The sequence below is a fragment of the Peribacillus sp. NPDC101481 genome, assembly GCF_044767165.1.
Classification (GTDB): Bacteria; Bacillota; Bacilli; order Bacillales; family DSM-1321; genus Peribacillus.
On the sequence record NZ_JBIWNJ010000004.1, the window covers coordinates 111,588 to 169,258 of the forward strand.

54 protein-coding genes (2 of these 54 cut by a window edge) are annotated in these 57,671 nt (G+C 40.2%); 17 read left to right on the forward strand and 37 right to left on the reverse strand.

The features are described from left to right. On the reverse strand, positions 1–529 hold the 5' end (the start) of the coding sequence (locus ACIROD_RS22210) for an ROK family transcriptional regulator (RefSeq protein WP_230177824.1). Its footprint begins 698 nt before the window's first position; only the first 529 of its 1,227 coding nucleotides appear in the window; it begins with the start codon at positions 527–529; its stop codon lies off the left edge, out of view. A gap of 256 nt (positions 530–785) precedes the next feature. On the opposite strand from ACIROD_RS22210, the gene ACIROD_RS22215 reads away from it, so the two are divergent. Continuing rightward, positions 786–3,293: an NEW3 domain-containing protein gene (locus ACIROD_RS22215; protein WP_402944373.1), complete on the forward strand. Its 2,508-nt coding sequence runs from the start codon at positions 786–788 to the stop codon at positions 3,291–3,293. Positions 3,294–3,524: 231 nt separating this feature from the next. Here the strand turns inward: ACIROD_RS22215 and ACIROD_RS22220 are convergent, their stop codons facing one another. The 9 genes from ACIROD_RS22220 to ACIROD_RS22260 all read right to left on the reverse strand — a co-directional run bounded on the left by ACIROD_RS22220 (position 3,525) and on the right by ACIROD_RS22260 (position 12,908). Further along, positions 3,525–4,259 (reverse strand): amino acid ABC transporter ATP-binding protein, encoded by a 735-nt coding sequence (locus ACIROD_RS22220; RefSeq protein WP_101224851.1) that lies wholly within the window; start codon positions 4,257–4,259, stop codon positions 3,525–3,527. Next, positions 4,256–4,900 (reverse strand): amino acid ABC transporter permease, encoded by a 645-nt coding sequence (locus tag ACIROD_RS22225; RefSeq protein WP_076370951.1) that lies wholly within the window; start codon positions 4,898–4,900, stop codon positions 4,256–4,258. Before ACIROD_RS22225 ends, ACIROD_RS22220 begins: the two co-directional genes overlap by 4 nt. A 64-nt stretch (positions 4,901–4,964) precedes the next feature. Next, on the reverse strand, positions 4,965–5,741 hold the full coding sequence (locus ACIROD_RS22230) for a transporter substrate-binding domain-containing protein (protein WP_260356549.1): 777 nt from the start codon (positions 5,739–5,741) through the stop codon (positions 4,965–4,967). Between the two features lie 384 nt (positions 5,742–6,125). Continuing rightward, positions 6,126–6,941, reverse strand: coding sequence for a nickel import ATP-binding protein NikE (nikE, locus tag ACIROD_RS22235; protein ID WP_402944377.1), 816 nt, complete (start codon positions 6,939–6,941; stop codon positions 6,126–6,128). A 33-nt stretch (positions 6,942–6,974) separates the two neighbouring features. Then, positions 6,975–7,802: a nickel import ATP-binding protein NikD gene (nikD, locus tag ACIROD_RS22240; protein ID WP_402944380.1), complete on the reverse strand. Its 828-nt coding sequence runs from the start codon at positions 7,800–7,802 to the stop codon at positions 6,975–6,977. A gap of 18 nt (positions 7,803–7,820) precedes the next feature. Next, entirely contained in the window at positions 7,821–8,651 is an 831-nt protein-coding gene (gene nikC, locus ACIROD_RS22245) for a nickel ABC transporter permease subunit NikC (protein WP_101224855.1), read from the reverse strand. After that, positions 8,648–9,592, reverse strand: coding sequence for a nickel ABC transporter permease subunit NikB (nikB, locus tag ACIROD_RS22250; protein WP_101224856.1), 945 nt, complete (start codon positions 9,590–9,592; stop codon positions 8,648–8,650). Before nikB ends, nikC begins: the two co-directional genes overlap by 4 nt. A 17-nt stretch (positions 9,593–9,609) precedes the next feature. Next, a complete protein-coding gene (gene nikA / locus ACIROD_RS22255) occupies positions 9,610–11,235 on the reverse strand; it encodes a nickel ABC transporter substrate-binding protein (RefSeq protein ID WP_402944384.1) in 1,626 nt (541 codons plus the stop codon). A gap of 335 nt (positions 11,236–11,570) precedes the next feature. Next, entirely contained in the window at positions 11,571–12,908 is a 1,338-nt protein-coding gene (locus ACIROD_RS22260; RefSeq protein ID WP_230177831.1) for a YjiH family protein, read from the reverse strand. Between the two features lie 885 nt (positions 12,909–13,793). Here ACIROD_RS22260 and ACIROD_RS22265 point away from each other — a divergent pair. Beyond that, entirely contained in the window at positions 13,794–14,846 is a 1,053-nt protein-coding gene (locus tag ACIROD_RS22265; RefSeq protein WP_260356545.1) for a potassium channel family protein, read from the forward strand. Between the two features lie 366 nt (positions 14,847–15,212). Here ACIROD_RS22265 and ACIROD_RS22270 read toward each other — a convergent pair whose 3' ends face one another. The 6 genes from ACIROD_RS22270 to ACIROD_RS22295 form a co-directional block, all read right to left on the reverse strand. Continuing rightward, positions 15,213–16,718, reverse strand: coding sequence for a malate:quinone oxidoreductase (locus tag ACIROD_RS22270; RefSeq protein ID WP_101224860.1), 1,506 nt, complete (start codon positions 16,716–16,718; stop codon positions 15,213–15,215). Between the two features lie 617 nt (positions 16,719–17,335). Further along, entirely contained in the window at positions 17,336–18,256 is a 921-nt protein-coding gene (coaA, locus tag ACIROD_RS22275) for a type I pantothenate kinase (RefSeq protein ID WP_402944388.1), read from the reverse strand. A gap of 96 nt (positions 18,257–18,352) precedes the next feature. Continuing rightward, positions 18,353–18,646: an RNA polymerase alpha subunit C-terminal domain-containing protein gene (locus tag ACIROD_RS22280; protein WP_101224862.1), complete on the reverse strand. Its 294-nt coding sequence runs from the start codon at positions 18,644–18,646 to the stop codon at positions 18,353–18,355. Positions 18,647–18,824: 178 nt separating this feature from the next. After that, on the reverse strand, positions 18,825–20,219 hold the full coding sequence (locus tag ACIROD_RS22285) for an amino acid permease (protein ID WP_101224863.1): 1,395 nt from the start codon (positions 20,217–20,219) through the stop codon (positions 18,825–18,827). A 328-nt stretch (positions 20,220–20,547) separates the two neighbouring features. Further along, complete coding sequence (locus ACIROD_RS22290; protein ID WP_101224864.1) at positions 20,548–21,507, reverse strand: L-threonine 3-dehydrogenase; 960 nt, start codon at positions 21,505–21,507, stop codon at positions 20,548–20,550. A gap of 44 nt (positions 21,508–21,551) precedes the next feature. Next, on the reverse strand, positions 21,552–22,742 hold the full coding sequence (locus ACIROD_RS22295; RefSeq protein WP_402944394.1) for a glycine C-acetyltransferase: 1,191 nt from the start codon (positions 22,740–22,742) through the stop codon (positions 21,552–21,554). Between the two features lie 375 nt (positions 22,743–23,117). Here ACIROD_RS22295 and ACIROD_RS22300 point away from each other — a divergent pair, with 375 nt between their 5' ends. Continuing rightward, complete coding sequence (locus ACIROD_RS22300; protein ID WP_202190642.1) at positions 23,118–23,258, forward strand: hypothetical protein; 141 nt, start codon at positions 23,118–23,120, stop codon at positions 23,256–23,258. A 475-nt stretch (positions 23,259–23,733) separates the two neighbouring features. Here ACIROD_RS22300 and ACIROD_RS22305 read toward each other — a convergent pair whose 3' ends face one another. Then, positions 23,734–25,002 (reverse strand): S-adenosylmethionine decarboxylase related protein, encoded by a 1,269-nt coding sequence (locus ACIROD_RS22305; protein WP_402944397.1) that lies wholly within the window; start codon positions 25,000–25,002, stop codon positions 23,734–23,736. A 286-nt stretch (positions 25,003–25,288) separates the two neighbouring features. Between ACIROD_RS22305 and ACIROD_RS22310 the strand changes: the two genes are divergently transcribed. Beyond that, positions 25,289–26,188: a 3-hydroxyacyl-CoA dehydrogenase gene (locus ACIROD_RS22310; RefSeq protein ID WP_402944400.1), complete on the forward strand. Its 900-nt coding sequence runs from the start codon at positions 25,289–25,291 to the stop codon at positions 26,186–26,188. Positions 26,189–26,337: 149 nt separating this feature from the next. Here the strand turns inward: ACIROD_RS22310 and ACIROD_RS22315 are convergent, their stop codons facing one another. The 6 genes from ACIROD_RS22315 to ACIROD_RS22340 all read right to left on the reverse strand — a co-directional run bounded on the left by ACIROD_RS22315 (position 26,338) and on the right by ACIROD_RS22340 (position 32,091). After that, positions 26,338–26,865, reverse strand: a complete 528-nt coding sequence (locus ACIROD_RS22315; RefSeq protein ID WP_230177834.1) for a YehS family protein — start codon at positions 26,863–26,865, stop codon at positions 26,338–26,340. Positions 26,866–26,992: 127 nt separating this feature from the next. Continuing rightward, positions 26,993–27,955, reverse strand: coding sequence for a tRNA dihydrouridine synthase (locus tag ACIROD_RS22320; RefSeq protein WP_402944781.1), 963 nt, complete (start codon positions 27,953–27,955; stop codon positions 26,993–26,995). A 395-nt stretch (positions 27,956–28,350) separates the two neighbouring features. Then, positions 28,351–29,739 carry a 23S rRNA (uracil(1939)-C(5))-methyltransferase RlmD gene (rlmD, locus tag ACIROD_RS22325; protein ID WP_402944404.1) on the reverse strand — a complete coding sequence of 463 codons (1,389 nt, stop codon included), beginning with the start codon at positions 29,737–29,739 and terminating at the stop codon, positions 28,351–28,353. Then, positions 29,736–30,620 (reverse strand): DNA-3-methyladenine glycosylase family protein, encoded by an 885-nt coding sequence (locus ACIROD_RS22330; protein ID WP_402944407.1) that lies wholly within the window; start codon positions 30,618–30,620, stop codon positions 29,736–29,738. The genes rlmD and ACIROD_RS22330 overlap by 4 nt, the downstream gene beginning before the upstream one ends. A gap of 122 nt (positions 30,621–30,742) precedes the next feature. Continuing rightward, positions 30,743–31,528: a delta-lactam-biosynthetic de-N-acetylase gene (pdaA, locus tag ACIROD_RS22335; RefSeq protein WP_402944409.1), complete on the reverse strand. Its 786-nt coding sequence runs from the start codon at positions 31,526–31,528 to the stop codon at positions 30,743–30,745. Between the two features lie 377 nt (positions 31,529–31,905). After that, positions 31,906–32,091 carry a hypothetical protein gene (locus ACIROD_RS22340; RefSeq protein ID WP_101224872.1) on the reverse strand — a complete coding sequence of 62 codons (186 nt, stop codon included), beginning with the start codon at positions 32,089–32,091 and terminating at the stop codon, positions 31,906–31,908. A gap of 109 nt (positions 32,092–32,200) precedes the next feature. Here ACIROD_RS22340 and ACIROD_RS22345 point away from each other — a divergent pair, with 109 nt between their 5' ends. Then, on the forward strand, positions 32,201–32,338 hold the full coding sequence (locus ACIROD_RS22345) for a hypothetical protein (RefSeq protein WP_230177838.1): 138 nt from the start codon (positions 32,201–32,203) through the stop codon (positions 32,336–32,338). 47 nt (positions 32,339–32,385) lie between these two features. Here the strand turns inward: ACIROD_RS22345 and ACIROD_RS22350 are convergent, their stop codons facing one another. Both ACIROD_RS22350 and ACIROD_RS22355 read right to left on the reverse strand, forming a co-directional pair. Then, positions 32,386–33,954 carry a fumarate hydratase gene (locus ACIROD_RS22350; RefSeq protein WP_402944413.1) on the reverse strand — a complete coding sequence of 523 codons (1,569 nt, stop codon included), beginning with the start codon at positions 33,952–33,954 and terminating at the stop codon, positions 32,386–32,388. 294 nt (positions 33,955–34,248) lie between these two features. After that, complete coding sequence (locus ACIROD_RS22355) at positions 34,249–34,434, reverse strand: SE1561 family protein (RefSeq protein ID WP_101224874.1); 186 nt, start codon at positions 34,432–34,434, stop codon at positions 34,249–34,251. A gap of 155 nt (positions 34,435–34,589) precedes the next feature. Between ACIROD_RS22355 and yfkAB the strand changes: the two genes are divergently transcribed. Then, positions 34,590–35,711 (forward strand): radical SAM/CxCxxxxC motif protein YfkAB, encoded by a 1,122-nt coding sequence (yfkAB, locus tag ACIROD_RS22360; RefSeq protein ID WP_402944784.1) that lies wholly within the window; start codon positions 34,590–34,592, stop codon positions 35,709–35,711. Positions 35,712–35,747: 36 nt separating this feature from the next. Here yfkAB and ACIROD_RS22365 read toward each other — a convergent pair whose 3' ends face one another. Then, complete coding sequence (locus ACIROD_RS22365) at positions 35,748–36,560, reverse strand: YfkD famly protein (protein WP_402944416.1); 813 nt, start codon at positions 36,558–36,560, stop codon at positions 35,748–35,750. Between the two features lie 469 nt (positions 36,561–37,029). Next, positions 37,030–38,088, reverse strand: a complete 1,059-nt coding sequence (cax, locus tag ACIROD_RS22370) for a calcium/proton exchanger (RefSeq protein ID WP_101225035.1) — start codon at positions 38,086–38,088, stop codon at positions 37,030–37,032. A gap of 188 nt (positions 38,089–38,276) precedes the next feature. On the opposite strand from cax, the gene ACIROD_RS22375 reads away from it, so the two are divergent. Together ACIROD_RS22375 and ACIROD_RS22380 are read left to right on the forward strand one after the other, a co-directional pair. Then, positions 38,277–39,443, forward strand: coding sequence for an MFS transporter (locus tag ACIROD_RS22375; RefSeq protein WP_101224877.1), 1,167 nt, complete (start codon positions 38,277–38,279; stop codon positions 39,441–39,443). Positions 39,444–39,776: 333 nt separating this feature from the next. After that, on the forward strand, positions 39,777–41,696 hold the full coding sequence (locus tag ACIROD_RS22380) for a heavy metal translocating P-type ATPase (protein ID WP_402944420.1): 1,920 nt from the start codon (positions 39,777–39,779) through the stop codon (positions 41,694–41,696). A gap of 235 nt (positions 41,697–41,931) precedes the next feature. Here the strand turns inward: ACIROD_RS22380 and ACIROD_RS22385 are convergent, their stop codons facing one another. Continuing rightward, positions 41,932–42,771, reverse strand: a complete 840-nt coding sequence (locus ACIROD_RS22385; RefSeq protein ID WP_402944423.1) for a YihY/virulence factor BrkB family protein — start codon at positions 42,769–42,771, stop codon at positions 41,932–41,934. Between the two features lie 16 nt (positions 42,772–42,787). After that, positions 42,788–43,180 (reverse strand): YtxH domain-containing protein, encoded by a 393-nt coding sequence (locus ACIROD_RS22390; RefSeq protein WP_101224880.1) that lies wholly within the window; start codon positions 43,178–43,180, stop codon positions 42,788–42,790. A gap of 220 nt (positions 43,181–43,400) precedes the next feature. Between ACIROD_RS22390 and ACIROD_RS22395 the strand changes: the two genes are divergently transcribed. The 4 genes from ACIROD_RS22395 (at position 43,401) to ACIROD_RS22410 (ending at position 45,745) form a co-directional block, all read left to right on the forward strand. After that, on the forward strand, positions 43,401–43,625 hold the full coding sequence (locus ACIROD_RS22395) for a DUF1128 domain-containing protein (protein WP_034305672.1): 225 nt from the start codon (positions 43,401–43,403) through the stop codon (positions 43,623–43,625). Positions 43,626–43,722: 97 nt separating this feature from the next. Next, entirely contained in the window at positions 43,723–44,988 is a 1,266-nt protein-coding gene (locus ACIROD_RS22400; protein WP_402944426.1) for a molybdopterin molybdotransferase MoeA, read from the forward strand. Then, positions 44,976–45,491 carry a molybdopterin-guanine dinucleotide biosynthesis protein B gene (mobB, locus tag ACIROD_RS22405; protein ID WP_157831123.1) on the forward strand — a complete coding sequence of 172 codons (516 nt, stop codon included), beginning with the start codon at positions 44,976–44,978 and terminating at the stop codon, positions 45,489–45,491. The genes ACIROD_RS22400 and mobB overlap by 13 nt, the downstream gene beginning before the upstream one ends. 11 nt (positions 45,492–45,502) lie before the next feature. After that, positions 45,503–45,745, forward strand: a complete 243-nt coding sequence (locus tag ACIROD_RS22410) for a DUF2164 domain-containing protein (protein WP_063234700.1) — start codon at positions 45,503–45,505, stop codon at positions 45,743–45,745. Positions 45,746–45,785: 40 nt separating this feature from the next. Here ACIROD_RS22410 and map read toward each other — a convergent pair whose 3' ends face one another. The 6 genes from map to ACIROD_RS22440 all read right to left on the reverse strand — a co-directional run bounded on the left by map (position 45,786) and on the right by ACIROD_RS22440 (position 50,673). Further along, positions 45,786–46,532, reverse strand: a complete 747-nt coding sequence (map, locus tag ACIROD_RS22415; RefSeq protein WP_101224883.1) for a type I methionyl aminopeptidase — start codon at positions 46,530–46,532, stop codon at positions 45,786–45,788. A gap of 106 nt (positions 46,533–46,638) precedes the next feature. Next, on the reverse strand, positions 46,639–47,154 hold the full coding sequence (locus tag ACIROD_RS22420; RefSeq protein ID WP_076370894.1) for a type 1 glutamine amidotransferase domain-containing protein: 516 nt from the start codon (positions 47,152–47,154) through the stop codon (positions 46,639–46,641). Positions 47,155–47,284: 130 nt separating this feature from the next. Beyond that, positions 47,285–47,560 (reverse strand): late competence development ComFB family protein, encoded by a 276-nt coding sequence (locus ACIROD_RS22425; RefSeq protein WP_402944432.1) that lies wholly within the window; start codon positions 47,558–47,560, stop codon positions 47,285–47,287. A 45-nt stretch (positions 47,561–47,605) separates the two neighbouring features. Further along, positions 47,606–48,361, reverse strand: a complete 756-nt coding sequence (gene motB / locus ACIROD_RS22430) for a flagellar motor protein MotB (RefSeq protein ID WP_402944435.1) — start codon at positions 48,359–48,361, stop codon at positions 47,606–47,608. Continuing rightward, positions 48,354–49,145 (reverse strand): flagellar motor stator protein MotA, encoded by a 792-nt coding sequence (gene motA, locus ACIROD_RS22435; RefSeq protein ID WP_101224885.1) that lies wholly within the window; start codon positions 49,143–49,145, stop codon positions 48,354–48,356. Before motA ends, motB begins: the two co-directional genes overlap by 8 nt. 430 nt (positions 49,146–49,575) lie before the next feature. Beyond that, a complete protein-coding gene (locus ACIROD_RS22440; RefSeq protein ID WP_402944438.1) occupies positions 49,576–50,673 on the reverse strand; it encodes an AbrB family transcriptional regulator in 1,098 nt (365 codons plus the stop codon). 294 nt (positions 50,674–50,967) lie between these two features. On the opposite strand from ACIROD_RS22440, the gene mreBH reads away from it, so the two are divergent. The 5 genes from mreBH to ACIROD_RS22465 all read left to right on the forward strand — a co-directional run bounded on the left by mreBH (position 50,968) and on the right by ACIROD_RS22465 (position 55,871). Next, on the forward strand, positions 50,968–51,975 hold the full coding sequence (mreBH, locus tag ACIROD_RS22445) for a rod-share determining protein MreBH (RefSeq protein ID WP_101224887.1): 1,008 nt from the start codon (positions 50,968–50,970) through the stop codon (positions 51,973–51,975). Between the two features lie 239 nt (positions 51,976–52,214). After that, complete coding sequence (locus ACIROD_RS22450; protein WP_101224891.1) at positions 52,215–52,778, forward strand: tyrosine-type recombinase/integrase; 564 nt, start codon at positions 52,215–52,217, stop codon at positions 52,776–52,778. A 52-nt stretch (positions 52,779–52,830) separates the two neighbouring features. Beyond that, complete coding sequence (locus tag ACIROD_RS22455) at positions 52,831–53,328, forward strand: cation:proton antiporter regulatory subunit (RefSeq protein WP_101224892.1); 498 nt, start codon at positions 52,831–52,833, stop codon at positions 53,326–53,328. Between the two features lie 6 nt (positions 53,329–53,334). Further along, positions 53,335–54,561, forward strand: coding sequence for a cation:proton antiporter (locus ACIROD_RS22460; RefSeq protein WP_230177854.1), 1,227 nt, complete (start codon positions 53,335–53,337; stop codon positions 54,559–54,561). 443 nt (positions 54,562–55,004) lie between these two features. Next, positions 55,005–55,871, forward strand: coding sequence for a YihY/virulence factor BrkB family protein (locus tag ACIROD_RS22465; RefSeq protein WP_402944445.1), 867 nt, complete (start codon positions 55,005–55,007; stop codon positions 55,869–55,871). A gap of 62 nt (positions 55,872–55,933) precedes the next feature. On the opposite strand, the gene ACIROD_RS22470 is transcribed toward ACIROD_RS22465, so the two are convergent. Together ACIROD_RS22470 and ribH are read right to left on the reverse strand one after the other, a co-directional pair. Next, positions 55,934–57,100, reverse strand: coding sequence for a DHH family phosphoesterase (locus ACIROD_RS22470; RefSeq protein ID WP_402944448.1), 1,167 nt, complete (start codon positions 57,098–57,100; stop codon positions 55,934–55,936). A gap of 394 nt (positions 57,101–57,494) precedes the next feature. Beyond that, a protein-coding gene (ribH, locus tag ACIROD_RS22475) for a 6,7-dimethyl-8-ribityllumazine synthase (RefSeq protein WP_048685088.1) crosses the window boundary here: on the reverse strand, positions 57,495–57,671 show its final stretch. Its footprint extends 294 nt past the window's final position; 177 of the gene's 471 nt are visible here — the last part of the coding sequence; its start codon lies beyond the right edge, outside the window — the gene reads right to left on this strand; its stop codon occupies positions 57,495–57,497.

The window sequence follows — 57,671 nt, forward strand, 5'->3', positions numbered from 1 at the left end:
CTATGAACGGATATTGTACCCAGCCTAAACTCGGTGCCTCTATTACTAATCCGCTTGCCGTTTGCGTTATACCAGGGATCCCGACTCCCATCCCCAATATCCTGCCCTTCGCAATCTGATTCTTGGCAATTAACCGTTCCGTTTCAATCGCCATTTGTTTAAGAAGCCCTGATTTTAAATAGGTGTTGGTTGAAAAGCTAGTGTCGGCAAGGATGTTGCCGCTTAAATCACTTAAAACGATTTTCACTTTCGTCCCGCCTATATCGACCCCAATGATATAGGCTGCCTTTTCATTAAAAAAGAGCTGGATGGGCCTTCTCCCGCCTTGAGAGGAGGATTCTCCTATTCCTTTCTCAAATACCCATTTCTCCTGTATAAGTTCATCCACAGCCAGAGAAACAGTTGGTTTACTTAGCTGAAGCTTAACGGCGATTTCAGCTCTTGAAATGGGCGAGCATTCCTGGATGCATTGAATGATTCTTTTTTTATTGACATATTTTTGATGACTGGGTGGTCTTTTAAAACTCATCACATCACGGCCTTACATCATTTAGTTAGTAAATCTTCCTAATTAAGTAAAAATATAACTTAAATAAATTCAGTGCACAAGTTATTTTTCTGAACATTTAAAATGTTAAACTTTTAATAGTTACTTCGAATCATTTACATTTATAACCATTAATGCTATTTATTAGATAAGTTTTTTTCGTCTGGTTAGTTAGAAAATATTACTAACCTACATTTTTTTTAGGTGTCTTAAAAAGTTGAAGGGGGTTAAAAGATTAATGAAAAAAGCTCTGTTATCGCTGCTTTCCCTTTTGTTGGTTCTTGCATTATTGCCGCCTGGAGGCAGCGCTGCAAATCCTGAGGAAGCCAACGTTGAGTTATGGAATGCGGTCAAGCCGCTCGAGACGACCGTGACATTCTTGAACAGCGGTGCCCATCCAGATGATGAACGCAGTGACTTTCTCGCTTATCTATCGAGAGGGTTAGGGGTAAAGACATCCAGCCTGATTGCAAACCGTGGTGAAGGAGGACAAAATGAAATTGGGGATGAACTGGACAATGCTCTTGGAATCATCCGTTCGAGGGAAATGATTGAAGCTGCGAAAATAACCGGGGTTAAGGCCTATCATCTAAGTGAAACTACCTCAGATCCCATTTATGATTTCGGCTTCTCTAAAACACCAGAGGAAACATTAGAAAAGTGGGGCGAAGAACTCACCTATGAACGGCTTATCCGCTTTATTCGGACCTATCAGCCGGATATATTGATGCCCTCCTTTCAAAATGATGATACCCAGCATGGACATCATCGAACAATGACAATCTTAAGTGAACGTGCCTTTAAGGATGCGTCCGACCCAACTGTGTTTCCGCAACAATTGAAACAAGGGCTATCCGTATGGCAAGTGAAAAAGTTATATTTGCCCGTTTCATCGGCAGATCAAGCAACCACTTCGATTGAAATCGGTAAATATGACCCAATATACAATATGACTTATCCACAGCTGGGAGAACAATCCCGCTATCTGCATAAAAGCCAAGGCATGGGTTCTGATATCCCGGCAGCACCCCGCCAGATCCATCTGGATTTGAAGCAAAGCGCCGTCGATACAAAAAACCAGTCGGACCTTTTTGCAGGTGTACCTTACAATTTTACTGAATGGGCAGAAAAACTCCCCCGCTCAGCTTCAAAATTAAAAGGTGAATTTAAATACCTGCAACGGAATTTGGACGCTGTTATTACGGCTTATCCCAATGAAAAACGTGTTTTTTCAATATCCCAAAATGCTCTTTCAAATGTTCGGTCAATTACTGCGCAAGTCAAAAAGGCAAAGCTAAGCCCTGCCATTAAGAACGACTTGCTTCATAAGCTCTCATTAAAAGAAGAGCAATTGCAAAACGTCAGTTATGTCTCCTCAGGACTCGAAGTTCAAGCTAAAGCAGCTTCAAAGATCCTGACGAAAGGCCAAAAAACGTACGTAACCGTAACCGTGAAGAATAACGGGAAACAAACCTTGAAAAAAGTCGCTGCTGCATTGAACTTACCTAAAGGATGGAAGATCAAAACTAAAGCTAAAGATGTCAATCTAGCACCAAATAAATCAGCGACAATGACCTATCTGGTTGAAGTCCCTGAAGATGCAGCCTATTACCATGCCTATGATGAATCAACCATTACGACCAGCATTTCTTATAAATACGGCAGCACAAAAACTTCCATCAAGGAGGAAGTGGATGGAACGATCGCTGTCCTTCCCGACGTTGGCCTTACCCTATCTCCTGAAGATATCGTCGTAAATACAGCAGATGTAAAAGAGGAAGTCCCAGTGACGGTAACCTTGAAAAACTATACAGAAGGAAAAGCATCGGCAAAGGTCGCTTTAAAAGCCCCTGAAAATTGGGGAGTTCATCCCAAAAATGTCACTGTATCATTTAAAGAAAAATCAGAAGAAAGACAAGTGAAGTTCACCCTCAGACCGGCGATGGCAATACAAAACGGCGAATATCAGGTGAAGGCAGCTGCTACTGTCAATGGGAAAAGCTTTGATTCGACCATTCAGGAAATTTCCTATGACCATATCGGAACATTCTATTACAAATACCCAGCAGCTATCAATACCGTTGCATTTGAGCTTTTGAAGCCAGCTTCATTAAAAGTGGGGTACATTGAAAGCGGATTCGATAAAGTGGCAGATTACTTAAGCAATGCAGGTCTGAACATTACGAAGTTAACTGCAGCTGATTTAGCTGAAGGTGATTTAAGTCAATATGACACGATCGTTACAGGCATCCGTGCCTATCTATCGAGGGAAGATTTAAAGGCAAATAACGCGCGCTTACTTGAATATGTGGAAAATGGCGGCCATCTCGTCGTGCAATACCATAAACCGGGTGATGGATGGGATGCAATGAAGACTGCTCCATATCCTCTTACCCTCGGGAATCCTTCCATTCGCTGGCGGGTAACCGATGAAAAAGCCACGATAAACGTGTCGAAGCCAGAATCAGCGCTTTTTAACTATCCGAATAAAATAACAAGTGATGACTGGAGCAATTGGGTCCAAGAAAGAGGATTGTATTTCCCAATGGAATGGGATGAACGATATGAAACATTCATTTCCATGGCTGATCCAAATGAAGAACCATTTGATGGCGGAATTCTCATGGCTAAATACGGTAATGGCACCTACCTCTACACCAACCTTGTGCTATATAGGCAAATTCAAGGCCAAGTTCCAGGCGGATATCGAATCATGACGAACTTGATTAGTTACGGTGCCAAGTAAAAAAAGAAGAAACCTATGCATGTGTCGAATGCATAGGTTTTTCTTTTTTTGATGTTTACCAATTGAAGCCATCGCCTCACTGATTCCTGCTCTAAAAACAAAAAAAGTTATGCACAAAGATGAAGGAAAGGCTCCATGCGTTTGGGTTTCCCCTCATTTCCCGCATTCCTTTGTCCACACTTCATGCACAACTTCATTCATGATTTACATCATCTCTTATAGTGCTTTCCGTTAAAGCACTTTGCTCAAGAATGCTTTCGTTCTTTCGTGCTGAGGGTTACCGAATAATTCATTCGGCTCATTTTCTTCCACGATATACCCTCCATCCATGAATATCACCCTGTCCCCGACTTCCCGGGCAAAGCCCATTTCATGCGTAACAACGACCATTGTCATGCCTTCTTTTGCAAGTTGTTTCATTACCTCCAAAACATCGCCGACCATTTCAGGGTCAAGGGCCGAAGTCGGTTCATCAAATAGCATGATCTTCGGATTCATCGCCAATGCCCTTGCGATCGCGACCCGCTGTTTTTGTCCGCCGGAAAGTTCCCCTGGATAGCTATTTGCTTTTTCCTTTAGACCAACCTTATCCAATAACTCAAGCGCTAACCTTCTCGCTTCCGCTTTATCGGTGGCACGAATTTTAATAGGACCCAAGGTTATGTTCTCCAAAACGGTTTTATGGGGAAATAGATTGAAATGTTGAAAAACCATTCCAACCTCTTGCCGGACTTTGTTTATATTGATTTTCCTTTTAGGATCGGTTATATCATGTCCGTTAATGACCACCTCACCGCCCGTAACTTCCTCAAGGAGATTCAGGCAACGCAGGAAGGTACTCTTTCCAGATCCAGAAGGGCCTATTACGCAAATTACTTCCTTTTCCTGCACTTCTGCGTTGATATCTTTTAAAACCTCGACAGTTCCAAATGATTTTCTCAGGTTTTTTACAGTAATGATGCTCATCGAACTTGTACCCTCCTTTCTATGAAATTAGCAATTAGGGTTAACAAATAGATGATGATAAAGTAAATCACACCAACGGCCAGCCAAATCTTGAACGCTTCAAAGGTTGCCGAAGCTTGAATCTGACCTTGCTGGGTTAAATCGGCTATACCAATGACGGATAATAGAGAAGTGTCTTTCAAGCTGATGATCGATTGGTTCGTAATGGTAGGGAGCATCCTTCTGAAGGCTTGCGGAAGCACGACATATCTCATTGTTTGGGTTCCAGTGAACCCGATGGATCTTGCCGCTTCCGTTTGTCCTTTATCGATGGATTGTATCCCAGCCCTTATTATTTCAGCAAAATATGCCCCTGCATTGATTGCAACGGTAATTATACCAGCTGTTGTACTGTCCAAAGAAATCAAATTCAGTGAATTCACACCAAAATAGATAAAAAATAACTGAACGATGAACGGTGTCCCTCGTATCGCATCCACATAAACCTTTGCAATCCAGTTCAAGATTTTGATGGGGGCAAGTCGCAGCAACGCGACAAGTAAACCAATCAAAAAACCTAGGATAATGGCAATCACAAAGATATAAAGTGTCACCTGAAGTCCTTTTAATAAAATAGGCAATGCCGCAACAATTATATCCATTTCTTTCACCCCTTTGAAAAAGAAAGCGCGCCATAAGCGCGCTTATTGAGCTTTAATCTATTGTTTATTCACCAAGATACGTTTTTATTATTTCATCATACGTGCCGTCTTTTTTAAGATTGGCAAGTCCATCATTTATTTTCTTCAATAGATCTTCGTTTTGCCCTTTCAATACAGCAATTCCATATTGGTCACCATTCAAACGGTCACCTACGATTTTCAACCCAAGATCTTTTTGGGCGATCGCATAGGAGATAACCGGGTAATCTTCTATAAGGGCATCTGCGTTTCCGTTGGCCACTTCCTGGAACATCGCTGGACTATCATTGAATTGAACAACTTTAATTCCTAGTTTCGTAGCATTATCCTGTGCATATTTAGCACCTGTTGTTCCTTTTTTCACTGCAATGGTTTTTCCTTTAAGATCTTTAACAGTTTTAGTGCTTGTATTCTCTTTTTTAACAACAATCGTTAATCCTGCATCAAAATACGGAGTCGAGAAATCCACTACCTTTTTTCTTTCCTCTGTAATGCTCATTCCCGCAATGGCCACATCAAGCTGATTGGCTTGCATAGCCGGGATGATTCCACCGAAATCCATTGGAGACAATTTGATTTTAAAATCCTGGTCTTTTGCGATTGCATTGATCAATTCAATATCAATACCTTTATAGTCGTTCCCCTCTTTAAATTCAAAAGGAGGATAAGTCGTATCCACACCAACTTTATATACCTTTTCAGGTTTCTTTTCCTCACCTGCATTTTTTTCTTCATTGGTTCCACAAGCCGAGATAAAGATAGTTAGAATCAAAAACATACTAAGTAAACCAAGTTTCTTCATTCAAATCACTCCAATTCTTAAATTATACGTGATAATAAATAATTCTCCCTATAATATAGCATAAGAATAAAGTATTATAATATGAATTTTTAGAATAAATATTATTTTCTCCAAATAATTTTTATGGATGTTTTTCCTAATATTGTTTCAGTGATGGAAAATAGAAAAAGGATATGGTTTACCAGGTCAGTTTTTGAAATCCCTAATAGGAGACACCCATTTAAGATCATTGGAAGATTGATTATCGATGCAACAAATAAAAGGAACCATTATGGTTCCTTTTATGCCCTCCAATATGTGCTTCAGAAGCAATATAAACAAGAGCCCCGATTATCAAACTGAAATCGAGGCCTTCTAATCAATAAATATCCTTCTAGACTAAGTCTAGTTAGTCCTCGTCGGAAGAGAACGAAAACGCGGATGCTCAGCGAGTATAGAACTTCTCATCTGTTTAACGACAGGATGTTCTGACGAAAAAAACTGATCTTTAGAATTGTAATGCTCGATTAATTCTCCTTTTTCCAGTACACCCAAAGTATCAGAGATTGAATAAGCCGCTTTAATATCATGTGTAATAAATAGATAAGATAAGCCGAAGTCTTTTTTCAACTCACTTAATAATTCTAAAATCAGTGTTTGATTAACCATATCCAGACTGCTTACGGATTCGTCCAAGACGATTAGCAGTGGCTTAAGAGAGATTGCTCTAGCAATATTAATCCTTTGCAATTGTCCACCGCTAAATTGGTGTGGGTATTTTTTCAAATCCTTCTCACTTAGGCCCACTCTTTCCAATAACTCAATAACCGTTCTTTTTTGTTCGGCTACGGTTAGTTTTTCATAGTTTTCTAATGGCTCGCCTATAATACTTTCGGCTGTCATTCGTGGATTGACAGCTGAATATGAATCCTGAAAGACGACTTGTAGATCTCGGCGTATCTTTTGTCGGGTGAGCTTATCAGCAGTATAGATATCATGCCCTTGAAACAGAACCTGTCCCTGCTGTGGACGTTCTAAACCAAGAATCACTTTTCCTAATGTACTTTTTCCAGCTCCACTCGTGCCAAGTAGCCCTAAACATGTTCCTTCATCAATAGAGAGGGAAATGTCAGTGAGTACTTTTTTAGAAGGCTCTTTCCATTTTAAAAACGTATGAGAATTATAGCTATGAGTTACTGCTTTTACTTGTAATAAACTCATTTATTCACCCCTCAAAAGAATGCAGTCCATATATCACAACATATGGGTGATAGGTTCTTCATGTTTAATGCTAAGGCGGGCATTTAGCAGTTTCTTGGTATACTCATGCTGCGGATTATCAAATAATTCAAATACATTTGCAGTTTCTACAATTCTGCCATGTTGCATAACGACTACATCATCTGCCATTTCAGAAATTACTCCTAAATCATGAGAAATGAGTAAAATGGATGTTCCATATTCAGAACGAATTTTATCCAAGTGGCGAAGTACTTGTAATTGGTTATGAACGTCGAGTGCAGTTGTCGGCTCATCAGCAATAATAACGGTAGGATTTAAACATGCGGCCATCGCAATCATCACGCGTTGAAGCATACCTCCACTCAATTGAAAAGGATAGCTTTTTAATAGTGTCGCGGGATCTGGCAGGTTTACATTTTGCATCGCATCGATGGCAAGCTCTTTTGCTTGTTTTTTATTCAATGAGGTATGAGACCTAATCGTTTCGATAAATTGATTGCCAATTGTAAAAACAGGCGTAAATGCATTCATCGGATTTTGCATAATAAAGGCAATATCCTTGCCACGGATTTCACGTATTTCTTTATCGTCCAAACCATTCAATTCTCGTCCTTGGAGGGTAATGCTCCCTTTAATTGTCGTTGTTTTCCGCTCAAGAAGCTGTAGAATGGACATACTCGTAACTGTTTTACCACTCCCACTTTCCCCAACAAGACCCAATACCTTCCCTTTTTCCAGTTCAAAATTAATATCCTGAACGAGGGTGGAAGCACCTTCCTTTGTTTGTACTTGTACATGTAGATCGCTCACTGTTAATACATTCGACCGTTCTGTTCTCAATCTTCTCATTCCTTTTTATTAACGACGTTTGACTCCAAAACGTTCTGATAGCGCTTCGCCTAATAAATTAAAGGTGACGACAACAAGCATAATCATCAAACCTGGATATAGCATTAATTCTGGATTCGTCCGAATATAGGATTTCCCTTCATGAATCATTGCTCCCCATTCTGGTGTAGGGGGTTGCACGCCCAAACCTAGAAACGACATGGCCGATATATCCATGATGGCCCAACCCATTTCTAATGTACCCATAACAGCGAGCGGAGGAAGAACATTTGGAACAATATGTTTCTTTATTATCTTCCATTGAGAAGAACCGCTTATTTTAGCTGCCGCTATATAGTTTTGTTCTTTTAGACTAAGCACCATTCCTCGGAAAATTCTCGCATAATACACCCATTGCACAAGCATCAATGCTATGATGACCTGTTTAAGGCCAGGTCCCAATATACCAACAAGGCCAAGAATGAGCAAAAGATTCGGAAATGCCATAACACCATCACACAGTCTCATTAGCACCTGGTCCACCCATCCACCTTTATAACCAGCAATGGTTCCGACAATCAAACCGATGCCTAAAGATGAAATAAAGATTAATGTAGCAAATCCTAACGAAATGCGAGCTCCATATAAGATGCGTGATAACGTACATCGTCCTAAATGATCCGTTCCCAATGGATACTCAAAGGAAGATGGCTGTAGTTTATTAGCTAAATTGACAGCAATAGGATCATTAGGTGCAATCCATGGAGCCAAGATAGTGATGATAAATAGGAAGCATAATATTATTGAACAAAGGACAATCACTTTCTGACTTCTCATCATAATACGAAGACTTGTTATCATTGACGTTGCCCTCCTTTTCTGGAGATGCGTGGGTCGATACACATTTGGATTAGGTCAACAATCAAGTTGCTAAAAATGAATAGTCCCGCAGCTAAAAGCACATAGCATTGAATGACAGGAACATCCCGATTAAAAATAGCTTCAATGAAATAACGACCAAATCCTGGCCAGGAAAAAACCGCTTCGACGATAATGGTTCCAGTCAGCAGCTTTCCTAAATTCATCCCCAGTCCAGTAATCATAGGGGATATGGCTATTCTCAATACATGTTTTCCCATAATGACTTTTTTATGAATCCCTCTTGTGCGTGCAAAAAGGACATAAGGTTCTTGTAAATTTTCAAGAACGCTAGCGCGTAATAGTCGAGTATACAAAGCTATTAATGGCAAAGCTAAAGTAACGGAAGGAAGAACCAGATGTTGCCAAGTCCCGATTCCTTCGACAGGAAATAGGTCGAGTTTAACTGAAAAGAAAAAAATCAATAAATAACCAAGCCAAAAAGAAGGGATGGACGCCCCGAAAAAAGAGAGAAGGCGACTAAAATGGTCAATACCACTGTTTTTCTTTATGCCTGCCAAAAACCCAAGAGGGACACTGACCAGGATAGCTAATATGATGCTACCTAAAGCTAACTGAATGGTCGCTGGCATTCGATAGGTAACCTCTTCCCAAACAGGTTTATTCGAAAGATAAGATATGCCAAAATCAAATTGGCATATCTTAATAATAGAATTTACATATTGAACATGGAGGGGTTGATCTAAGCCGAACTCATGTCTTTTCTGAGCCAATATCTCATCTGTAGATTGGATATGTGCTGCAGATAAATATGCCTCAGCTGGGTCCACGGGTGAAAGGTGAATCATTCCAAACGTTAGAAGAGTGGCCAAAAGAAAGATAGGAATAATGGCCATAATTCGTTTCAAGATATAAGTGCCCATGAAAACCCTCCTGTAACTTACTTCTCGATGCTAATTCCTGTGAATGGATGTTCATCCCGGTTAGCAGGGAATGTAAAATTAGATACATCTTTTTGGTAAACAGCTATTTTCTTAATATAAGAAATAGGCACAATCGCTCCTTGGTCTTGCAGTGATTCCAAAATAGTTGAGTAAAGTTCTTGACGTTCTTTTTCATCTGTTGTTCCAGGAACATCTGCAATTTGTTTTAACAACTCATCTCTGTTCGGATAAGATGAAATGGCTTCGTTAAAACCAAACCCTTCTGAACCAACGACATTTACGAAAGTATGTGGATCATATGGAGCGCCATAGTTACTAAAGAAATTCAATTCAAAATCATTAGCTTTGAATCTTTCAATTTGTACCGTAAGCTCAACTCCAACGATATTTAATTTAACACCTAGTGCCGCCCACTCAGATTGTAATGTTTCGGCCATTGCTTTTTGAATCGATTCTGCAGAGTCGTACATTAACTCGATTTCAAGCGGCTTTCCGTCTTTCTCACGAACGTTTTTTCCTTTTGGAAGCTTCCATCCTGCTTCATCTAATAAAGCTTTTGCTTTTTCGACATTATAATCAATCGCTGTTACATCAATGTCTGAAGTATACGGGAAGTTTGTCGGTAAAATGAAATCTGCCTTCTCTTCCAACCCAGAAGTAACTCCGTCAACCATTGCTTTTTTATTAAATCCATATTGTAATGCTTGACGAACACGTAAATCTGAAAGTTGTTCTTTCTTCGTATTTATAACTAGTTGTCTTGTCGCAACCGGATCAGAAATACTAGTCTCATAGTTACCTGTTGTTTCTAATTGTTTGAAAGCATCCAGACTGATAGCACCTTCACCATAAATTAGGTCTAGGTCACCTTTTTCAAAAGCAAGAACACGGGTTTCCGCATCAGGAATGATCTTGACTTTGATTTTCTTTACTTTAGGGAGTTCACCCCAATAATTTTCATTGCGTTTGAAAATAGCATATTCATCTGCTTTATGTTCTTCCAAAACCCATGGGCCTGTACCGACTGGTTTTGTAACACCTTTTGAAGTGTCACCATCTTTAGGGAATCCAGCATCACCTAAGAATCGGACTGGACGAACGACGGCTAACTCTTGAATAGTAGGATAATACGGCTCCTTTAATGTTAGTTTAAATGTGTATTGGTCAATTACTTCCGTTTGATCCACTTTCGGAATAAAGCCCAACCAACTATGTAAATCAACATTTTTCAATATTGTATCAAAGTTCTTTTTCACAATTTCAGCATTAAAGCTCGTACCGTCAGAAAATTTCACATCATGACGGAGGTTGAACGTATATTCCTTCCCATCCTTGGAAATTTCCCAAGATTCAGCTAAATGCGGTTTCAGCTCGCCTCCATCTTGGTAGCTGACCAAAGGCTCATATATCATTGATGTAGCGAATAATTGAGAAGGATTATAGACATGCGGATTCATTTCACCTATATCCCTCGGCCAAGCCATAGTAAGCATGTCTTTACTGTCTTTATTTGAAGGTGAATTTTCTTTTGATTCATTTGTACATCCAAGTAAAAGCGTTGATAAAATTAAAACGATTGCGGATATAAATAACACTTGTTTGCTGTTTCTTCTTTTTGACATGACATTGGTTCCTCCAGTACCATATTGAGAATCTTTATCAATTCTAATGAGTAACTATATTATTGTCAATATAATGTCGAAATTCTCGAAAGATATAAATTTGTTTTGTTAGAAACATATAAACTCAACATCCTTTTCTTTGATGATGCTGTTCCAAATAATTTATTCTACGTCCCTACAAGCCTTCAAATGCCCCTCGCACCTGTACGTTCTACCATGCCTACTGATATAAAAGATTCTATTAAAAAAGGTCAACCAGTAATTTTACTGGTCGACCTTATAATACGAACGCATCCGTACGATTGTGTGATCGAATTAAGATTCGTTGATTCGTACTAAAGCAGCAATATTGCGATAGGTGCAGTAATAATTAACGTGATGAGCGTCCGTTCAAACCAGATTACAATCAACTTCGTAATGCTGATTGGGATTTCGGTTGATAGGATACAAGGTATCGTCGCTGAAAAGAACAATATGGATGATACAGATACCACGGCAATAATGAACTTAGTTACCAGAGGTGCATCAACTACGAGAAGCGCCGGCAGGAACATTTCTGCAATTCCTATAGCTGAAGCTTTTGCAGCCAAAAATGGTTCAGGTATTTGCAATGCCCAAGTAAATGGGTAAAAAAGATAGCCAAGTAAATTAAATACTGGAGTATACTCCGCTAATACAAGGCTAATGAGACCAACGGATAAAATGGACGGCAGAATGCTCATTGTCATAAGAAAACCGTCCTTTAAGTTATCCCATAAATTTCTGCCAAGACTTACCGAATTGTTTGCTCCCACCATCGCACTATACCAGGCGTTTTTGAGAAGTCCTTCTTTGATAACCTCTTCTGGATCGGCATTATCCGAATAATAATCGTCGCTCATTTTATTTAATGGCCAAATACGTACGGTAATGGCAGTGACAAGGTACGTTATCCCTAAAGAAACCCAAAAGAAAAGGGACCATATGTCCATAAGCCCGAGAGTCTTTGCTACAACAATCATGAACGTTGCTGAAACGGTTGAAAAACCAGTTGCAATAATAGCGGCTTCTTTAAGCGTATATTTTCCTTCTTTATATAGTCGATTCGTAATAAGCATACCAATGGAGTAGCTTCCTGCTAAATCAGCGACCATATCAACTGCTGAACGCCCCGGCGTTTTAAATATCGGCCTCATGATTGGCTGCATCAGTACACCCAAAAATTCAAGAAGCCCGTATCCAATGAGAAGCGCCAAAAATAGAGCACCAAAAGGAACGACAAGTCCTACAGGTATGACAAGTTTTTCGAAGAGGAAAGGACCCATACTTGGGGCCATTAACCATTCGGGCCCAATCTTGAAATATATTAAGATCGCAACAACAGCACCTATTACTTTTAAGAAAGAAAAAACTATTGATACCTTATCCTTGCTCCAGCTTTTTGAAATAAATGGATAGACAGCTCCTAATAGAATGACAATAAGAGCATAAATAGGAACGGCTGACGGCAAGGTTACTTTGATCCATGTTACTATATGATCAATTGGTATGCTTGAAACACCATTTATGGTAATAGGAATAAAAAACATAAAACTTCCTATTAAACTATATATGATAAACTTCAGTATATTAGTAGTTGATTGAATTTGCGGCTTCTCTTGTTTCGTATTTGTTGCCACATTTGGTGATCCCATAATTATTCCCCCTATTATATAATTGCATGCTGGGTAAATTCTTGGCGTCATACACACATCCGATCCTCTCATCGCTCCTGTCTCACGATTTGGTAAGGCAACAGGACCAGAATACAACGTTCGATTACGATAGGGCTTTTAGTTCTCCGCTTGCCGCCATATCGTTTAAAAATAAAATTCGGCACGCCCCCTAGCCTAACCAGCAGAATACGGGAAGAAAAGCCTTGGAACTTTATTTATTATTGGGCCAATCCTGTTTCACAAATGCCATTGCCCGTGGTGCATCGTTAGGATTCCCCAGAGCTTTCACCCTCTTCCAGCTCTTATTGAGGATTCGAAGCCAAACACTCCCAGTTATGTGCCGCTTTCCAATCCCGCCTTATACCCGCCATCTGGGGCTCAGCTATATTCCGATTGTTCATTAATATGACAAGTACTGTCTTTTGTATTCAATCCTGTTCCTTCATAAAGTCATTATTCCACTTATTGTATCCGCTTTCATTTTGATGGACCTCCTCGTTATTTAACATTCATTGTATACTGAAAATTCAAATAATAATTTTATTTTTTGATGATTATTTTATAATTTATTTACAAAAATTCATCTGATATTGTTCATTTTATAATCTATATTAAAATTAGAGCAAAATTTAATAGGAGAATACGTGGTTTTGGTGCAAAAAAACTTATACTGATTGTGTGGTCTATTAAAGTTCTGCAGATGAAACCCAATGGAATTCTCAAGATCTGCTGAACGTTATTTCAAACAGTTTTCTTTTGCTTCTTGCTTGGGTAAAAAATAGTTTTTTTACACTTACGTTTATTTAATTGTTAAATTGGGGAACTATAAATTTAATCGATGACTTGAAGACTAGGATGGGTATGATGAGAATTAAGGTAAAAAAAATAATATATTACCTGATTAAATTAAGAGGTAGAATCTTTATACCATTTGCCATTTTATACATATTAGTTGCTGCGTATGTAGCTTTTTCTATAGAGCCACAGACGTTCGAATCATATTTAACCTCAGTTTACTGGGTTCTTACAACGCTTGCTACTGTTGGTTTTGGGGACTATGCACCAGTCACCGATCTTGGAAAAGCATTTACCATTGGTCTTTACATCACTGGTATTGGGCTTGTTAGTCTTTTTATTGGAAAAATCATTAAATCTGTATATCTTATCGAAAAACGTAAAGTTGGTGGAAAAATGAAATATACAGGTAAAAATCATATCATTTTGATTGGGTGGAGTGATAAGTCAAAATCTGCACTCCAAGAAATTTTTAAATCTGATGAAACCATTGATATTGTAATCATTGATAACTTGGAAAAAGCTCCTATGATGGAGGAGCGTCTGTTTTATGTTCGCGGGGATGCCACCGATGAAGAAACATTACTCCGTGCAAATCTGCCTAAAGCAAAAGGCGTTATCATTTTTGCTGACCAAATTACACAAGATAATTATGCTACAAAGGATCCGTTACTTGTCGATGGAAAGACATTATTAGTTGCCACTGCCATAACGGCCATTGAAGAAAAAACAAATACGTCCATCCATGTCACAGCCGAGGTGATCAATCAAAAGCATATTCGTTTATTCGAGCGTGTAAAGGTGGACGAGTTTATTCCTACGCAAGAAATGATCTCCCACGCAGCAGTACGATCATTATTTTCTCATGGAGTCACCCACATGTATTCAGAACTTATGAGCACGAAATATGAGGAAACTATGTATGAGATTCCTAAACAAGATGAATGGCTAACCTATCGTGATGCGTTTATAGATCTTCTTAACAAAGGAGCCACACTGGTAGCAGATCGTGGTGATCTTAACATAAACCAAAAATTAGATGCACGAATTCCCGATGATGCACAGCTTTTCATTATTTGCGATAAAGAAACCATTTCCCAAATAAATTCAAAGATACATTAGAAGCAGAAATCTTTAGGGATGCTATAATAGCATTCCTCAGTTTGTAGCCAAGAGGGTTCTATCTAAAAGTTAGAACTAGGTTGATTGGAGCGGGTGTACGAGACTTCTTCTTAGAAAAGCGCGTCTAGAGGAGACCCCGCAGGCGCAAGCGGAGGAGGCTCCCTGACCGCCCGCGGAAAGAGATTGCCTCTCGTTCCAATCAACGTCCAAATTGTACTAGCGCCATAAACTCAATTTTCTTCGTGTTGGCCTACAAATAAGCATCCTTAAATGAATAAGGCTTTAAAACAAAAAAAGAACCTTCAATCAATGATAGATTAAAGGTTCTGTTATTTTTAATTTCAATGTTACTTCAGTATCCAAAAATTAACTATAAACTAGCTCTTTTTTTTTGCTTAGACCAAGCGTCTCTGATGTTGAAGTTTGAATTTCGTGCAGAAGCTCAGTATTTTCCATTAGTGACTCTCCATAAGAAGGAATCATTTCTTTAATTTTCGGTTCCCACTCTTCCATACGTTGCGGGAAGCATTTATTAATTACCTCAAGCATAACATGAACAGCAGTAGAAGCCCCTGGAGAAGCACCTAGCAATGCTGCAATCGAGCCATCGGATGCACTGACAACTTCCGTACCAAATTGAAGTGTACCTTTGCCGCCTTCAGCAGTATCTTTGATAACTTGTACACGTTGGCCAGCCACTACTAAATCCCAATCCTCGCTCTTAGCGTTCGGGATGAACTCTCGTAACTCTTCCATGCGCTGTTCCTTCGATAACATAACTTGCTGGATCAAGTATTTTGTCAATGGCATCTCTTTTGCGCCTGCCGCCAACATAGTTAAAACATTATTAGGTTTTACGGAAGTTATTAAATCGAGCATTGAACCTGTTTTTAAGAACTTCGGAGAGAAGCCTGCAAATGGTCCAAAAAGCAACGATTTTTTATTATCGATAAAACGTGTATCAAGATGCGGAACAGACATTGGTGGAGCACCAACTTTAGCTTTTCCGTATACTTTTCCATGATGCTGCGCAACAACTTCCGGATTATTACATACCATGAAGTATCCGCTAACTGGGAATCCGCCGATATGCTTCCCTTCAGGAATACCGGATTTTTGCAGTAAATGCAAGCTTCCTCCCCCGCCGCCGATAAAGACGAATTTAGCATTATGGCGTTCTACGCTGCCAGTATCGACATTACGCACTTTTAATTCCCATGTGCCATCGCTAGCCCGTTTAACATTATCAACACTATGTTTATATTTGATATCGACGTTTTTAGTCTTTAAGTGGTCAAACAACATGCGTGTCAAAGCACCAAAGTTAACGTCAGTACCGTAATCAATTTTTGTTGCCGCTATAGAATCATTTGATGGACGGTCTTGCATAATAAGTGGAATCCATTCCATCAGTTTTGCTGGGTCATCGGAAAACTCCATACCTTTGAACAGAGGATTTTTTGACAGCGCTTCAAAACGTTTCTTTAAGAACGCTACATTTTTATCCCCTTGTACCATACTCATATGAGGCAATGGCATGATAAAGTCTTGCGGATTATCAATCAGCTTACAGTTTACAAGATACGACCAAAACTGCAATGAAACTTGGAACTGTTCATTAATTTTAATTGCTTTGCTTATATCTATAGATCCGTCAGATTTTTCGGATGTATAGTTAAGCTCACAAAGTGCAGAATGACCCGTACCTGCATTATTCCATTCGTTAGAGCTTTCTTCTCCTGCGTTTGCAAGCTTCTCAAATACTTTGATTTCCCATTCCGGTGCTAACTCTTTCAGTAATGATCCCAAAGTCGCGCTCATGACTCCGCCGCCAATTAAGATAACGTCTGTTTGTTTCTGTATGTTGCTCATTATAACCTTCCTTATCCCCTATATTTTCAAAAAAGATGTAGGCGCTCCTGCTTAGGTGTCACAAAAAGCCAGGCACGAACAAGGAACACACCTTTTCTGTCTCCTTATAACTATATCATAGTCTATTATTATTATTTCATAGATTAAAATATTCTACTATTACTTTTTTTGTTAAAATATTGATTTTGTGAAGAAATTAGCTTAAACTTATCCGCCCCGATAGTCGCATTAAAAGATTTCTTCAGCAACTTCCCCTTATTAAAGGAAGAAACTGTTAGTGAAATAATATTGACACATCGGAAAAAGCGACTGAAAAACACATTTATTGACAAAATCAGAAGTGAAATTAGAAGGATTTGTAACCATTTCCCTAAACAATAAGTACCTTCCTGAAAATGTTAAACTCCTACCTTTTTAACTTGTATCATAAATTTCACCCAATTATTAGATATTATAACAATACCAATAATTACTGATAATTAAACCAATATAAGGTAAGACCATTGATAATTTTGCTAATTTTAAGACTTATAGCATAGTCCCTTATAAAAAATTCCTTACTTTATTGCTATTACAAAAAAATATTATTCTAATACACAATCCTTACATTCATTATATTATTTTCGCATAAAGATATTTTCAACTTTGTGTTCTGATCCCTTTTTCAAGACGAGTTTTGCCCGTCCTTTTGTCGGCAGTATATTTTCATGTAAATTTTTCAAATTGATTTCATTCCAAATTTGAGTCGCTTGTTTAATGGCCTGTTCCTTAGACAAGTTAATATAACGGTGAAAATAGGATTCAGGACTTTGAAATGCGGTCTTTTGAAGTAAAAGGAACCTTTCAACATACCATCTTTCTATGTCGATTACATCTGCATCTACATAGAGTGAGAAATCAAAAAAGTCACTGACGAATACTTGGTTTTCCTTGTCTACCTGAAGAACATTAACACCTTCCACTATTAAGATATCCGGATTACAGATAGTCTGCACTTCATTTGGCAAAATGTCATACTTCAAATGTGAGTAGATTGGAACTTCCACTTTATTTTTTCCTGCTTTTACATCTCCGATAAGATTAATTAATTTTTGAGTATCATAACTTTCAGGAAACCCTTTTCTTTTCATGAGTCCTTTTTCTTCTAAAAGATCATTTGGGTACAAAAAACCGTCGGTAGTGACAAGACCTACGTTTCTGTGATTATCCCATCTAGATAATAAAGTCTGAAGCAACCTTGCTGTCGTACTCTTTCCTACAGCAACACTCCCTGCAATCCCAATGATATAAGGTACTTTTTTAACATCAGTTTTTAAAAATGAAGTGGTGGCTGTGTTAAGCTGCTGAGATGCTTCAACATGTAAATTGATCAAACGAGTCAAGGGCAAATAAACCTCTTCTACTTCCTGAATGGATATTTCTTCATTTATTCCTTTTAAGTTATCCAATTCTTCTTCAGTTAAAGGAAGAGGAGTATGGTTTCGCAGAGATGCCCACTTTTCTCGATTGAATTCAAAATAGGGAGTATAGGAACTCATGATTTTTCGTTACCTCACTTTTTAGAGTTACTATCAGTTTAACAAGGATGATGATCATAAAAAAGATGTTCCTGATCCCTTATCCACGTAAAGTGATTAATCTTTGAATGATAACCCGCCTGTCTCCAAAGCAGCCCTAAGTTTAGGTAAAGAAGCTGGTCCCATACCGTGAAATTTCAAAATCTCTTTTTCACTATATGTTGAGAGCTGTTGTAAAGAGGTTACCCCATTGTATTCCAATGCACGTCTGGCAGGTGCCGAGAGAACTGAAAGAAATCCGGTGTCCGGTTTTCGTTCCTGCTCACATACAGGGCAGGTCGGACAATCGCTGGATTTATAGTATTTGTGTCCCTTTTCGCAAGTCCTCATATTCTTCTTTGAAGTTGTCATTGTCAACTTCCCCTTTTCTGAAGATTTTTAATCCGAACATAAAAAGTTCACACTTCACAATGAAGCAATCATTTTAATCCATTTTATCATCTCTTGTTAAAACTGAACTGCCCTTTTGGTTTCATTGGAAAAGGGCTGCCGCAGCAACCCTTTGTAAAAACCCAAAGTGAATGATAGATTAACCCACTTTATCTTCCTTAGCCTCTGCCTGAGCATTGGCTTGTACACGCTTGTCTATTCCAAAAGCGAAATAACTAATTACAACGATAGCCAGAAAACCTACTCCAACCATAAGTGATATGCGTGTGTCATCATTAAACCACATACCGATTAATACCATGACCAAGAAAGCGATGGTCAGGTAGTTTGTAACAGGTGCAAAAGGCATCTTGAATGGATGATTGTGCATTTCAGCTTTTTTGACTTTCCTGAATTTAATTTGACTGATCAGAATGACAAACCATGGAATCATTCCAGGAAGTACACTCGCACTGTATACATGCACAAATAAATTTTCTGGTGCAATATAACTTAATACAACCCCAAGTGCTAACCCGACTATCACTCCAAAAGTACCGAATAAAGGAACACCGCTATTAGATACTTTAGCAAAGAATTTTGGTGCTTGTCCATTCATCCCTAATGTGTAAAGCATGCGTCCAGCACTGTAAATACCACTATTGCAGCCAGACATAGCAGCCGTGATTACGACAAAATTAATGATTCCAGCTGCTGCCGTGATACCAACCTTCGCAAAAGTCGCAACAAATGGACTGCCAATCGCGCTTAATTGATCCCAAGGGTAAACGGTTACAATAATGAAAATTGCACCGATATAGAAGATTAAAATACGCCAAATGGTACTTTGAATCGCTTTCGTTATCGTTTCTTGCGGATTCTTTGCTTCACCAGCTGTAATCCCAATTAATTCTACACCTTGATAAGCGGCAACCACCAGTGAAAGAGCAAAGAAGAAGCCCTTCCAGCCACCTGTAAATAAACCGCCATGCTCCCAAAGATTCGATAATCCTAAGGCTTCCCCTCCGTTACCTAATCCAAAGAAGATAAGTCCAAAACCTGCAACGATCATTAAAATGATTGTCACGATTTTAATCAATGCAAACCAAAATTCAATTTCCCCAAAGGATTTAACGGAAATTAAGTTCGCTGCTCCAAGAATCACCATTGCGATTAAACCTGGAATCCAAGCAGGGAGATCAGGGAACCAATACTGCATGTACGTCCCCACTGCAATAATTTCTGCCATCCCGACAATAACCCATTGGAACCAGTTACTCCATGCTGTCATATACCCAGCCAATGGATGAATGTACTTATAACCAAATGTCGCAAATGAACCTGTACTTGGCTCCAAATACAACATTTCCCCCATTGCGCGCATGATCAAGAATATAAAAAGCCCAGATATCGCATAAGCTAACATTACAGACGGGCCTGTCCATTGGATCGTGCTGGCTGAACCCATAAATAAACCGACACCAATCGTTCCGCCCAAAGCGATCATCTGAATATGACGACCTTTCAACTCCCTATTCAAATCTTTGTTTGCCATTCCATTTCCCCCTACACTACTAATAGTCGAAATTTTTTCAAGATGCTTAATACACTCCCTATTTAGTATAGAAATGATATAGCAGGCTCCACTTTTTTTATCTTTCTTAAAGCTGCCTCATAAAATCATTCTTCACTCTTAAGCATTCTGACAGTTGGAAAGATTACCATAAAATTTCATGTTATTTCTTAATTCTGTTCAAGGTTTCATAGAAAGCGCTTACTTTTTAACGTTTATAAAAGCTCACCCCTTAAGCATTAAAATTCCCCTGTATAAAGTAACCCGAATAAAAGAGTATTGCAACTCTTTTATTCGGCTGGCAGGTTTATTATGCTGTTACTAAAAGGGACTTTATTCTCAGCTTTAACAACATATCATTCGTCATTTTCTCCAAATCATATTCCGCCTTGAATCCCCACTCTTCCTTCGCACAAGTTGAATCAATTGTATTTGGCCAACTGTCTGCAATGGATTGTCTTACAGGATCGACTTCATAATTCATGACAAATTCCGGAATATGCTTTTTAATTTCGGCTGCAATTTGCTCCGGATCAAAGCTCATGGCAGAAACATTGAAAGAATTCCGATGTTTCAATTTTGAGGCATCTGCCTCCATTAATGTAATGATGGCTGCTAAAGCGTCCGGCATATACATCATATCCATATACGTTCCCTTATCAATGTAAGAAGTATATCGCTTGTTTTTAATCGCTTCATAGTAAATTTCAACTGCATAGTCGGTAGTTCCGCCGCCAGGAGGTGTCGCATACGAAATCAGTCCCGGGAATCGAAGACCTCTCGTATCAACCCCAAATTTATGATGATAATAATCACATAATAATTCTCCGGATACTTTGTTCACGCCGTACATCGTGTTCGGCCGTTGAATGATGTCTTGCGGTGTCCAATCTTTAGGAGTGGTTGGACCAAAGGCACCAATGGAACTAGGTGTAAATAATTGGCAATCGAGTTCTCTTGCAGATTCCAAAGCATTGACCAATCCGCCCATGTTTAAATGCCAAGCTAAAAGCGGCTTCTTTTCAGCTGTTGCCGACAATAAAGCGGCTAAATGTATAATCGTATCCACTTCATGTTTTTTTGCCATGTTATACATCGCTTTTTCATCTGTAACATCCAATATCTCAAATGGACCCGATTGAGCAACATCGCTGTCCGTTTTTCGAATATCTGTTGCAATGATATTGTCAGCTCCATAAATCTCTCTCATTTTCAGCGTCAATTCTGAACCAATTTGACCTAAAGCCCCCGTTACCAAGACCTTTTTCATCAAAAATCCCTCCCCATGTTTTAAACTCTGAAACAAGCAATCTCTTATATGATCGACATCTCTTTTCCTACTTTTCCATAAATGGCAATTGCACGATCCAGCATCTCTTTTGTATGAGCAGCAGTAGGCATATTCCTCACTCTTCCTGTTCCTTTTGGAACGGTAGGGAATACGATGGATTTAGCATACACACCTTCTTCATTCAGCCTTTTGCTGAATTGCTGCGTTTTTGCTTCATCACCTATAATGCAAGGCGTAATCGGTGTTTCGCTCTCCCCGATATCAAACCCTAATTCTTTTAGGCCTTTTTTCAAATAATCGCTGTTTTCCCACAGCTTATTTTGAAGTTCTGAGCTATTCATCAAAATATCGATGGCTTCTATACTAGCTGCAACTGCTCCCGGTGTGGCAGCCGTTGAAAATAAAAATGGACGGCTTCTCACTTTTAACCAATCAATCAAATCTTTCTTTCCTGCTACATAGCCTCCAACAACACCAATGGCTTTGGATAATGTACCAATTTGGAAATCCACTTTATCCGATAATCCAAAATGTTTTACCGTTCCTGCACCATTACCTAATACACCTGAACCATGCGCATCATCAACATACGTAATTAAATCGAACTCTTCAGCTATCTTCACAATTTCAGGAAGCTTGGCAATATCCCCATCCATCGAGAAAACCCCATCGGTGATAATCATGATCTTGTTATACAATCCGGACTCCTTTGCTTGACGTGCTTTTGTCCGTAAATCGTCCATGTCGGAATGGATAAAAGGAATAATTTTCGCCTTGGATAATCGGCAACCATCAATGATTGAAGCATGATTCAGTTCATCTGAAAGAATGGCATCGTGTTTATCCATCACTCCTGAAATCGCTGCCATATTACAGTTAAATCCAGATTGATAAGCAATGGCTGCTTCTGTATGTTTAAACTCGGCAAGCTTTTCTTCTAATTTGACATGAATATCTAACGTTCCGTTGATCGTACGAACGGCACCGGCACCGACACCATATGTTTTAGTCGCTTCTATGCAAGCCTCTATTAATCGTCTATCTGTTGCTAAACCTAAATAATTATTGGATGATAAATTAATTAGCTCTCTGCCTGCAATGGTGATTACCGGACCGTTTGGACCTTCCACCGGATCAATAACGTTGTAAAGCCCCTTTTCTTTTAAATCTTCCAAATTTTCTTTCAAAAATTTATTTAATATTTCACTTGACATTTAATATACCCCCTCATTGATGGTTGGAATAAATGCAGGATCTTTATATGTTTTACCCCTATTTAAAAAAACATTGTATTTTTTCCCTTTTTTCCAAAAATACACGTGTCTTCTCCATAAACACACTCAACTTTAACGTAAATCCCTTTATACTAAGTGTTATTACAATCATAATAATTGATAATTTTAATGTTGTCCATATTGTGTGGACAAAAAAATTTGAATTTTTGTAGTTTTTACAATCAGCATTCGCCTGAAATGCGTTTATATCAATGGAATTACGAAGAGAATTTCATCAATTTTCCAATGTAACCGATGTTTTATCTACTGGTTTTTTGGAGACATTAACCATTAACCTAATTAAGGAGTGGTATTGTGAAAACTGAAAATGAAAAGACCTCAGAAGGCCTAAATGAGATTTTTGAGATTATCAATGCAAAAGGTGACATTGGTGAATTAAAAGAAATCGTCCAAAAATCTGATGAACAAACAAATGAAGTCAACCAAGGGGATTGATTATCCTCTTTCAGTTTTGTCGAAAAAGGGATTCCGGAATGGTCTCTTGTCGAATCCCTTCCACGATTTTACCGAAGTGATTTCACCACTTTTTAAAACAATACTTGGTGCCCCCTTCCAGATGAGACTTGGCAGATAGTCGGCGGAAAGGGAGCGAATTTCTTAAACTTTTTTAAAGAAAAAACTGAAATTGTCTATGGTCTGCAAGGGCATTAATTATCCTCTTTTTTGTCTGTTTTACATTGTACTAATGGACGTTAAAGTCCATTACAACAATAAAAAAAGAGCTGCTGATCAGCTCCGGATATTGCCGTAACTTACACGTAAAAAGTAAATCAAAAAACAAAAAAGTTATGCACATTCAGAAGGGAAATTTGAAGAATAAGGATTTTCCCTTTTTCCTCTACCCACCTTGTGCACAACTTTAGTTGAAAATTTAAGCCAGCTCAATTCTGATGCCGACTTAAAATTCACATTATTGATTCATCTTTTTCATTCTGTGAAGTAAAGGACCATCTGAATGATTGTTTTCACCAATTACAAAACTCGTCATATAATAGGTCAAATATTGACCGTAATGATTATTGGTATTTAACAATAACTCATCCACATAGTATACCCCTTTGGGGATTTGATCCATTAGCAGCACCGATAATGAAGCATATATCCCGCAGGCCACTTGAAAGTATGTTGCATTGGTTTTGTATTTGGAAAAGATATCGCGATTCTTTAATGTATTATACATATAACGCTCCTTATCTTGATAAACGATAAGGACACCAACTAGATCTTCCCCGTCAAGTTCGGCTTCAAGCGGATCGAGAACCTTCATGTCATGGTTCCATAATTGATCGGAGTCATCCAGTTTCGAGCGGATTAACTCCGTCGTATGGTCATTTACCTTATATAAAAAGCCGCCTTCCATATCATACAATTTACCTAAAGTATATACTTCCTCATGAGCCATTAGACAACCGTAAAACTGTTTGTCCCCTAATGTGACTTTAAATTCGACATCATAAACATTTTCATATAAAAAGAGCGGTGTATGGTGATTCATAAACATTGGATAGCTTGAAATAGCCTCATCCAGAAAGCACTCGGGAGACCATGTTGTGTAAATGACGTCATTCTTTGCCTTCGATTTGTCCTTAAAAAACGAATTGTCATGCTCTACAATGTAACAGCCAAGCGGTCGTTCCTCTGAATCACTCTTTAACAGCTCAATGGCCATCCATTGCACCACCCCTGGATTCATTCCCGACCCAATTATAGCTGTAGAATTGGAAAATCGATCTTTAAACTTTTCAAAATGTCTGATCCGTTCAATTAGAGGAAACCCATAATATAATTCTTCATTTTCATCGATCATTGTGTTTTCTAAAGCAGAATTAACATAATTAACGCCTAATGCGTCGCAGCATTCCAGCATTTCAACCGTATCCGCCCATGAAAGATCAATCACACATAATGTTTTTGTGCTTTCAAGATGCTTGATGAACCGCTTTTTATCTTTTAAATCAAATTGATGCAGTACAATTTGATCTTTTAGGTGTGGAAATAATTCATGATAATATTTTTCTTCCTTTTGTTTAATATCAATTAAGTGAATAATACAACTGGATATAAAAAGATGGATTGGATCCTTTTTATCAATAGCTGATTTATTCAATATGGCAAGTATTGATTTTGCTGCCCCTCCTGCACTCCCAAGAATGGTTATCACTTTTTGGTAATCATCCATTTTTACACCTCGTCCAACCTTTTATTATAAACTATGTAGTTACGGGTGAAATGCAATGGGCAACTGATGAAATGAGCAATACGTACAAGCTATCAACAATTCAAAATAATAGGAATGGTTATGAAGAAACTCCTGCATCTAAGAAGGGGTGTTACGTTTTAATATGCTTTTATCGGGTCCCTTAAAGGGAAAATAATATATATCCAAAGCTATTCCTGCATCTATTTTCATGATAAGTGCAATAATTAACAAGTAGAGATATCCAAAGAAATAAAGGAGAATAACTATGAATTATCAGAATATCACGATTGCCGGCAGCGGCTTTTTAGGAAGTCAGATTGCATTTCAAACCGCATTCAAAGGATTTAACGTATCAGTATATGACATCAATGATGAAGCATTGGAGCGTGCAAAAGATAGGATCACTAATTTGAAGCCCTACTATAAAGAAGACATAGGAGCTGCGGAGGAAGATCTTAATGCTGCTTATGCCCGCATTTCTTTCCACAGTGATTTATCTGGGGCAGTTGCCGAAGCTGATCTTGTGATTGAAGCGATTCCGGAAGTGCTTCAAATCAAAACAGATTTTTACACAGAGTTAGGAAAAGCGGCACCTGAAAAAACAATTTTTGCCACGAACTCTTCTACATTATTACCAAGCCAATTTGCCGAAGCAACAGGCCGTCCAAAAAAATTCCTCGCTTTGCACTTCGCTAATGAAATCTGGAAAAACAATACGGCAGAAATCATGAAGCATCCTGGAACGGATAGTGAAGTTTTTGAAGAAGTGATTGATTTTGCAAAAGCGATTGGAATGGTTCCTCTGCCTTTACATAAAGAACAGCCAGGCTATATTCTGAATTCCTTATTGGTTCCTCTTTTGGATGCTGCCCAAATGCTCTTATTAAAAGGAGTGGCTGATACGGAAACCATCGATAAAACGTGGATGGTCGCAACAGGGGCACCTCTTGGTCCATTCGCTATATTGGACGTGGTAGGAATCAATACCGCTTATAATATTTCACTTGCAAAAGCGAAAGCGACAGGTGATCCAGAGATTGAAAAGCTGGCTAACTTATTGAAAACAGAATATATCGATAAAGGGAAAATCGGAAGAGAAGCAGGAGAAGGCTTCTATAAATATCCAAACCCCAATTTCGCAAAAACAGACTTTTTAAAAGGTTAATGATTCAGAAGGTGCCTTGAGAGTGCCTTCTTTTTTTACTATTTCGCACTTTATATCCCTTCAATATCGTCATAAGAAAAAGACCATGAAATCGTGAAAAGTACTTTTCACGATTTCATGGTCTGATTCATAATGTAGATGTTACAGTGTTATCCCCTATATCTCAAAGTTAATCCTTTTAAGAAATTCCTCGCGTATCGATCTCCGCACTCTTTATAATTCCTATGACCCACTTTTCTTAGTATAGCGCTTAATTCCCCTTTGGTTATCATGACTCCTGCTTCTTCCAAAATTTCGATCATATCCTCACTGGTTAATGTTAATGCTATTTTCAGTTTCTTCAAGAGGATATTATTCACACTTTCCTTAATCTTTACAGCCGGTGCCTGACTTTGAGGCTGACCAGGTTTTGGCTCTTGTCTCCCTCTTTTAAAAATGATCAAACCATTTAAAAAGGACTCTAACATCATGTTATTGCAGGTTACCCCATCTTCCTCTTCATCCATATCATCATATTCTTCATATTCATCATAATAATCATCTTTTGGTTTTGTGAGCATCTGCATGACTTCTTCCATTGTCACTTCAATCTCCCCGAGTTTAAATATCTCTACCATATCTTTATTTTTAATATCAAGCGCATATCTTAATCGAATTAATATATCATGATTATGCATCCAAAAACCTCCTATGTATTTCTCTATTCACAGTACTCTCATTATTTCACAAATGGATGGAAATAAACGCAGATTAAAATCCGAGAACCTTTTACAGATTCCCGGATCACTCTGCTTATTGCTCCCATCAACATTCTTTTCCAAAGTTATCAAGTAATGCACGCACTTCATCTGTTGATTTCGTGTTCATCAATTGATTTCTTAATTCACCAGCTCCACGGAATCCTTTGACATAAATTTTGAAAAAGCGATGAAGCCCTGTGATTGAACGTGGTAGTACTTCCGCATATTGATCTTGAAGATCGAGCTGCAATCTTAAAAGATCAAGGTATTCTTTACTGCTATGCTCTTTTGGCTCTTTTTCAAAAGCAAAAGGATTTTTAAAAATTCCTCGCCCGATCATAACGCCATCAATACCATATTGTTCAGCAAGCTGCAGTCCAGTTTGACGATCAGGAATGTCTCCATTGATTGTTAGTAGCGTATTTGGTGCGATACGGTCACGTAATTTTTTGACTTCCGGAATTAGCTCCCAATGCGCATCTACTTGGCTCATTTCCTTTCTTGTACGTAAATGAATGGAAAGGTTCGCAATATCCTGTTTTAAAATTTGCGTCAGCCACTCCTCCCACTCATTTACATCATTATAGCCAAGTCGTGTTTTCACGCTGACAGGCAGTCCGCCCGCTTTTGCTGCTTGAATAAGTTCTGCCGCCACGTCTGGACGCAGAATTAGGCCACTACCTTTCCCTCTCGATGCCACATTCGGTACAGGGCAGCCCATATTAATATCGATGCCCTTAAATCCTAGCTCTGCCATGCCAACACTCATTTGACGGAAATATTCGGGATTATCCCCCCAAATATGTGCCACCATTGGCTGCTCATCATCTGTAAAAGTCAAACGGCCACGCACACTTTTCATGCCCTCTGGATGGCAATAGCTATCCGAGTTTGTAAACTCTGTGAAAAATACATCAGGTCGACCGGCTTCACTTACTACGTGACGAAAAACAACATCTGTCACATCTTCCATTGGTGCAAGTACAAAAAATGGTCGTGGTAAATCACGCCAAAAATTATCTATCATTTCAAACTCAAATCCTCTCAATATGGATACAACTTCAAACTCTCGGTCAAAAAATATAAAAGCCAAGTGCTCCACTTCTTTTACACTTATATCATGCTTAATAACTCCTTATCAAACACAAGTACATTTTGGACATTTATAATTTGTGAAAATCGGCAATGTTTATTTTAAGGAAAATCGGTCCGAATGGAATTGACGGCGGACTTGAATACCCAAAACGCATTTACAGCTCAAACCCACCAGAATTACATTATGAAGAAGAATAAAAAATAGGAGAACATGTTTTAATAGAAACATGTTCTCAGAAAATCAGTATTTTATTCAATACATGATTCCAATATATTTATCCATTTACATCAGTGTAAAAACTATATACAAAAGCAACTAGCGATTCGTTAGTTTCCTTCTTTTAGTATGAGTTGCGAGACACACTCTACATGGCTCGTCTGCGGGAACATATCCACAGGCTGTATGGCCTCAACGCGATAAGAAGTGCTCAGTTCTTGTAAGTCCTTGGCCAAAGTCGAAGGGTTGCATGATACGTACACTATGGTTTTCGGTTTTACTTTCAAGATTGTCTGCAGTAATGATTGGTCACAGCCTGATCTTGGCGGGTCGACGACAAGTACGTCCGGTTTCCAGCCTTCTTTGGTCCAGCGTGGAAGGATATTCTCGGCCTTGCCTGTTTCATAGTATACATTGTCGCGATTATGTTTTTTGGCATTTTTCTTTGCGTCCTCGATGGATTCTTTAATGACATCCATTCCTCTGACTTCCTTGGCATTTTCAGACAGCCATAGACCAATGGTTCCTACACCGCAATAAGCGTCAACCACTTTTTCCGTGCCGGTTAAGGCTGCCGCTTTTTTCACTTCATCATATAAGCGAACAGTTTGAACGGGGTTAAGCTGGAAGAATGTACGCGCTGATAGTTCGTATGATAGGTCACCCAATGTTTCGTTGATGACTTTTTCGCCTGCCAGGTGAATCGTTTTTTCGCCAAATATCAGTGATGTGTTTCGGTTGTTGATGTTTTGAACGACCGATTTCACTTCTGGCAATTGGTCCCGAATTTGTTTTAGCAACTGATCTTTTTGTGGAATTTCCTCCGCACCTGTAACAAGGACAACCTGCACTTCACCTGTTTCAAAGCCTACCCGTGTAATGACCGTACGAATAACACCTTTTCTTTTTCTTTCGTTATATATTGAGATGTTCAGGTTCTTTAGAATCTTTTTCACTGTACGTGTTACCTTATTTGTTGCCTTATGCTGTACAAGGCAATTCGGGATATCGATCAGATTATGGGAATTCAAGCCGTAAAGGCCAGCAATCAATTTACCATCTTTTTGGCCGACTTGGTACTGACTTTTATTGCGGTAATTCCAAGGATCTTCCATACCAATCGTTTCTTTTACATTTAATGAAGAAACCGGGAATTTCGAATGGCGCTCCATCGCTTGAATGACGATATCGCGCTTTTCGATAAGCTGCTGGTCATAGCTTAAATGCTGTAACTGACATCCGCCGCATTCAGCGTAAACCGGACATGGCGCTGCAATGCGATGCGGTGATTCTTTACGGATGGTTTTTATTTTCGCCTCGGTGAAGTTTGGCTGCACCTTTGTGACCAAAGCTACAATTTCTTCACCAGGCAATGCTCCTGGGACGAAGACGACTTTCTTTTTGAAATAACCGACTCCCTCTCCATTAATGCCAAGCCGTTTAATCGTAAGGGGAAGGGTTTGATCCACTTCCAGTTTTGTATCTTGAATGTTTGTCATTTCTTTTCACTCCGTTTTTCAATGCTTCTCCACAAATAGAGGGAAGCGTAGCTTAGATATGGAGCCCATTTCTCACTATAGGACTCCATTTCTTCTTGGGTTGGCTTTTGCGGTAAGCCATATAATATTTTCAAGGCATTTTGAATGCCAATATCGGCTTTAGGAAATAGGTTCGGCCGGCCAAGTCCAAAAAGCAGGAAGTTTTCAGCCGTCCATCTACCGATACCGCGTATTTTTATTAGTGTATCCATAACCTCTTGATCGGATAGCTTTTCCATTATATCAAGGTCGAGATGGCCCTGAATGACCTGCTCGGAAAGTCCGATGACGTATTCCGCTTTCCGGCCGCTGAATTGAATGGCTCTCAATTGCTCGATTTTAAGTTGGGCGGTTGTTTCCGGCGTCGGATAAAACCAGGCACCTTCCATCTGGTAGCCGAAGGTTTTAACGAATCGTTCCGTAAGCGTATGGGCAAAGGATAAGTTCAATTGCTGATGTATGATGCATTTAACGAGGCAACTGTAGTAATCGAAGTCCAAGACTATGGCAGTACCGCGGTGCTCTTCGAAGATTTCCCGCAAATCGGATTCCCGGAAATGCCTGGAAACGCCTTCTAATGGCTGATGCCAATGAAAGACCTTTTTTAACCGTTCGATCGCTTTTGACTTGTATACCTCTGAATGACCTTTGATGATAAAAGATGGTTCATCGATATTTCCTATTGCTTGAACCTGCAAAACGATTGGTTCATTTTCTATATATAGCGGAACTTTTACCGTCCTGTTAGTGAAATCAACTACCTGAAGTGGGTCTAACGATAATCGTTCGAGAACTAGATCGAAATTATAGGGTCCTTGAACCTGTAATTTTTCTGTCCACACAAGCGATCCATCCTTTAGCAGTTTTCCACGTATTATAGCATGTTTCCTGAAATATTACTTGAAATTGAGGAGAATGGATAAAAGCGGGACCCGAATTATCTCTACAGGACCCGCTTCTCACTTTAATAAAGCATTCGGTTCGGCAACTGCTTCTCAATCATTAAATCATCGAGGCTACCGAAAGCATACCCCTGTTTTTCAAGATCCGTCAGAATCGAGTCCAAAGCATCCGCATTATCCTTCGATACGGTATGCAATAATAATATCGCACCGGGATGAATCTGCTTAAGCACTTCATCGTGTGCGAACGCGGCACCCTTTTGTTGATCAACAATCCAGTCTCTATATGCCAGTGACCAGAAGATGTGGTAATACCCTTCTTTTTTTGCGATCCTCATCGTTCTTTCATTAAATACCCCACGAGGCGGCCTTAAGTAGTTCATTTCCTTTTGCCCCGTTAATTTTTCCGTTGCTTCTTTTACCCGCTCAAGCTCCGTGCGAATCACATCGTCCGTCACGCTGGTCATATCCGGATGGTTCCATGAATGGTTTCCTACGATATGCCCCTCATTAGCCATACGGACAACAAGCTCAGGTGCCGTTTTTAAATAATGACCCGTGACAAAAAAAGCTCCAGGAGCACCATGTTTCTTCAGGACATCTAAAATTTGGGCCGTATAGCCATTTTCATAACCGTTATCAAATGTTAAATAAACGACTTTTTTCTTTGTATCCCCCTTATAAATCGCTTCATATTCAGGCAGCATTTCATTGAATTTTTTACCGGCATCGGCAGATGTCCCATTTTTTCCTTTATTGAAACCCCAGTTATAGGATTCTGCAAAAGCCGGGCTTGCCAAAGAGCATATCAAGCAAATAAAAGCGGATAAAATCACCATTTTTTTCATTGGAATATCCCCCATGTTCTTTTTTCTTATTGTTTGGAACATGGAGATTTATATGCATGATATTGTGAAGGTCGAATTGATCTCGTTGTAGGTCGATTTTTTCGCTCCGTAGGTCGAATTTCTGCCGCTTTAGGTCGAATTTTTTGCTCCGTAGGTCGATTTTTCGCTCCATGGGTCGAATTGATCTCGCCACAGGTCGAATTTTCGCTCCGTGGGGCGAATTGATCTCGCCACAGGTCGGATTTTCGCTCTTGAGCCGTATAAATTTCACTCTGGATCAAATTAACGCCCCGGAGGCCGAATTAGTTCGTTAGTGTCTATAATCAGACGCAAAAAAGGGCCTCTCCTCCGAAAAGGATTGGCCCTCCATGTTTTGTTTATCCTTTAAATAGCGCTTGTGCCGCCTTCCAAATAATGGCGATAGCGAAAATGAGAACGATTACAATTCCGATTACGTCAAGGAATGTTTCAAGTCCGGAGAAAATCGTGTTTGCCACAGGAAGTTTGATGAAAGCAAAACCGGTTAGCATGGCCATAAAGAATAAGAAGTAGTTATTCTGCATGAAAATCCCCCCTTTCTCTTCTAATGTATGTGCGACCTTTCCAAAAGATTGTACTTTTTTGAGGTAATTTTCGCCTTTTTTTCATATACATTAGCAGGGGGGGAATGAAATGCTGGAATGGGTTATCACTTTAGGCTTTGTTGGTTGTCTTGGTTTAGGTGGTGGAGTGTTTGTTCATTTTGTGAAAAGTGGATTGAATTTAGAGGATGCATCAAGGATCGATCCACTGCCGGAAATAGAGGAGTAAGCTATGCAAAAGACGCTCACCGTTTGGCGAGCGTCTTTTGCATACATTTATTTAAATACTGGTTCTTTGAATTGCGCCAATTTTTCCAATGAAGATTGCTGAACGTCTTTATGCAGGCTGTTTCCATGTGAATCCATGGTAACCACGGCAGTAAATCCTTCAACATTCAGATGCCACATTGCTTCTGGAATACCAAATTCAGTGAAGTTCACACCTTCGACGGATTTGATGCAGTCTGCATAATATTGAGCAGCCCCGCCGATTGCATTTAGATAAACGCCGCCGTGCTCACTTAGTGCTTCTAGTGTTTTTGGTCCCATTCCGCCTTTACCGATAACTGCACGGATGCCGAATCGTTTCATGATATCGCCTTGGTATGGTTCTTCACGAATACTTGTTGTCGGTCCGGCAGCCTTCACATGCCATTTGCCTTCTTCGTCCTTCAGCATAACCGGTCCACAGTGATAGATGATTTGTCCATCTAGGTCGATTGGTGCAGGATTTTCAGATAAGTGCTTGTGGATGGCGTCTCGGCCTGTATACATTCTGCCGTTAATATGAACGACGTCACCAACTTTTAATTCACGGATTTGTTCTTCCGTGATTGGTGCTTGCAGGGTGATTTCACGGGAAGCTTCAACGTCCGATTCTGCAGCGGCTGCCACTTCATCCTTCGCTGCTTTTTCTGCTTCCAAAGCAAAGTCGATTTTCTCCCCTTCTTGATATAACCACTCATTGATTTCGCCTGTTTCCGGATTGACTTTCACTCCTAAACGGCGGAACGCCCAGCAGTTGTAAGCAACGGAGACGAAAAAGCTTGCCGGAATACGGTGCATGACACCGATTTTACATCCAAGCAACGTAGTTTCGCCGCCAAAGCCCATCGTGCCGATTCCCAATTCATTAGCTGTCTCCATGATGTAATCTTCAAGTTTACGAAGGTCTTCATTCGGATTCACATCTTCATTACTGCGGAAAAGTTGAGCCTTAGCCAGATCATATCCGGATGAACGGTCCCCTCCGATACCAACTCCGATGAAGCCGGCACTGCAGCCTTGTCCTTGTGCTTGGTAGACAGAGTGAAGGACACATTTACGGATTCCGTCCAAATCACGGCCCGCTTTTCCCAATCCTTCAAGCTCCATAGGCAGACTGTATTGGATGTTTTTATTTTCACAGCCTCCGCCTTTTAAGATAAGACGAACATCAATATAGTCTTTTTCCCATTGATCGAATTTAATGACAGGAAGACCTTCCCCAAGGTTATCCCCGCTATTTTCTCCCGATAAAGAGTCAACTGCGTTTGGACGAAGTTTTCCGCCCTTTGTCGCTAAGATGATCGCATTCCGGATTGCTTTTTTTATTTCAAGTTGGTTCACGCCAACTGGAGTTTTTATTTTGAAAGTCGGCAGACCAGTATCCTGACAAATCGGTGATACATTGTCGTCAGCCATTGTAATATTATTCGTGATGGTGGTCAGGCTCAATGCAGAACGAGTACCTGCATTTTCACGTTGTTTTGCACTTTTGACCGCACGACGAACATCCTTTGGAAGATTCGTTGAAGTTTCAACGATAAGACTGTACATACTTTCTTGGAATTTTTGAATATCCAAATTTCTCTTCCCCCTCTTATTTCCCCTAGATTAGATTTAATCATTTCCCTGCTTCTCTATAAATAGCGAATGATACAACACCCGTTTTATTATACATCTAACATAATCTTTCGAAAACAAGTAATTATTTTTCATAATGAAAAGCAATTTGGAGAGAAATGAGCAAACCCGCCAGAAATAACCCATGAATTAAATTTCATCACCAATCATTTCCATTAAAAAAGGATGACGCAGAATTCCCGTCATCCCTTCATGAATATTAACATTGAAAAAATCATACTATCGAAACAGATATTAATCTTCGCGGGTTTTGAATTGTTCCACTTTGCCTTCCAAATCATCTAACATGCCGATCAAACGGTCTATATCTTCCAACTCCGTATTTTCCGGTTCGATATGATCAAGAACTTCCATGAACATCGTGAGGCGTTCTTTTAAGTATGTTAATTGTTCGTTTTTACCTGTAATGGATTTTCCCATGAGGCACTCTCCTTCCGTTCTTCTTTCATCGTAACGAAATCTGCTTGAAAGTGCAATGGCAAGCTATAAATGCACTCTCCGCCATTTGACATTTTTTGTCCCCATTGTTCATAATGGGTTAGTGCATTATTACGTAAGGAGTTTTAAATATGTCAATAATCAAGCAAGATCTTTTAACACCAATTACACCCAAGTATGACCCTTGGGAAGCATATATGGACGTTGAACAATATGGAAAGCTCAGCCTTACCAATGTGGAGTTCACCACCACCACCCTTTGCAATATGCGTTGTGAGCATTGTGCCGTCGGTTACACACTTCAGCCCAAGGACCCGGATGCACTGCCACTGGAATTATTGATTCAGCGCCTCGATGAAATCCCTTTGCTTCGCTCGCTCAGCATCACTGGCGGGGAGCCGATGCTTTCAAGAAAACAAGTGAAGAATTATGTTTTGCCTCTATTGAAATATGCCCGTAGCCGCGGGGTCCGGACACAAATCAATTCCAATTTGACCCTTGACCTGGAACGGTATGAGGAAATCATTCCTTATTTGGATGTTCTGCACATTTCCCATAACTGGGGAACGATCGATGAATTCATTGATATCGGCTTTGCCATGATGGACCGAAAACCATCTCGGGAACAGCGAAAGAAATTATTCGATAAAATGATTGAAAATTCCCAGGCCCTGACCAAGGCTGGTGTGCTGGTTTCTGCAGAAACGATGCTTAATAAACGGACATTGCCGCATCTTGAGCATATTCACAGACAGATTGTCGATGAAATGGGATGTCAAAGGCACGAAATTCATCCGATGTATCCAAGCGATTTCGCTTCGGCACTTGAAACTTTATCATTGGACAAAATGCGTGAAGCGATTCATCATTTGCTTGATATCCGTGATGAAAATGTTTGGATGCTTTTCGGTACCCTGCCATTTTATCCTTGCAATAACAGTAAAGAGGATATAAAGCTGCTTCAACGCCTTTATGGTTCACATAAAGTAACTGTTCGTAATGACCCTGATGGACGTTCCCGGTTGAACATCAATATTTTTACCGGGGAAGTGATCGTGACCGATTTCGGTGACGCGCCTACATTAGGGAATATCAAAGACCAACCTTTGACCGAATCCTATGAAACATGGATGAATTCGAAACTCGCCAATGAATTGAATTGCCATTGTCCGGCAGTCAAATGCCTAGGCCCGAATGTTCTCGTCAAAAATGCATACTACCCGAAGGAGGACTTCAGGATCAGGAAGTCAACCATATGAAGAAAAAAAACTCGCCATTCCGGCGAGTTTTTTAATTTACCTGGGTTGCTGCGAGACTGTAAAGCTGAAGGAAACATGGTCCTGAACCGGTATCCATGCACCGATGCCTTGTGAAGTGATGTTCTTTATCGTAATGGTTCTTTTACTTCCTTTTAAGTTCAAATACACTTCCCCATATGTGATCTTCCCTTTTTCATTGACGGCGGAAGCATAACTGGATAAGTAACCTATCCTATTAGAAGCAACATTGTATACTTCATCTTTTTTTGTACCAGCTCCGATGATCGTTTCAAAAGCCAACGGCAAATTCGTTTTCTCAGTGGCTTTTAACAGCATCATCTTTTGAACATCCTCTGCCTTAGGGATTTTCGCTGTAAGACCGCCACTCACTGCCTTTTGACTTTCCTGGACATAACGGATCCTGTATGGAACCTCACCGCCGCGATTATCGTAGTAATTCGTATTGATTTTTTGGTACTCCCAGTTTGGCGCCGTTTCCGAAGACTCATAATTCAATGCCCAATGGCCAAGGTAAATCGTCGCCCTGTAACCAAAAGCAAGCGGAGCTTTTGCAATTGCCGATTCATTCAACATATGGATGAGTTCTGGATTTTCAATCTTGATATCCGACGAATCGATCAATTGTTCGGCCAACTTACTCGGCTGCAGCATCGGAAGATCCTGGGTTGGGTTCGGATACGTATTCTCCTTTGCAATATTCAAAACTGAAGGTGGGATTTTCACCATATTCGGATTTGCTTTGCCTTCTGGAATATCAGCTGCAAAACTTACATTCGCCTGAATAAAGGCAATTAGGCCAATCATCGTAATAAGAATAGTTCTTCTCATGCTGTCGCACTCCTTTTGAGGGGTTCAATCATTTTGTTATAGATTTTGTTTTTAGCTAACATTCTATACATTTCATTCTTATTTCGATTTTGTAATGAATTTGTAAAGTTCAGAATATTTACTTTTTTATTTAAATCGGTTATACTTATTTTACATTATAAAAAGGAGGCGAAATCGTTCATACCTATTAAACCTTCAGGAGGTATGCTTATCGAACAATCCATGAAACCCTTTTAAAGGATGACAGAAAACGAATTCGCCTATACTTAAATCTGATGTAAAAGGATGGTGTGACACTCTAGAATATTTCTCAACTTTTACAAAAGCATGATGAAAAATTTTGGAATGACTTATGAATGGTAATTTACTAATATAGAAATGACTCTGCTAAATCTAACCTGAGCAGAGTCATTTTTATTTTTGAATTATATAAAAAGAAAGACCTCCCGCATCGGAAGGCCTGCATTTCTTATAATAAGTAAAATCCAATTCCCATAATGAAGTAAGCGGCCAATAAGGTAAGGCCTTCAAACCAGTTCGTTTCCCCGTCATTCGAAATCATGATCATCAGAAAGACTGCTGTAACCATTGATATCAATTCTGGCATTGTGAAAACAAGCGGCATATGAGTTGGATACATTAATGAAATAAGTACGAGTACAGGAGCTACGAACATCGCTACTTGAAGTGTGGAACCAACGGCAATTTCCACTGCGACATCCATTTTGTTTTTATAGGCCATTATGACGGCCGACGCATGCTCTGCCGCGTTACCCACGATTGCAACGATAATGACACCTATGAATAACTCCGACCATCCGAAGGTTTCCCCCACCTCGCTGAACGTATGAACAAGTTTCTCCGATACATACGCAACGGCCAATGTAGCAGCAGCAAGTATTATAATTGCCTTTTTCCTGCTCCACTCCGGTACTTCCTCTTCATGTTCCTCGGGTTTCTCCGTATGCTGATATACCCCACGGTGAGTAACCAATTTAAAGAATAATGCAGCAAGATATAATAAGATCAAAATAATGCTAATTCCTACACTTAACGACATCGTACGTGATTCACTCATATCTTGTGTGAATACTTCCGGTATGACGAATGCTACAATAACTGCAAAAATCAATAGACCGGCATTATGCCTCGCATCGAATACATTAAATTTCTGCCGTTTGTATTTAGTCCCTCCGACAAAGAATGAAAGTCCTGCCACCAACAATAAGTTTCCTAATACGGAACCAGTTAAAGAAGCCAACACGACCCCCACAAGCCCCGCCTTTAATGAAAAGATGGATATGATCAATTCCACTGCATTTCCAAAGGTTGCATTCAAGAGACCGCCAATCCTTGGTCCCATAACGATCGCTAAGCTTTCAGTCGCACGGCCCATGAATCCTGCTAGCGCAACGATGGTTAAGCAATATACGATGAACATGATCACGCTCGGCCAATGCAATAATGACCCAATGACTGATATAGGGACGCCTAACAGGACAAGCCCAAAAAATATTTTATTCACGATACTTCTCCTCACAATCCTATAATTCCTTTATGTAACAAAAACTATCATACATAATCTTCGGGAGATGACAAAGGAAAATTTTATCATCCTCTCTCTTCTTGTCAATATTTACCCAAATTTCTATTGCTTAATCCTCTTCCTAAGATGTAACATCAAGAAGGTATACATTTCTTAGGAGACTTGATTTTATGAATAATAAATTGCTTTTTAGCGTTTTAATCTTAATTGTCGGCATATCGGGGTTTTCTCAAGGGATGCTTCTGCCGATCATTGCCATCATTTTTGAAAATGACGGAATTAGCTCATCCCTAAATGGGTTTCATGCAGCCTCGCTTTATCTTGGAATTCTGTTGATTTCTCCTTTTATGGAAGCCCCGCTCCGTAAATACGGCTATAAGCCTTTGATATTATTTGGCGGTATAACGGTCATTCTATCGCTTGCATTATTTCCTGTTTGGAAATCATTCTGGTTTTGGTTCGTCCTGCGTTTCTTCATTGGAATCGGCGATCATACACTTCACTTTGCTACCCAGACATGGATCACTGCCATTTCACCAAAAACGAAGCGCGGAAGGAATCTTGCCATTTATGGACTTTTCTTCAGTCTTGGGTTCATGGTTGGCCCGATGATGACGAAGCTTCTCGAGATTAATCAGTCTTTACCTTTCATCATCACATCCATACTTAGCCTTCTAGCTTGGTCCACTGTTTTCCTTATTGGAAATGAGCTCCCTGAACAGGATGATTCTGAAAACACATCATTCTTTGGCACACTCAAAAGGTTTACGAAAGTTAGCCGCATAGCTTGGGTCGCTTTTTTACTTCCGTTCACATTTGGCGTGCTTGAAGCATCATTGAATAGCAATTTCCCTGTATTCGCCCTGCGCTCCGGAATCGATTTAACCGCAGTATCCATCATCATCCCGGCATTTTCCGCGGGGACCCTGCTTACCCAGATTCCCTTGGGGATGATAAGTGACCGTTTTGGCCGGCGAAAGACCTTGCTGACGATACTTTTTTCCGGGTTTGCCATATTCACTCTTGCAGGGATTTATTCTTATTCAGTGCTTGGTCTATTCATTTGCTTTATGTTTGGCGGAATGATGGTTGGTTCGACTTTCTCGCTGGGAATCAGTTATATGGCAGACCTTTTGCCTCGAAACCTATTACCTGCTGGAAATTTATTATGCAGTATCTTCTTTAGCCTCGGCAGCATCAGCGGTCCGTTTTTTGGCGGCCTTGTCATTGAACATATACAAGGCGGGAATTTTTTCTATATGATCAGCATCATGCTTTTCCTTGTCTTCATTTCGTTAGCCTTGTTTAAGGAGAAAATGCCTGCTTCAGTTATTTAGTATAGTTTATTATCTGGACTACTTCTTTTATTATTCAATTTGAAAGGTATTTCTCAATAGCGGCTGAATATTTGGTTAGGATGCACTTTATATTTTTTACTAGATTAGAATCATTCTTCTTTATTTCTGAATAGGATATGTGGTATTATAATAATAACAAAAGGGACATTACGTTTAAAAACCTTTGAAAACATTGCTGTCATCGCAATTTTGGTGGCAGCTTTCATATTTTATCCAGAGAAATGACGTTGATTATCTTTCTCAATTAGATATTACACAAATGATAATCTATATCATTTACACAAAATAGAGAAGAATGTGGGAGGGAATCTTATGACTACAGATACTAAACATTTAACCCAACCGGCTTCATGCCAAACCACTTGGTTGGAAAAAGCAAAACCTCATCTAGAACTTTTTGCTGCATTGTTCAGCGGTTTATTAATAGTGTTGGGATGGGCCCTTTCAAAGAACGGAATGGAGTCCACTTCCATCGTCATATACTTAGCTTCTTTCTTGATTGGCGGATATGCCAAAGCAAAAGAAGGAATAGAAGATACGATTGCCGACCGGGAATTGAATGTTGAGATGCTGATGATTTTTGCGGCCATCGGTTCTGCGGTCATCGGATACTGGACGGAAGGTGCCATATTGATTTTCATCTTCGCTTTAAGCGGTGCCCTTGAGACATACACGATGAATAAAAGCCATAAAGAAATTTCGGCACTTATGGACTTACAGCCTGAGGAAGCACTGCGCATCACTAACGGATATGAAGAAACCGTATCCGTTTCACAGCTGCATGTCGGAGATCTGATTTTAGTGAAACCAGGTGAGAGAGTTCCTTCAGATGGAAAAATCACGGACGGCCGTACCAATATCGATGAAGCTGCCATCACTGGTGAATCCATACCGGTCAGCAAATCATTGGATGATGAAGTATTTGCCGGAACGGTTAACCTCCGTGGTACGATTACCGTGGAAATCACCAAACCAGCAAGTGAAACATTATTTCAAAAAATAATCACTCTCGTTCAATCCGCACAAAGTGAAAAGTCCCCTTCCCAGCTGTTCATTGAACGGTTTGAAGGTACTTATGTAAAAGTGGTATTGACCGTTGTCGGCTTGATGATGTTCGTACCCCATTTCATATTGGGGTGGAGCTGGACCGAAACATTCTACAGGGCGATGATCCTGCTCGTTGTCGCTTCACCTTGTGCACTTGTGGCTTCTATTATGCCAGCAACGCTATCTGCCATTTCAAATGGTGCTCGTCATGGCATTTTATTTAAAGGCGGCATCCATCTTGAGAATCTAGGTAACCTGCAGGCAATTGCTTTAGATAAAACAGGTACATTAACAAAAGGAAAACCCGAGGTAACGGATGTCATTATCCGCGAAGATTTAAACGAAGATGATTTCTTATTTCATATTGCATCTGTTGAAAATTATTCAAACCACCCTTTGGCAACATCGATCGTCCGTTATGCCAAAACGAAATTGCAAAGAGACATCATTAAACCGGATAACATGGAAGATATCTCAGGCAATGGGGTTCAAGCATACATCAATGGCGTGCTTTGGAAAGTCGGAAAAGCTGATTTCGTCGGTCGCAGTGAAGCAGAACGATTCCAAAATGGCATTGCACTGACATTGGCTGAACAAGGCAAGACAATCGTTTATGCAAAGGATGATCAAGGGATTGCCGGTATTCTCACTTTGAAAGATGTCGTGCGTGAAGAAACCATTATAGCCATCGAAGCTTTGAAAAAGGAGGGCATCCATACCGTCATGCTGACAGGCGATGGTGAAAAAACGGCTAAAGCGATTGCGTCGGAGAGCCATATAGATGCATATATTGCCGAATGCCTGCCAGAAACCAAAGTGACTGAAGTGAAAAGGCTAAAAGAACATTTTGGCACTGTAGCAATGGTTGGGGATGGCATCAATGATGCACCTGCACTAGCAACGGCATCTGTGGGAATTGCAATGGGTGAAGGCACGGATGTTGCCTTGGAGACAGCGGATGTTGTTCTGATGAAGAATGACTTGCCGCGCATCGCGGAGGCAGTCAAATTATCCAAGAAGATGAATCGAATCATCAAACAAAACGTCATCTTTTCAATTTCGGTCATCATGATCCTGATTGCATCCAATTTCCTTCAATTCCTTGACCTTCCATACGGCGTCATTGGACATGAAGGAAGCACAATTCTCGTTATACTGAACAGCTTAAGACTTTTGAGAAACTAAACATGAAAAAGGAGCCCTCCAAGGCTCCCTTTTTTTATGATCGTTTCAATTTAGTGATATCCGTTCTTACCATTTGCAGAACCTGATGTTTTATGGTTAGAACCTTTATTTTTTCCTTTTTGCTTTGTGCTGCCATCCTTTTTACTCATGAAAGAACTCCTCCTCATCAAAAGTTGTTATTTCTTGAATAGTATCTGCATCATGATAGTCCGCTATTACGGGAACTCCAGGAAGCTCATGCACATTCTGGTTTTTGCCTTTCACTTATGAGCGCATTTATTTCCCCGCCCAGTATGATGATGAGCCCTGATAAATAAAACCAGACCATTAATACGATGATCCCTCCAAGGCTCCCATATGTTGCGGAATAATTAGCGAACTTCTCCACATAAAAAGAAAACAAAAAGGAAACAAGACTCCATCCTGCCGTTGCAAAGATAGCACCGGGCAGTACGGTTATGCATTTTTGCTTTATGTTGGGGGCAATCCAATAAAGGATCGTGAACACAATTAAAAATACAAGCGTACTTATTACCCAGCGAAGCTGGTTCCAAATCATAAGAAATTCATCGGATTGTCCAATTTCGGCAAATAGGAATACTCCGATCTGTTTTCCGAATACCGGCAGCAATAAAACGACAATAAAAACAAAAATCATCGCTAATGTGAGCAGAATCGACATTCCCCGGGAAATAAAGAAAGTTCGACTTTCTTTTACATCATATGCATGGTTAAATGCTTTAATGATTGCATTCATCCCATTCGATGCCGACCATATCGTTCCGATGACACCAAACGACAATAAAGTCCCATTCGCTTCCATTACTTCAGATAGGTTGGCCTCAATGATTTTCATCGAATCGTCAGGCGCATATGTACGGACGGTATTTAATATATCTTCTTGGGAAAATGGCAGATAGGCCAATAAGGTGAATAAAAAAATAAGTAACGGAAACAAGGAAAGTAAGAAGAAATAAGACAGCTGTGCGGCAAGCCCCGACACATCATCCATCTGTAACCGTTTTATGAAAGTCTTGAAGAATGAGCCTTTCAGCCATTCTTTTTTATTGGCCATACCTCCACCCCATTTTCTAATTTAAGGAAATCCGTTCATGGTGACTTGAAGATGACTCATCTTGCTCTGCAGCAAAAACTTCCTTCGTCTCCATCACCACTTGGGCAACTTGCGATGGAATATCTTTCATTTCCTCCACCTTTTGGGAAATGAAGGATACATCATCGGAAATTTTTTCAACAGTGGAACGGACCTTGGATGATGTTTCACGTACTTGTGTAAGCACCCCATTGGGATTCTTCACGAATTCCTTCATATTACTCATGCAGCTTTTACTGTTTTCCAATACAGAATTACGCGTATCCTTGTCAAAAAGGCTTATCGCCGCCCCTGCTAACGCACCAATAAAGACCGCTTGCATAAATTTACTTTTCTTGACACACTTATATTCTTCTCGAATGTTGCTCATATATTCTCCTCCTCGTCATATATTAGTTGATGGATAATGGTAGCTATCTCCATTATACAATGTTTAAAAAAGTTTTTTCCTATCTTTTCCCAAACTCCCTCAGTTTAAAACGTGGAGATGACCAAGTAATTGGGGATCAAGCTTCGTAATATTCATTGACTTCCAGCGGTAATCATGCAAAGATGAAAATAATTTAGGAACGTATGAAAGGATGAGGGAAATGGATTTAACGCAAAACACAGCCGAAAGTGTCGAGTTTATGATCGAAGCAATCAAGGATAAATTAAAAGTGATGAACTTCGGTGCAATAAAATCAACCCATTTTGATATCGAAATGTACGAAGAGCTGCACGATATTTATACAATGGTGATGAAAAAAACGAATTTCAGTGTCCGTGAAATGGAAGCAATCGCCGAAGAACTTGGAAGACTGCGTAATAAGTAACATTCAAATCCTCCCGTACCGGTGAGGATTTTTTTCATTTTTAAAATAATTCTGATACATTTGATATAGAAATTGAAAACTGACAGGAGTTGTAAGCATGGTAGAAAGAAGAACACCCATCAGTATTGCAGAAGCAGTGGAAAAAGTGATGAAGCATAAATTAATAGGACATGCGGAACTGATTCCCCTCAAGGAAAGCCAAGACCGTTTTTTGGCTCAAGATATTGTAGCTACAAATGATGTTCCGCATTTTAACCGCTCTCCATACGATGGATTCGCCCTCAGGTCCAAGGATACGGCAGAGGGTTCCATAAATAACCCTCTTGAGTTCGAAGTGGTTGAAGAACTGGCTGCGGGGATGGTACCGACTATCCCTGTACAAAAAAATCAAGTGGCGAGAATCATGACTGGAGCTCAGATGCCAGCTGAGTGTGATGCCGTAATCATGCTCGAGCTAACAAAGGAATTCGAAAAGGACGGAAAGAAGTACATATCATTTAAACGCTCACTTAAGGAAGGCGAAAACGTTTCTTTTCAAGGAGAGGATGCAAAGAAAGGCGATGTTCTTGTAAAAAAAGGAACAACGATCAATCCAGGGATCATCGGCTTGCTGGCAACATTCGGATATGCCGAAGTCCCAGTTGCCAAGAAACCTGTCGTCGGATTATTCGCTACAGGCTCGGAACTTCTTGATGTTAACGAACCGTTGCAGCCCGGGAAAATCCGTAATAGCAATTCACATGCCATCTCCGCCCAAATTCGGAGGGCCGGAGGAGAAGTCCGCTTTTATGGAAAGCTTAAGGACGAATTCGAATTAAGTTACGAGGCCATTTCAACTGCCTTGGAGGAAGTGGATTTGCTCATTACAACTGGAGGGGTTTCTGTCGGTGATTTTGACCTTCTCCCGGATATTTATCAAAAAATGGGTGCTGAAGTCTTATTCAACAAAGTGGCCATGCGCCCCGGCAGCGTGACGACTGTAGCGGTATATAATAACAAATTTTTATTCGGTTTATCCGGCAATCCTTCCGCCAGTTATGTTGGCTTTGAACTATTTGCAAGACCGATCATCCGCACCATGCTATTTTCGGAACATCCGCATTTACGAAAAGAGACGGCCCAATTGGCAGAAGACTTCTTAAAGCCCAATCCATTCTCACGTCTGCTTCGGACCCGATTATTTTACGAATCAGGCCAGTTGAAGGTAATTCCTAGCGGTGTGGATAAATCTAATATTACAACAAGCTTGGCAGGTGCCAATTCACTGACCGTCTTACCTGGGGGGACCCGTGGTTTCCAAACGGGAGATTTCGTGGACATCCTGCTCCTCGATGACCAGGAAGGATGCAAATGGCCTTGGTGAAGCCTTTTATTTTTCAGGTGGTTGGCTACCAAAATAGAGGAAAAACGACCTTCATAACGAATATTATCGAAAAGCTTCGCAAAGCCAAATTAGAGACAGCCGTTTTAAAACATCATGGACATGGCGGAAAACCGTATGTTAACGGTATGAAGGATTCCAATAAACACTTTCAGGCTGGGGCGGCAGCTTCACTTGTTGAAGGTGATGGAACAATCGAGCTGCTCGGGAATTTCAAGGGTGAAGCCCCTATAACTGAGCTGATTCAATTACTGTGTCTATTTCTCCCTGATGTGATTTTAATTGAGGGTTATAAGCAAGAGGACTTTCCTAAGGTCATTTTAATCAAAGAAGAAAGTGACCTCGTGTTATTGGAACGGCTTACTAATGTCAAAGCAGCAGTGGCTTGGCCAGAATGTCTGGAACGAACCAGGAATCATGCTTCAGTTCCCGTATTCCCTTTGGATTCAGATTCATTCATTACATGGTTTTTAGAACAAATATGAAGGAGGGCACAATGTTCATTCAATTTCCCATAGAAAAACGCCGCAAGATGATCGAAAGTATCCAAGAATATGTGTATCAGGAACATGGCAAGGAAATCGGAGAAATCGCTGCTGAAAATCACTTGCAGTTCATTTTCGAAAATATTGCTCCATTTATTTATAATGAAGGTATCAAAGATGCTAAAAAAGTCATTGAGGACAGATTAGGAAATATCGAAGAAGATTTGTATTCATTGGAACGGCCAATTGATTAAAATGAAAAACAGCATCATAATCGATGCTGTTTTTTCATTTTCATTGTTCGGTCAGAATAAGCGGACCGTTTTTCGTAATGGCAATCGTATGCTCATATTGAGCTGAGTATTTCCCATCTGCAGTGGATGCCGTCCATCCATTCGGATCACGGCTTGCTTTATATGTACCTACGTTTACCATTGGCTCGATGGTGAATACCATGCCTTCCTTAAGACGCGGACCTTTATTCGGCAGTCCATAATGCGGAACCTGCGGTTCTTCATGAATGACACTTCCTATCCCGTGCCCAATGAAATCACGAACGACAGAGAAGCCTTCCGCCTCGACATATGTTTGTATGGCATGACCAATATCTCCAATCCGATTGCCTTCCACACATACTTCAATCGCCTTATATAAAGATTCCTTCGTCACATGAACCAAATGCTCGGTTTCCTTTGAAACCTTACCGACCGTATACGTCCAGGCAGAATCGGCAAGGGCCCCGTTATAATTGACGACCATATCAATCGTTACGATATCTCCATTTTTCAAAGGGGTCTTACGAGGGAAACCATGACAGATTTCTTCATTTATGCTGGCACATGTCGCATACTCATACCCTTTGTAACCCTTTTGTTCCGGCTTCGCACCATGTTTTTTTAAGAATCCTTCAACAAATTCTTCTATTTCCCATGTTGTCACCCCAGGAACAATCAACTTAGCAATCTCCCTATGACAAGCTGCCAAAATTTTACCTGATTCATGCATCGCTTGAATTTCACGTGCAGATTTTAATACGATCAATTGTGACACTTCCTTTTTTATTCGTCTCTCCTTTTATTTTACTGCAAAGATGAAAGTATATGAATCCTTTAAAATGAAAAATCCCGGCAGCTGCCGGGATTTTTCATTATTTCAATAGATTGAGCGATTCCCGATTAAATGCCGGAAGATCTTCAGGTGTCCTGCTGGTTACAAGCTGGTTGCCGCAAACAACAACCTCCTTGTCCAAATATGTTGCACCTGCATATTCCATATCGACTTTAATTGATGTATATCCTGTTGCATGGCGTCCTTCAAGTGTTTTGGCTGTAATCAGCAACTGCGGTCCATGACAGATCGCAAATACAGGCTTCTTATCATCCATGAACGATTTGGCGAAAGATACGAAGCGTTCGTCAGCACGCAGCTGATCAGGCGAGAACCCACCGGGGATGAATAATGCATCGAAATTTTCCGGTTTCACTGAGTCGATGCTCTCATCAATCTCGACTTCTACCTCCCCTTGTTTCCCTTTAACAGTTTTCCCTTTTATCATTTCAATCGTCGTTACCGTATGGCCGGCTTCTTCAAATGCCTTTGCCGGTTCACTATACTCCGAGTCCTCAAACATATTCGTTACTACACATGCGATATTTTTACCCATAATAATTCATCTCCTCAATTTTTGATCGAATGAACATACTTTGCACTTTATTTATGTTCCCTCTGCCACCATAAATAAAACACATAATTAATGTTAGTGCTAAATTTCATTAGCCTATCCCCAAAGCAAATCAATGTTTAGGATACTGACCAACAACGTGTATCGCATTGATGATTCTTTTATTGATCCATTTCCTGTTTTCTTTTGTATTCAAATTTCCAAATATCCTTTTCCGCCCTTCTTCCGTGGTTACATAGTAATTAGGCAGGTTATTCAATGATAATGTGATGATGTCATTTTTACATTTACCGCATGAACAAAATGTTTGGTATTCCATACCTGACATTAAAACCTGCACCCAAGTCACAACGATTTCTTCCATCACATTTGTATATTCTCTTTCCATATAATCTCCTTAAAAAAGAAAAACCTGTCCATTCCTGACAGGTTTTCACTCATTTATCGCTGTCCGTGGAACAATTAGGATTTCAACTCTCCGGTTTTTCGACCTTCCTTTTTTCGTTTCATTGGAAGCAACCGGCTTGAATTCCCCATGTCCTTTAGCGCTGAACATTTCGGGATCCAACTCTTTATTTTCGAGGAGAAGTTTCATAAAATTCACGGATCGCATCACGCTCAGATCCCAGTTGGATTCATACTGGTAATTCTTTATAGGAATATTATCTGTATGTCCGCTTACGATAATGTTTCTGGGTAAATCCATGATTAGCAAATCCGAGATTTCCTTAGCGATTTTTCGGTTTTCACTTCTCACCTCAGCCACACCCGATTCGAACAGCACGTTTTCCCTAATTGAAATCAACATGCCTTCATCCGTTAGGTTCGTTCCCAATTTATTCGTTAAATCATTCTTTTGTATGTAGGCATTTACACGCTCCTGAACTTCCGTAAGTTCTTCTTGCTCGTTTTTCCCTAGCTTCTCAAGATCTTCCGCACCTGTTCTTTGCTCTGGTGACGTTGGCTCATTGCTGGGGGAATCACTTGGAAAATCCATAAAACCCGTTCCGCTTGTAAAAACCTGGTTAAATACATTGGACAACTGCTGGAACCTTACTGCATCAACCGAACTTGAAGCGAACAAGACGATAAAAAGCGCGAGAAGCAATGTTAAGATATCGGCGTAGGGAACCAGCCATGATTCATCGATATGCTCTTCATGCCTTTGTTTCTTTTTGCGCCTAGCCATCTTCTCTCACATCGCCTTCTAACCACTTTTTACGATCTCCAGCAGGCAAATATGATGTTAATTTCTGTTCAATCGTTCGCGGCGCTTCCCCTTCGATGATCGATAAAATACCTTCTATCATCATTTCTTTGATTCGAACTTCCTGCTGCGACTTCCGTTTTAGCTTATTGGCAAATGGATGCCATAAAACATACCCCGTGTAAATACCCATCAAGGTTGCGACGAACGCGGCAGATATGGCATGTCCCAAAGCCTCCGTGTCGGCCATATTACCCAATGCAGCTATCAGCCCGATTACCGCACCCAATACACCCAGCGTCGGTGCGTATGTACCGGCTTGACTGAAAATCGCTGCCGCGCTTAGATGACGTTCTTCCATCGCATCTATTTCCTCTGCTAAAATATCACGAATATAATCGGCACTTTGACCTTCGACTGCAAGATTCAAGCCATTTTTCAAAAAAGTATTATCCACCTGATCCGAAATGCTTTCCAATGCCAATAAGCCTTCTTTCCTGGCAATGACCGCCCATTCAGAAAAGGTTTTTATTAAATCTTCAGGCTTTGTCAATTTTTGTTCAAAGAATAAAATCTTGAATATTTTTGGTAGTCTTTTTAATTCCGACAAAGGGAAAGCCGTTACAACAGCAGCTATCGTCCCTACAATAATGATCAAAATAGCCGCCGGGTTTATCAGCGCCGTTACACTAACGCCTTTCAACACCATTCCGACCAAGATGGCCACGATACCCAGAACTACGCCCAAAACTGATGTTATATCCATAATACTCACCCATTCATTTAAAGTCTCGTCTCCTCCTTATATCGGATGAAGTTCAAAAAAAGTGAGGATTATTTTACTATTCGATTTCAATTTTCACTAAATCATCACAAAATCCACCAACTTTATTGCCTTGATGAGCTTAACCAACAGCACATTTCAATATTTTGGGTACAATATCCTTTCAGAGCGGAATTACCAGCCTGTTTTGTACGAAATTATCTCAATCCGTCTGGAATATGCGCATTTACTCGTGAGTTTCAGCATTTTACTCGTGATTTGGCGGTTCACTCGTGAGTTTCGCGCTTTTACTCGTGAGTTTCAGCATTTTACTCGTGAGTTTTCCGCTTTTACTCGTGAATTCCAGCATTTTACTCGTGAGTTTCGCACTTTTACTGGTGAATTCAGCTTAACGCCAAAAGGACAAAGCCTGTCAGCTTTGTCCCTGTTTTTGTTTCCCGTGGTTTCTTCCGGCCAGCCATTTTATGATGGGTGATAGAAAAAATAAAATGAATAAGATCCTGAATAAATGAAAGCTTGTGACAACGGATAAATCCACATGCACAGACATGGCTGTGACTGCCATTTCGGCGACGCCGCCTGGCGCCATGCTCAAAAATAATTCGTTCGCCTGTAAAGATAGGATTGGGGCAAACTGAATGGAAAGATAATAGCAAAATCCAATCAATAGGACATTACTGACGAATACGGCCCCGAACATCTTTCTGAAAAGTCGGGGGTTATCAACCTTCAGTGTGTAGCCTAAATGTGCGCCGATCAACAATTGCGATAAGTTCAACCAAAAGTCAGGAATCTGCGGTGCACCTGGGCCTGCTAAATTGAATAGTGCTGCGGCCATGAGAGGTCCTAGCAAAAAAGGGAGCGGAAAATTGGCTTTCTTTGTGATGAAGATGAATATCAGCAATGTTACCAACATCATGATGGCTAATTTCCCATCATATTCAAATAAGAAAAACGGCCGCTCCGATACGGCCATTACCGCACCTGATTCAACTGACATTACATGGGTCACAATCCAAGGAACAATGGATATCACAAGGATGACCCGCAGTGTTTGCATGAAACCTACAACCGTTTCATCACTATCCTTCATTTCCTCACTTAAGACCACCATCTGGGAAAGGCCTCCCGGAAAACTGCCAAGCATCGATGTGCTCAAGGATAAGTTCATTCGCTTTCCGACAAACCATCCAGTCAACACTGTAAATGAAATGATTGCAATTGTCGTAAAAAGCATAACAGGCAGATATTCAATCATCTCATTTAGCGATTGTTTCGTGAATGAACTGCCCAGTTGTAAACCTAGAATGACCAATCCAGTACTTCTAAAGGTTTTAGACCAATACAAGTACTTCCTTAACTTCACTTTAGTAATCATCACGACGAATAATGGTCCAAGCATCCATGGCAGGTATATTCCAAGGCTATCAAACGCATAACCACCCAGGAAAGCTAGAAAAGCTGTAAAGATGACTCTAAAACTCTTACTCTCGATTAAATTTACACTCACAAAATTACCTTCTTTATATAAGCGGATTTTCATCTTAATCTTAACATAAAATAGGCGGATTCAAAGCTGCATCCACGCTTGTTTTCAACATTCCATTGTCAGGATGCCAATTGGACATTTGCCGTTCTTGGGGCGCCTCCCTCACCAGTGCATTTTTATATTTCATCATGTTTTCGCTCTATGAAAGGAACAGCACGTGACTTCCACTATTTACTAGATTTCCCACCCCCACAAATTCGCTATAAAAGGTAGAATGAGTATATAGGGGTCAAACTCTTATGGAGGGGTGACTAGATGTTATCAAATACAGAAATAGGCATTGACTTAGGAACTGCAAATACGCTAGTTTACAGTAAAAATAAAGGAATCGTATTTAATGAGCCATCTGTGGTGGCCATTGATATAGAGACTAATAAAGTATTGGCAGTCGGTGTGGATGCAAAAAACATGATCGGGAAAACACCTGGAAATATTGTGGCAATCCGTCCGCTTAAGGATGGTGTCATTGCGGACTTTGATGTGACCGCGCAAATGCTTCGGGAAATCATGAAAAAAGCAAGTAAGGCCCTAGGATTATCGATACGCAAACCTAGTGTAGTGGTTTGCACACCATCAGGTTCCACATCAGTTGAGAGAAGGGCCATTCAGGATGCAGTCAAAAGCTGCGGAGCGAAACAGGTCCACCTTATCGAGGAACCAGTAGCAGCAGCAATAGGTGCGGGCTTGCCTGTCGAAGAGCCAGTTGCCAATGTCATCGTTGATATCGGCGGCGGAACGACTGAGGTCGCAATCATTTCTTATGGCGGCGTCGTTTCTTGCAATTCAATCAGAATTGGCGGAGATCAATTGGATGAAGATATCAGCCAGTATGTCAGAAAAAAACATAATGTGCTGATTGGGGAAAGAACAGCCGAGGAAATAAAAAAAGAAATCGGCTACGCACTCGTTGAACATTCCGTGATCACCATGGAAGTCAGGGGCCGCGATCTTGTAACGGGTCTTCCAAAGCCGATTACAATATCATCCACTGACGTCCAGGAAGCCATCCAGGAATCGCTTCTCCATATACTGGAAGCAATCAGGGCCACTTTGGAAGATTGTCCTCCTGAATTGAGCGGGGATATCGTCGATCAAGGTGTCATCTTATCCGGCGGGGGTGCACTTCTCAACGGGGTACAAGAATGGCTGACGAATGAAATCGTCGTCCCAGTCCAACTTGCAGATAACCCGCTTGAATCCGTTGCCATCGGAACCGGGCTTTCACTTGAGGTCATTCACAAATTACAAAAAGCCGTATACTAAAAAATTGAGGAAACCCCGACTTGGGGTTTCTTTTTTTTCCTTTCAGGCCTCCCCCATTTGCAGACAGCAACTTCCACGTTAAATAACTTCCCTGAAATATTTTACCTCGTTTGCGTAGAGAATAAGGAAAAGGTTTTTTTACTGTTTGGATAGGAATAACCTGCAGAACTAAATGCATGCAATGTTACATAACTTGTGTTATAATCTAATTATGTTACATTAGCAAGAGGAGAAGATCTATGGAATATGTAGAAGCCTTTAAGGATATCAATCAAATCAGCAAAATAAAAACATACTTACGCTCTCACTCCAGTCGGGATTATTTATTGTTTGTACTCGGCATCAATACAGGTATGAAGATAAATGAAATGCTCGAAATCACCGTCGCCAGCGTTCTGGATGAAACGGGCAAAATAAAGGAGTTCTATGAGCAGCGTACGGAAAATGACGAAGTAAACCAAATTTATTTGAACCTGAAAGTCCGTACCGCCTTACAAGAATACCTTAAAGGCTCAAAGGTTATCGAAGGTCAATTTTTATTTCTTTCCCCTAAGACAAAAAAGCCGATCACACGTCAACAGGCTCACCGAATCATCCATGATGCTGTGGAAGGTGCAGGGCTGACAGGCAAGTTCGGAGCAAGTTCGATGCGTAAAACTTTTGGCTACCATGCCTATAAACAAGGAGTGTCACTGGCATTGATACAGAAGCATTACCATCATTCCAGTCCATCGGAGACATTAAAATACATCGGCATATCGAAGGAGAAGAAATTCAAGACGAATATTGACGTTAACTTATAAACATTCTGCTATCTTCTATTAACTCTAACCAACATTTTAAGGAGGAATTCCAGTGAGAATTAGAGAAAGTGAACTTCCTGGTATTGGCCAAAAATTTGAAATCATAACGAGAAATGATGAAAAGTTAGTAATCGTCATTCATGATGACGGCCGTCGGGAATTATACCATTTTGATAATGAACATGAGGACGTCATATCGAGCATCACCCTTAACGATCAGGAATCACGGCAAATGGCTTCCATCATAGGCGGCATGGTTTATAAACCGCAAGCACTTGAAACGATTGAAATGTCATTGGGTGACTTGGTGATTGAATGGTTCAAAGTCGAACCAGGTTCAAAGGCCATCAATCAAACGATCGGTGCGATTGATATCAGGAGCAATTATAACGTGACCGTCATCGCCCATTCTAAAAAAGGAAAAAAACAACTGAATAATCCTGGTCCTGACTCCATCATCGAAACAGGCGACACCCTTGTGATATCCGGTGAAAGAAAAGATATCCGAAACCTCACAAGAGAATTATTGACCGACGAAAGGAGTGACTAAGCTCATATGGACCATTTAGTCTTTGAAGTGGGAACTGCCCTACTTCTAGTGGCATTAGCCGCTCTCGTAGCAGGTAAATTCAAAATATCGAATGTTCCACTATTAATTATCATCGGGATGCTCGTTGGCCCCCATGCCCCGCACTTCGGATTAATTGACCTGCGTTTCATCGAAAGCGATGAAATCATAGCATTCCTCGGTCGGGTCGGTATATTATTCCTTCTGTTTTACCTAGGGCTTGAATTTTCCGTCAAAAAGCTCATGAAATCCGGAAAAAATATCGTGACAGGCGGAACCTATTACATTTTAATCAACGTGGGAATGGCCTTGCTTTACGGTTTCCTGCTCGGTCTTCCATTGAAAGAGGTTCTGATATTAACCGGTATCATCAGTTTTTCTTCAAGTGCCATTGTGGCAAAGGTGCTTGTGGACCTTAAAAGGACCGGTAACAATGAAACGGAGCTAATCCTTGGCATCATCATGTTTGAAGATATCTTCCTCGCTGTTTATTTATCAGTCGTATCCGGATTGGTATTAAGCTCTTCTGGTTCCGTTTGGGGAACATTACTTTCTACATTTATCGCGATTGGGTATATGCTGATATTTTTCGTTATCGCCCGGAAAGCATCTGGGGTCCTTAACAAATTATTCAATATATCATCCGATGAGATTTTTATCATCGTCGTGTTCGCATTACTATTCTTCATTGCCGGTTTCTCGGAAACGATTCATGTTGCGGAAGCCATTGGTGCATTACTGCTCGGCCTAGTCTTTTCTGAAACGGAACATAGCGACAGAATCGAGAAACTTGTCATTCCCTTTCGAGACTTCTTCGGGGCCATATTTTTCTTCAGCTTTGGCTTGAGTATCGATCCGACTACCCTTGGCGGAGCTGTCTGGATGGTTCTTGGTGCCGTCATCATCACCATAATCGGTAACTTTGCAGCTGGTATGATTGCCGGACGCAAATCCGGTTTATCTCACAGAGCTTCCGCAAACATCGGTTTAACGATCGTTTCACGCGGCGAATTCTCCATCATTTTAGCCAACTTAGGCATTGCCGGCGGTTTAATGCCTATACTAACCCCGTTTGCGGCACTTTATGTTTTAACCTTAGCGATTCTTGGGCCGATCCTTACCAAAGAATCCAAACACATCTATAATATCCTAAATAAAGTATTCAAATGGACCTCTCCGAAGGTTCAGAAGGAACAGGGAAAAGAAGTGCAATAGAGCAAAACGGCCAGACCGCAATGTCTGGCCGTTTTTCTGTTTACCTTAATAAATCACTTAATTAGCTATTATACTTGTTTTAAAGAGGGCATAAAATCATACCTAGCAGTAGTGTTGGCATTATTGATAGGCTTGAAGTATCGAAAGCTTATCAGTTAGTCGCTTGCTTTACGAATCTTCAATCCTGATTTTCCCGTGCATGATACTCGCCATTCCCCGACTTCTGCAATTTTTTTAAAAAAAGCATTGAAAAAAGAACTGGCTAAGGTTGGTCATCCTTGGCAGCCCTTTTCTTCACATCTCCATCATTCCGGCATATTTGTCACAAGCTTTTACAAGTGCTCGGATTAGGGCTTTCAATTTCTTTTCTTTTGAGGATTAACTTATATGAGCAGAGGGAAAAGAAGCAATAACCTAAGTAACTATTCAGGAGTGATGCCCAGATGAATAAGTCGATAAAATTTTCAAAGAAACTGATTAAAGAAATAAAGGAAGATCGTGTGACCGGACTGGCAGCAGAACAAGCTTATTACTATCTACTGGCACTATTCCCTTTGCTCATTTTACTGCTGTCCTTATTACCTTATCTGAACATCGATATTCAGACTGCCCTTGACACGATAAAAACCTTCATGCCTGCGGAAACGATGGAAGTCATCGAGAAAAATATCATTAACATATTATCTGAACGGAACGGAGGCTTACTGACTTTTGGTTTCCTTGGCACCATATGGTCCGCTTCCAATGGAATGAATGCGTTCATCCATTCCATGAATATCGCCTATGATGTTGAAGAAACAAGGAATTTCATTAAAGCCCGCTTCATTTCCATTGCATTGACATTAGGACTGGTTGTGGCATTCATCGTCATGTTGGGTCTCCCCGTTTTCGGAAAAGTGATCATCGATTTATTACAGCAAGTCATTCCGATCCCTGAAGAAACGCAAATAATATTCAGCTTTTTACGGTGGGTTATCGCGGTTGTGGTCATATCACTTGTCCTGACCTTTTTATATCGCTTTGCACCGAATAAAAGTTTTCCCATTAAACATGTCATCCCTGGGGCAGTTACCGCAACTGTACTTTGGCTAGGAATATCACTTGGATTTTCATTCTATGTCAGTAATTTTGCCAACTATTCTTCCACTTACGGCAGTTTAGGAGGCGTCATCATCTTGATGCTATGGCTGTATTTGAGTGGTCTGATTTTTGTGATCGGCGGAGAAATCAATGCAATTCTTCATCGCCAAAATTCCATTCCAAAAAAATCCTCCCGCACGATCGTCCATCCTGTCCCGCTTAAAAGATAAAATCATGAATTACGACAAAAGATAGAAAAGCGGCTGTCCCATTCGGACAGCCGCTTTCGTATTCATCCTTTATTGACAAACTCTTCATATCTTTCATCATAGGCCAGCCATGCAGCGTATTTCCGCTTCATGTATTTTTCCGCTTCCACAAATGTATCGAATGTTTTTTTCTGTTGTTTTCCGTTGATTTCAACAATCCATTGCTCTTCTTCATCTTCATAGATGAATATGTCATGTTTGTCTCTCGTTGAATATAGGCAGCCCTCTGGGGATTCCTTTACATTCAGTTGATTCTTATGTGCGTCTCGTTTAAGGGGCTCGGCAAAGAAGGTCTTTTCGACATATTGGCTATACGCCTTTTCGGACATGGTACAACCTGCCGCTTTTTGGTGGCCGCCTCCATCGTACTTGCCAGCAACTTCAGAAACATCAATATCGTCGTGAATTGTCCGGAAGCTGATTCTTTTACTTCCAACCATCAGGATCGCTATATAATCAAGATGCGAGAACTCTTTCGACAGTTCATTACCCAATTCTGAGTGATATGACTCTGCATGGACCACACCAGCTGTATGGGGACCGACCGTAGCCTGATAGACTTCTCTTTTTTTCCTGTTTATGTACCGATCTACCCGACTCTCTTCAACATTCAGAAGGGTTTGCTCCACTTCGTCAAAAGTAAAACTTTCAGCCGTAGACAGCTTATTTGCAATTTTCATTTCGAATTCCTCTATCGGAATCATGAAAAACAGGTCATTCAATCGTTTTGCCGTTGTATTTTTATTGACTTCCCATTCCCAAGTATCGTATTGTCGGACCAATTCAACGAATTCAGCGACAATGCTTGAAGGTTCCAGGTATTTATTTTCAACTGCATACTGATAGAATAATGATGTCGCTGCCGTCTGTTTACCATCTTCCTGTTCGACAGTTACAGATGCCCAATCATGTTCGTTCAAATGCAATGCTGACTTATGATGATCGATCAGCAGCGCTTTGCCTCCATCTTCCACAAACTGAGTAATCATTTTTTCGTTATCTTCATCAACCGATAGATCAGTAACGATCAATGTATCTTCAAGCTTGGCCTGCTCAAGAAATGCTCCTACGTTCTGATTAAGGCGACCAATTGAATTATAACTTACCACTACTTCTTCTCCGAAGGCCAGCTTAGCTATAATGCCGCAGCCGACTCCATCTAAATCATTATGTGTAAAGAGATGGTACACACAAACCCCTCCTAGTAACTAATAAATTTACTTTTCCCTAAAGACATGAATTTCAATTGCAATCTTTACAATTGTAGCATAATCATATCCGCATATTTTATCATGCTTCCATTACGTGATGCTTTTGTTCGTTTTTTTTTTCGAAAAATCCCCTGATGATTCTTTATTTTCCATAATTTATAACGTCCATTACTTTGAAATCGAGATTTTTCCATTGAAGAGGTTGCTGTGAGTGGTGAAGATCAGCATTCACTAATCGATCAAATGGCTAGGAATTTTACGAACTTTGAAGAATTGCTTAATGGTTTAAAAAGCCAGACCCAATCCGACAAATGATCCGGTACATCAAAAAAAGCCGCAGGGACGTTATTCCCTGCGGCTTCCTTATACCAAATCACTGTTCAATCAATTTTCCAAGGTTGGCCATTTCAATTGCACTAACGGCCGCTTCATAGCCTTTGTTACCTGATTTTGTTCCTGCACGTTCAATCGCTTGTTCAATATTTTCAGTTGTCAGCAAACCGAAGATAACCGGTACACCCGTTTCCAAGGAAACGGAAGCCATGCCTTT

What these genes read in the sequence shown, in the direction of transcription:
- ACIROD_RS22460 (WP_230177854.1), top strand. Translation starts at nt 53,335, where the DNA reads ATGGACCATTTAGTCTTTGAAGTGGGAACTGCCCTACTTCTAGTGGCA.
- ACIROD_RS22365 (WP_402944416.1), bottom strand. Translation starts at nt 36,560, where the DNA reads ATGAGAAGAACTATTCTTATTACGATGATTGGCCTAATTGCCTTTATT.
- ACIROD_RS22355 (WP_101224874.1), bottom strand. Translation starts at nt 34,434, where the DNA reads ATGGGAAAATCCATTACAGGTAAAAACGAACAATTAACATACTTAAAA.
- ACIROD_RS22215 (WP_402944373.1), top strand. Translation starts at nt 786, where the DNA reads ATGAAAAAAGCTCTGTTATCGCTGCTTTCCCTTTTGTTGGTTCTTGCA.
- ACIROD_RS22225 (WP_076370951.1), bottom strand. Translation starts at nt 4,900, where the DNA reads ATGGATATAATTGTTGCGGCATTGCCTATTTTATTAAAAGGACTTCAG.
- ACIROD_RS22465 (WP_402944445.1), top strand. Translation starts at nt 55,005, where the DNA reads ATGAATAAGTCGATAAAATTTTCAAAGAAACTGATTAAAGAAATAAAG.
- ACIROD_RS22315 (WP_230177834.1), bottom strand. Translation starts at nt 26,865, where the DNA reads ATGCATAATCATGATATATTAATTCGATTAAGATATGCGCTTGATATT.
- coaA (WP_402944388.1), bottom strand. Translation starts at nt 18,256, where the DNA reads ATGAGTTCCTATACTCCCTATTTTGAATTCAATCGAGAAAAGTGGGCA.
- ACIROD_RS22320 (WP_402944781.1), bottom strand. Translation starts at nt 27,955, where the DNA reads ATGATAGATAATTTTTGGCGTGATTTACCACGACCATTTTTTGTACTT.
- ACIROD_RS22310 (WP_402944400.1), top strand. Translation starts at nt 25,289, where the DNA reads ATGAATTATCAGAATATCACGATTGCCGGCAGCGGCTTTTTAGGAAGT.
- ACIROD_RS22400 (WP_402944426.1), top strand. Translation starts at nt 43,723, where the DNA reads ATGGTAGAAAGAAGAACACCCATCAGTATTGCAGAAGCAGTGGAAAAA.
- nikA (WP_402944384.1), bottom strand. Translation starts at nt 11,235, where the DNA reads ATGTCAAAAAGAAGAAACAGCAAACAAGTGTTATTTATATCCGCAATC.
- motB (WP_402944435.1), bottom strand. Translation starts at nt 48,361, where the DNA reads ATGGCTAGGCGCAAAAAGAAACAAAGGCATGAAGAGCATATCGATGAA.
- ACIROD_RS22230 (WP_260356549.1), bottom strand. Translation starts at nt 5,741, where the DNA reads ATGAAGAAACTTGGTTTACTTAGTATGTTTTTGATTCTAACTATCTTT.
- ACIROD_RS22285 (WP_101224863.1), bottom strand. Translation starts at nt 20,219, where the DNA reads ATGGCAAACAAAGATTTGAATAGGGAGTTGAAAGGTCGTCATATTCAG.
- rlmD (WP_402944404.1), bottom strand. Translation starts at nt 29,739, where the DNA reads ATGACAAACATTCAAGATACAAAACTGGAAGTGGATCAAACCCTTCCC.
- ACIROD_RS22375 (WP_101224877.1), top strand. Translation starts at nt 38,277, where the DNA reads ATGAATAATAAATTGCTTTTTAGCGTTTTAATCTTAATTGTCGGCATA.
- ACIROD_RS22380 (WP_402944420.1), top strand. Translation starts at nt 39,777, where the DNA reads ATGACTACAGATACTAAACATTTAACCCAACCGGCTTCATGCCAAACC.
- ACIROD_RS22385 (WP_402944423.1), bottom strand. Translation starts at nt 42,771, where the DNA reads ATGGCCAATAAAAAAGAATGGCTGAAAGGCTCATTCTTCAAGACTTTC.
- ACIROD_RS22270 (WP_101224860.1), bottom strand. Translation starts at nt 16,718, where the DNA reads ATGAGCAACATACAGAAACAAACAGACGTTATCTTAATTGGCGGCGGA.
- mobB (WP_157831123.1), top strand. Translation starts at nt 44,976, where the DNA reads ATGGCCTTGGTGAAGCCTTTTATTTTTCAGGTGGTTGGCTACCAAAAT.
- ACIROD_RS22425 (WP_402944432.1), bottom strand. Translation starts at nt 47,560, where the DNA reads ATGGAAAGAGAATATACAAATGTGATGGAAGAAATCGTTGTGACTTGG.
- ACIROD_RS22295 (WP_402944394.1), bottom strand. Translation starts at nt 22,742, where the DNA reads ATGTCAAGTGAAATATTAAATAAATTTTTGAAAGAAAATTTGGAAGAT.
- ACIROD_RS22420 (WP_076370894.1), bottom strand. Translation starts at nt 47,154, where the DNA reads ATGGGTAAAAATATCGCATGTGTAGTAACGAATATGTTTGAGGACTCG.
- ACIROD_RS22395 (WP_034305672.1), top strand. Translation starts at nt 43,401, where the DNA reads ATGGATTTAACGCAAAACACAGCCGAAAGTGTCGAGTTTATGATCGAA.
- ACIROD_RS22280 (WP_101224862.1), bottom strand. Translation starts at nt 18,646, where the DNA reads ATGACAACTTCAAAGAAGAATATGAGGACTTGCGAAAAGGGACACAAA.
- ACIROD_RS22265 (WP_260356545.1), top strand. Translation starts at nt 13,794, where the DNA reads ATGAGAATTAAGGTAAAAAAAATAATATATTACCTGATTAAATTAAGA.
- nikE (WP_402944377.1), bottom strand. Translation starts at nt 6,941, where the DNA reads ATGAGTTTATTACAAGTAAAAGCAGTAACTCATAGCTATAATTCTCAT.
- ACIROD_RS22410 (WP_063234700.1), top strand. Translation starts at nt 45,503, where the DNA reads ATGTTCATTCAATTTCCCATAGAAAAACGCCGCAAGATGATCGAAAGT.
- ACIROD_RS22305 (WP_402944397.1), bottom strand. Translation starts at nt 25,002, where the DNA reads ATGGATGATTACCAAAAAGTGATAACCATTCTTGGGAGTGCAGGAGGG.
- ACIROD_RS22345 (WP_230177838.1), top strand. Translation starts at nt 32,201, where the DNA reads ATGCTGGAATGGGTTATCACTTTAGGCTTTGTTGGTTGTCTTGGTTTA.
- motA (WP_101224885.1), bottom strand. Translation starts at nt 49,145, where the DNA reads ATGGATATAACATCAGTTTTGGGCGTAGTTCTGGGTATCGTGGCCATC.
- pdaA (WP_402944409.1), bottom strand. Translation starts at nt 31,528, where the DNA reads ATGAAAAAAATGGTGATTTTATCCGCTTTTATTTGCTTGATATGCTCT.
- mreBH (WP_101224887.1), top strand. Translation starts at nt 50,968, where the DNA reads ATGTTATCAAATACAGAAATAGGCATTGACTTAGGAACTGCAAATACG.
- ACIROD_RS22390 (WP_101224880.1), bottom strand. Translation starts at nt 43,180, where the DNA reads ATGAGCAACATTCGAGAAGAATATAAGTGTGTCAAGAAAAGTAAATTT.
- ACIROD_RS22290 (WP_101224864.1), bottom strand. Translation starts at nt 21,507, where the DNA reads ATGAAAAAGGTCTTGGTAACGGGGGCTTTAGGTCAAATTGGTTCAGAA.
- ACIROD_RS22260 (WP_230177831.1), bottom strand. Translation starts at nt 12,908, where the DNA reads ATGGGATCACCAAATGTGGCAACAAATACGAAACAAGAGAAGCCGCAA.
- ACIROD_RS22340 (WP_101224872.1), bottom strand. Translation starts at nt 32,091, where the DNA reads ATGCAGAATAACTACTTCTTATTCTTTATGGCCATGCTAACCGGTTTT.
- nikC (WP_101224855.1), bottom strand. Translation starts at nt 8,651, where the DNA reads ATGATAACAAGTCTTCGTATTATGATGAGAAGTCAGAAAGTGATTGTC.
- ACIROD_RS22450 (WP_101224891.1), top strand. Translation starts at nt 52,215, where the DNA reads ATGGAATATGTAGAAGCCTTTAAGGATATCAATCAAATCAGCAAAATA.
- ACIROD_RS22220 (WP_101224851.1), bottom strand. Translation starts at nt 4,259, where the DNA reads ATGAGCATCATTACTGTAAAAAACCTGAGAAAATCATTTGGAACTGTC.
- nikB (WP_101224856.1), bottom strand. Translation starts at nt 9,592, where the DNA reads ATGGGCACTTATATCTTGAAACGAATTATGGCCATTATTCCTATCTTT.